The 56542-nt window shown below is 63.5% G+C and carries 51 protein-coding genes and 1 other RNA gene (2 of these 52 only partly in view); 39 read left to right on the top strand and 13 right to left on the bottom strand.

Annotation, left to right across the window (positions count from 1 at the left end; all coding sequences use genetic code 11):
* Positions 1–666: the 3' portion of a metalloregulator ArsR/SmtB family transcription factor gene (locus MIC97_RS05260; protein ID WP_239799146.1), read on the top strand. 348 nt of this gene lie to the left of the window's left edge; only the last 666 of its 1014 coding nucleotides appear in the window; the start codon falls outside the window, past its left edge; it ends in the stop codon at positions 664–666.
* A complete protein-coding gene (gene metF / locus MIC97_RS05255; RefSeq protein ID WP_183831165.1) occupies positions 666–1580 on the top strand; it encodes a methylenetetrahydrofolate reductase [NAD(P)H] in 915 nt (304 codons plus the stop codon). Before MIC97_RS05260 ends, metF begins: the two co-directional genes overlap by 1 nt.
* 585 nt (positions 1581–2165) lie before the next feature.
* On the opposite strand, the gene MIC97_RS05250 is transcribed toward metF, so the two are convergent.
* A complete protein-coding gene (locus tag MIC97_RS05250) occupies positions 2166–3341 on the bottom strand; it encodes a lytic murein transglycosylase (RefSeq protein WP_183831163.1) in 1176 nt (391 codons plus the stop codon).
* A 126-nt stretch (positions 3342–3467) separates the two neighbouring features.
* Positions 3468–4208 carry a glycoside hydrolase family 25 protein gene (locus tag MIC97_RS05245; protein ID WP_239801039.1) on the bottom strand — a complete coding sequence of 247 codons (741 nt, stop codon included), beginning with the start codon at positions 4206–4208 and terminating at the stop codon, positions 3468–3470.
* A 250-nt stretch (positions 4209–4458) separates the two neighbouring features.
* Between MIC97_RS05245 and MIC97_RS05240 the strand changes: the two genes are divergently transcribed.
* Positions 4459–5826: a serine hydrolase gene (locus MIC97_RS05240; RefSeq protein ID WP_239799145.1), complete on the top strand. Its 1368-nt coding sequence runs from the start codon at positions 4459–4461 to the stop codon at positions 5824–5826.
* Here MIC97_RS05240 and MIC97_RS05235 read toward each other — a convergent pair.
* Positions 5801–6436, bottom strand: coding sequence for a class I SAM-dependent methyltransferase (locus MIC97_RS05235; RefSeq protein ID WP_239801038.1), 636 nt, complete (start codon positions 6434–6436; stop codon positions 5801–5803). The genes MIC97_RS05240 and MIC97_RS05235 overlap by 26 nt on opposite strands.
* A 23-nt stretch (positions 6437–6459) precedes the next feature.
* Positions 6460–7707 (bottom strand): DUF3419 family protein, encoded by a 1248-nt coding sequence (locus MIC97_RS05230; RefSeq protein ID WP_239799144.1) that lies wholly within the window; start codon positions 7705–7707, stop codon positions 6460–6462.
* A gap of 198 nt (positions 7708–7905) precedes the next feature.
* On the opposite strand from MIC97_RS05230, the gene MIC97_RS05225 reads away from it, so the two are divergent.
* From MIC97_RS05225 to rnpB, 5 genes are all read left to right on the top strand, one after another.
* Positions 7906–8160, top strand: a complete 255-nt coding sequence (locus MIC97_RS05225; protein ID WP_183831155.1) for a hypothetical protein — start codon at positions 7906–7908, stop codon at positions 8158–8160.
* 129 nt (positions 8161–8289) lie between these two features.
* Entirely contained in the window at positions 8290–9009 is a 720-nt protein-coding gene (locus MIC97_RS05220; RefSeq protein WP_239799143.1) for a DnaJ family molecular chaperone, read from the top strand.
* On the top strand, positions 9006–9770 hold the full coding sequence (locus MIC97_RS05215) for an N-acetylmuramoyl-L-alanine amidase (protein WP_239799142.1): 765 nt from the start codon (positions 9006–9008) through the stop codon (positions 9768–9770). Before MIC97_RS05220 ends, MIC97_RS05215 begins: the two co-directional genes overlap by 4 nt.
* Before the next feature lie 182 nt (positions 9771–9952).
* Positions 9953–10567 carry a transglycosylase SLT domain-containing protein gene (locus tag MIC97_RS05210; protein WP_239799141.1) on the top strand — a complete coding sequence of 205 codons (615 nt, stop codon included), beginning with the start codon at positions 9953–9955 and terminating at the stop codon, positions 10565–10567.
* Positions 10568–10626: 59 nt separating this feature from the next.
* An RNA gene (rnpB, locus tag MIC97_RS05205) (RNase P RNA component class A) lies at positions 10627–11024 on the top strand.
* A 98-nt stretch (positions 11025–11122) separates the two neighbouring features.
* Here rnpB and MIC97_RS05200 read toward each other — a convergent pair.
* Positions 11123–11413 (bottom strand): hypothetical protein, encoded by a 291-nt coding sequence (locus MIC97_RS05200; protein ID WP_239799140.1) that lies wholly within the window; start codon positions 11411–11413, stop codon positions 11123–11125.
* A gap of 454 nt (positions 11414–11867) precedes the next feature.
* Between MIC97_RS05200 and mraZ the strand changes: the two genes are divergently transcribed.
* The 22 genes from mraZ (at position 11868) to MIC97_RS05090 (ending at position 38117) form a co-directional block, all read left to right on the top strand.
* Positions 11868–12335 carry a division/cell wall cluster transcriptional repressor MraZ gene (gene mraZ, locus MIC97_RS05195; RefSeq protein WP_239799139.1) on the top strand — a complete coding sequence of 156 codons (468 nt, stop codon included), beginning with the start codon at positions 11868–11870 and terminating at the stop codon, positions 12333–12335.
* On the top strand, positions 12332–13321 hold the full coding sequence (rsmH, locus tag MIC97_RS05190; protein ID WP_239799138.1) for a 16S rRNA (cytosine(1402)-N(4))-methyltransferase RsmH: 990 nt from the start codon (positions 12332–12334) through the stop codon (positions 13319–13321). The genes mraZ and rsmH overlap by 4 nt, the downstream gene beginning before the upstream one ends.
* Positions 13322–13325: 4 nt before the next feature.
* A complete protein-coding gene (locus tag MIC97_RS05185) occupies positions 13326–13688 on the top strand; it encodes a hypothetical protein (RefSeq protein ID WP_183831141.1) in 363 nt (120 codons plus the stop codon).
* Complete coding sequence (locus MIC97_RS05180) at positions 13685–15400, top strand: penicillin-binding protein 2 (protein WP_239799137.1); 1716 nt, start codon at positions 13685–13687, stop codon at positions 15398–15400. Before MIC97_RS05185 ends, MIC97_RS05180 begins: the two co-directional genes overlap by 4 nt.
* Positions 15401–15448: 48 nt before the next feature.
* Positions 15449–16903 (top strand): UDP-N-acetylmuramoyl-L-alanyl-D-glutamate--2,6-diaminopimelate ligase, encoded by a 1455-nt coding sequence (locus tag MIC97_RS05175; protein ID WP_239799136.1) that lies wholly within the window; start codon positions 15449–15451, stop codon positions 16901–16903.
* The gene (locus tag MIC97_RS05170) at positions 16900–18321 is read left to right on the top strand and encodes a UDP-N-acetylmuramoylalanyl-D-glutamyl-2,6-diaminopimelate--D-alanyl-D-alanine ligase (protein ID WP_239799135.1); all 1422 of its coding nucleotides are present in this window, start codon (positions 16900–16902) and stop codon (positions 18319–18321) included. Before MIC97_RS05175 ends, MIC97_RS05170 begins: the two co-directional genes overlap by 4 nt.
* Positions 18322–18355: 34 nt before the next feature.
* Positions 18356–19438 carry a phospho-N-acetylmuramoyl-pentapeptide-transferase gene (gene mraY / locus MIC97_RS05165; RefSeq protein WP_183831133.1) on the top strand — a complete coding sequence of 361 codons (1083 nt, stop codon included), beginning with the start codon at positions 18356–18358 and terminating at the stop codon, positions 19436–19438.
* Between the two features lie 7 nt (positions 19439–19445).
* Positions 19446–20846, top strand: coding sequence for a UDP-N-acetylmuramoyl-L-alanine--D-glutamate ligase (gene murD / locus MIC97_RS05160; RefSeq protein WP_239799134.1), 1401 nt, complete (start codon positions 19446–19448; stop codon positions 20844–20846).
* Positions 20846–21997: a putative lipid II flippase FtsW gene (gene ftsW / locus MIC97_RS05155; protein ID WP_183831129.1), complete on the top strand. Its 1152-nt coding sequence runs from the start codon at positions 20846–20848 to the stop codon at positions 21995–21997. Before murD ends, ftsW begins: the two co-directional genes overlap by 1 nt.
* Positions 21997–23124, top strand: coding sequence for an undecaprenyldiphospho-muramoylpentapeptide beta-N-acetylglucosaminyltransferase (gene murG / locus MIC97_RS05150; RefSeq protein ID WP_239799133.1), 1128 nt, complete (start codon positions 21997–21999; stop codon positions 23122–23124). The genes ftsW and murG overlap by 1 nt, the downstream gene beginning before the upstream one ends.
* Positions 23121–24527: a UDP-N-acetylmuramate--L-alanine ligase gene (murC, locus tag MIC97_RS05145; protein WP_239799132.1), complete on the top strand. Its 1407-nt coding sequence runs from the start codon at positions 23121–23123 to the stop codon at positions 24525–24527. Before murG ends, murC begins: the two co-directional genes overlap by 4 nt.
* On the top strand, positions 24524–25489 hold the full coding sequence (gene murB / locus MIC97_RS05140; RefSeq protein WP_239799131.1) for a UDP-N-acetylmuramate dehydrogenase: 966 nt from the start codon (positions 24524–24526) through the stop codon (positions 25487–25489). Before murC ends, murB begins: the two co-directional genes overlap by 4 nt.
* A gap of 218 nt (positions 25490–25707) precedes the next feature.
* Positions 25708–26634, top strand: coding sequence for a D-alanine--D-alanine ligase (locus MIC97_RS05135; RefSeq protein WP_239799130.1), 927 nt, complete (start codon positions 25708–25710; stop codon positions 26632–26634).
* An 11-nt stretch (positions 26635–26645) separates the two neighbouring features.
* On the top strand, positions 26646–27542 hold the full coding sequence (locus MIC97_RS05130; protein ID WP_239799129.1) for a cell division protein FtsQ/DivIB: 897 nt from the start codon (positions 26646–26648) through the stop codon (positions 27540–27542).
* Positions 27539–28846, top strand: coding sequence for a cell division protein FtsA (gene ftsA, locus MIC97_RS05125; protein ID WP_239799128.1), 1308 nt, complete (start codon positions 27539–27541; stop codon positions 28844–28846). The genes MIC97_RS05130 and ftsA overlap by 4 nt, the downstream gene beginning before the upstream one ends.
* Positions 28847–28916: 70 nt before the next feature.
* Entirely contained in the window at positions 28917–30638 is a 1722-nt protein-coding gene (gene ftsZ / locus MIC97_RS05120) for a cell division protein FtsZ (protein WP_239799127.1), read from the top strand.
* 299 nt (positions 30639–30937) lie between these two features.
* Complete coding sequence (lpxC, locus tag MIC97_RS05115; protein WP_239799126.1) at positions 30938–31876, top strand: UDP-3-O-acyl-N-acetylglucosamine deacetylase; 939 nt, start codon at positions 30938–30940, stop codon at positions 31874–31876.
* Between the two features lie 182 nt (positions 31877–32058).
* On the top strand, positions 32059–32937 hold the full coding sequence (locus MIC97_RS05110) for an outer membrane protein assembly factor BamD (RefSeq protein WP_239801037.1): 879 nt from the start codon (positions 32059–32061) through the stop codon (positions 32935–32937).
* An 8-nt stretch (positions 32938–32945) separates the two neighbouring features.
* Positions 32946–34625, top strand: a complete 1680-nt coding sequence (gene recN / locus MIC97_RS05105; RefSeq protein WP_239801036.1) for a DNA repair protein RecN — start codon at positions 32946–32948, stop codon at positions 34623–34625.
* Between the two features lie 194 nt (positions 34626–34819).
* Positions 34820–36967, top strand: coding sequence for an NAD-dependent DNA ligase LigA (gene ligA, locus MIC97_RS05100; RefSeq protein WP_239801035.1), 2148 nt, complete (start codon positions 34820–34822; stop codon positions 36965–36967).
* A gap of 104 nt (positions 36968–37071) precedes the next feature.
* Positions 37072–37824 (top strand): AzlC family ABC transporter permease, encoded by a 753-nt coding sequence (locus MIC97_RS05095; RefSeq protein ID WP_239799125.1) that lies wholly within the window; start codon positions 37072–37074, stop codon positions 37822–37824.
* A complete protein-coding gene (locus tag MIC97_RS05090) occupies positions 37821–38117 on the top strand; it encodes an AzlD family protein (protein ID WP_239799124.1) in 297 nt (98 codons plus the stop codon). The genes MIC97_RS05095 and MIC97_RS05090 overlap by 4 nt, the downstream gene beginning before the upstream one ends.
* Positions 38118–38223: 106 nt before the next feature.
* On the opposite strand, the gene MIC97_RS05085 is transcribed toward MIC97_RS05090, so the two are convergent.
* The 3 genes from MIC97_RS05085 to MIC97_RS05075 all read right to left on the bottom strand — a co-directional run bounded on the left by MIC97_RS05085 (position 38224) and on the right by MIC97_RS05075 (position 41615).
* On the bottom strand, positions 38224–40053 hold the full coding sequence (locus MIC97_RS05085; protein ID WP_239799123.1) for an aminopeptidase P family protein: 1830 nt from the start codon (positions 40051–40053) through the stop codon (positions 38224–38226).
* Positions 40054–40139: 86 nt separating this feature from the next.
* Positions 40140–41018, bottom strand: coding sequence for a 50S ribosomal protein L11 methyltransferase (locus tag MIC97_RS05080; RefSeq protein ID WP_239799122.1), 879 nt, complete (start codon positions 41016–41018; stop codon positions 40140–40142).
* A gap of 21 nt (positions 41019–41039) precedes the next feature.
* Positions 41040–41615, bottom strand: coding sequence for an SCO family protein (locus MIC97_RS05075; protein ID WP_239799121.1), 576 nt, complete (start codon positions 41613–41615; stop codon positions 41040–41042).
* Between the two features lie 201 nt (positions 41616–41816).
* On the opposite strand from MIC97_RS05075, the gene MIC97_RS05070 reads away from it, so the two are divergent.
* The 3 genes from MIC97_RS05070 to MIC97_RS05060 all read left to right on the top strand — a co-directional run bounded on the left by MIC97_RS05070 (position 41817) and on the right by MIC97_RS05060 (position 43574).
* Positions 41817–42308 (top strand): CreA family protein, encoded by a 492-nt coding sequence (locus MIC97_RS05070; RefSeq protein ID WP_239799120.1) that lies wholly within the window; start codon positions 41817–41819, stop codon positions 42306–42308.
* A gap of 55 nt (positions 42309–42363) precedes the next feature.
* The gene (locus MIC97_RS05065) at positions 42364–43005 is read left to right on the top strand and encodes a DapH/DapD/GlmU-related protein (RefSeq protein WP_239799119.1); all 642 of its coding nucleotides are present in this window, start codon (positions 42364–42366) and stop codon (positions 43003–43005) included.
* Between the two features lie 182 nt (positions 43006–43187).
* Positions 43188–43574 carry a hypothetical protein gene (locus tag MIC97_RS05060; protein ID WP_183831095.1) on the top strand — a complete coding sequence of 129 codons (387 nt, stop codon included), beginning with the start codon at positions 43188–43190 and terminating at the stop codon, positions 43572–43574.
* Positions 43575–43756: 182 nt separating this feature from the next.
* Here MIC97_RS05060 and MIC97_RS05055 read toward each other — a convergent pair whose 3' ends face one another.
* Positions 43757–44125 carry a hypothetical protein gene (locus MIC97_RS05055; RefSeq protein ID WP_239799118.1) on the bottom strand — a complete coding sequence of 123 codons (369 nt, stop codon included), beginning with the start codon at positions 44123–44125 and terminating at the stop codon, positions 43757–43759.
* Positions 44126–44250: 125 nt separating this feature from the next.
* Entirely contained in the window at positions 44251–45426 is a 1176-nt protein-coding gene (locus MIC97_RS05050; RefSeq protein ID WP_239799117.1) for a hypothetical protein, read from the bottom strand.
* A gap of 268 nt (positions 45427–45694) precedes the next feature.
* Here MIC97_RS05050 and MIC97_RS05045 point away from each other — a divergent pair, with 268 nt between their 5' ends.
* Both MIC97_RS05045 and MIC97_RS05040 read left to right on the top strand, forming a co-directional pair.
* Positions 45695–46093, top strand: a complete 399-nt coding sequence (locus tag MIC97_RS05045) for a low affinity iron permease family protein (RefSeq protein ID WP_239799116.1) — start codon at positions 45695–45697, stop codon at positions 46091–46093.
* Between the two features lie 48 nt (positions 46094–46141).
* Positions 46142–46429, top strand: a complete 288-nt coding sequence (locus MIC97_RS05040) for a hypothetical protein (RefSeq protein ID WP_239799115.1) — start codon at positions 46142–46144, stop codon at positions 46427–46429.
* Positions 46430–46565: 136 nt separating this feature from the next.
* Here MIC97_RS05040 and MIC97_RS05035 read toward each other — a convergent pair whose 3' ends face one another.
* A complete protein-coding gene (locus MIC97_RS05035; RefSeq protein WP_239799114.1) occupies positions 46566–49211 on the bottom strand; it encodes a UvrD-helicase domain-containing protein in 2646 nt (881 codons plus the stop codon).
* A 187-nt stretch (positions 49212–49398) separates the two neighbouring features.
* Here MIC97_RS05035 and MIC97_RS05030 point away from each other — a divergent pair, with 187 nt between their 5' ends.
* Both MIC97_RS05030 and MIC97_RS05025 read left to right on the top strand, forming a co-directional pair.
* Positions 49399–51717 carry a glucose/quinate/shikimate family membrane-bound PQQ-dependent dehydrogenase gene (locus tag MIC97_RS05030; protein WP_239799113.1) on the top strand — a complete coding sequence of 773 codons (2319 nt, stop codon included), beginning with the start codon at positions 49399–49401 and terminating at the stop codon, positions 51715–51717.
* Between the two features lie 173 nt (positions 51718–51890).
* Positions 51891–52139, top strand: a complete 249-nt coding sequence (locus MIC97_RS05025; RefSeq protein ID WP_183831595.1) for a hypothetical protein — start codon at positions 51891–51893, stop codon at positions 52137–52139.
* A gap of 60 nt (positions 52140–52199) precedes the next feature.
* On the opposite strand, the gene MIC97_RS05020 is transcribed toward MIC97_RS05025, so the two are convergent.
* On the bottom strand, positions 52200–52442 hold the full coding sequence (locus MIC97_RS05020; RefSeq protein WP_183831082.1) for a hypothetical protein: 243 nt from the start codon (positions 52440–52442) through the stop codon (positions 52200–52202).
* A 62-nt stretch (positions 52443–52504) separates the two neighbouring features.
* Positions 52505–53011, bottom strand: coding sequence for a thioesterase family protein (locus tag MIC97_RS05015; protein ID WP_239799112.1), 507 nt, complete (start codon positions 53009–53011; stop codon positions 52505–52507).
* Between the two features lie 115 nt (positions 53012–53126).
* Between MIC97_RS05015 and MIC97_RS05010 the strand changes: the two genes are divergently transcribed.
* Positions 53127–54536 (top strand): FAD-linked oxidase C-terminal domain-containing protein, encoded by a 1410-nt coding sequence (locus MIC97_RS05010; RefSeq protein ID WP_239799111.1) that lies wholly within the window; start codon positions 53127–53129, stop codon positions 54534–54536.
* Positions 54537–54727: 191 nt separating this feature from the next.
* Positions 54728–56542 carry the 5' end (the start) of an AsmA-like C-terminal region-containing protein gene (locus MIC97_RS05005; RefSeq protein WP_239799110.1) on the top strand. 2004 nt of this gene lie beyond the right edge of the window, so the window shows 1815 of its 3819 coding nt (coding positions 1–1815); its start codon is at positions 54728–54730; the stop codon falls past the right edge of the window.

Here is a 56542-nt window from a genome sequence, read left to right as displayed (position 1 = left end):
ACCGAATATTTTTCGCAAAATGCCGCGAGCTGGGACGAGATTCGCTCGCTGCATGTGCCCGACAAGGCGGTGGAGACGGCTATTCTGGAACTGGTCGGCAAGCGTCCATTCCAGTCCATGCTCGACCTTGGCACCGGCACCGGGCGTGTGCTGGAGATCCTGTCGCCGCTCTACCGGCGTGGCGTCGGCATCGACATGTCGCGCGAGATGCTGGCCGTTGCGCGCGCCAATCTTGAGCGCGCCGGCGTCACCAATGCGCAGGTGCGGCAGGGCGATATCTTCGCGCCGCCGGTGGAGCGTGATGCCTATGACCTCGTGACCATTCATCAGGTCCTGCACTATCTCGATGATCCGGCCCGCGCCATTTCCGAGGCCGCGCGGCTGCTGCGCCCGTCCGGGCGGCTGATCATCGTGGATTTCGCGCCGCATTCGCTGGAATTCCTGCGCGAAGAGCATGCACATCAGAGACTGGGCTTTTCCGACCGCCAGATCGGCGAGTGGTTTGCGGAGTCCGGGCTTGATCTGGAAAGCAGCCAGGAATTCGAGCCGCAGGGCAACAGCGGCGGCAGGCTGACCGTCAAGCTCTGGCTCGGTCGCGACCGTCGCCTGCTGATCGCGGATCCCATCCCAACCTCCCATGCAGTACGAATCGGGGAAGTCGCCTGATGAACCAGTATCGTTTTTCCCGGCGTGCCGATCTGGGAGACAGCATCCGTGTCTCGTTCGAGTTCTTCCCGCCCAAGACGGACGATATGGAGACGCGGCTCTGGGAAACCGTTACGCGCCTGCAGCCGCTGCATCCGCATTTCGTGTCGGTGACCTATGGCGCGGGTGGTTCGACGCGCGAGCGCACGGCGCGCACCGTTGCCCGCATCATCCGCGAGACCAGCCTTGCGCCTGCCGCCCATCTCACCTGCATCGATGCCTCGCGCGAGGAAGTCGACGCCGTGATCCGGCAGTTCGTTGAGCTTGGCGTCACGCGTTTCGTGGCCCTGCGCGGTGATCCCGCTGCGGGTGCCGGCACCGGCTACCGGCCGCATCCCGACGGCTATGCCAATGGCGCGGAGATGGTGGCGGCGCTTCGCCGTCAGGGCGATTTCGACATTTCGGTCTCGGCCTATCCCGAAAAGCATCCCGAAAGCCCGGACTTCGCCACGGATATCGATATGCTCAAGCGCAAGGTGGACAACGGCGCGACGCGCGCCATCACCCAGTTCTTCTTCGACAACGACGTGTATGAGCGCTATGTCGAGCGCGTGCGCCGTGCGGGCATCTATATCCCCATCGTTCCGGGCATATTGCCGGTTCACAACATCGGGCAGGTCGTGAATTTTTCGGCCCGCGCCGGCGCGCATGTTCCCCTGTGGCTTCGAGAGCGCTTTGCCGGGCTGGAGAACGATCCGCAGACGCATGCGCTGGTGGCCGCCGCCGTGGCGGCCGAGCAGGTGCACGATCTCGTCGAGCGTGGTGTCAGCGATTTTCATTTCTACACGATGAACCGTTCCGATCTCGCCTTCGCGGTGTGCCATATGATCGGCATTCGCCCGCGCAACGGAAACGGAGCGAGCGTGGCCGCCTGACGAGACGGCCACAGGCCAAACACCACAAACAAAAAAGGCCGGGCTCTGTGCCCGGCCTTTTTGTTTGATCTCTGCTTTCAGGTTGTGGGTTCTGTATTACTGGCCCCCGTGACCTTCAGGTCAGGGAAGGACGCCTATGATCAGAGCGCCGACGAACGCGAAAGCGGCGCAGATTATCAATGCGTTGATAGGCCTCGTAAGTCCCATAAATAGCCTCCTTCTGAAAAGCTATTCACGGAATCTAGAAGCATTTTGCCGGCAGACAAGCAAAAAATTTTCGCCATTGCGGCGGATTTGTGGAGAGGTTTCTGCCTAGTCGCTGAATTTGCAAGGTAAAACCGATTTAACATTTGTGCATAAATTATGACGGTGCAACCTGTGGCGAGGGGAAATCCCGGATGACGCCATGCAGGTTGTGCTGCCTGCGATGACGAAAACCGGCGCAGGGATTCGGTGCCTGCGCCCTCAATAGCTGCCTTCTGCGATGACGAAAACCGGCGCAGGGATTCGGTGCCTGCGCCCTCAATAGCTGCCTTGACGCATGTGGGCTTCGCGAAACCGGCCCTGCGCTTTTGCGAAAGGGCCTCAAAGCCGGGACAGAAGATCCATTGTCGGCCAGCCGTCGGCGGGGATGCCGAGGCGGATCTGCTCCTGCCTGACCGCCTCGCGCGTGTTGGTGCCGAGAATGCCGTCGACATTGCCGACATCGTAATTCAGGGCCTGAAGCTTGCGCTGCAGATCCTTCATCTGCTCCATGCTGAGCCCCTGTTCGGGCGAGCGCGGATCATAGGGCTGGGCACCGTCGAGGCGGGTGGCCAGCACCGCCGCCGTGAGGGCGTAGGTGAAGGACTGGTTCCACTTCAGGTAGACCTCGAAATTATCGTAGGTGAGGAAGGCCGGCCCTTTGCGGCCCATCGGCAGGGCAAGCCCGGCGGTCTGGCCATTGTCGGCCAGCGGGCTGCCGTCGCGGCGGGTGACGCCCCACTGGTTCCACTGGGCCACGGACAGCTTGTTGGTGCGACTGGTCTGCTCCCACGGCAGATCGTCGGGGATGCGGACTTCCTCGATCCAGGGCTGGCCCGGGATCCAGCCGCGCGACTGGATCTTCTTGGCGGTGGTCATGATGGCGTCAGGCGCGCTGTTGCGCAGGTCGACGATGCCGTCATTGTCGCCGTCGACGCCGTTGTTGAGGTAGTCGGCCGGCAGGATCTGGGTCTGGCCGATCTCTCCGGCCCACGCGCCCTTCACGTCGGCGGGCAGCACGCCGCGGTCGATGAGGGTGAGAAGCGGCACCAGATGCGGGCGGAAGAGCTGCGGGCGGCGGCAGTCATGCGCCAGTGTCACCAGCGCGTTGAGTGTGGGGAAATCACCCTGCACGGCACCGAAATCGGTTTCCAGCGCCCAGAAAGCGGTGATCACCGAGGCGGGCGCGCCATAGTCCTGCTCGGCCCGGTCGAAGACGGAGGCGTATTTGCGCATGTTGGTTGCGCCGTGCTTCAGCCGGTAATCGGAGATCATGCGGCCGGAGAACTCGATGAAGGTCTGCGAGAACACGCCCTGCGAGCGGTCGCGGGCCAGAACGCGGGTGTCGATGTCGGCGCCCTCAAGAGCGCGCAGGCCCGTTTCGCCAACGCCGGCGGCCCGGGCTTCCTCAGCCACGCCCTGCTTCCATGCATCGAAATCCGTGCCGCATTCCTGGGCAATGGCCGCACCGGACAAGGCCGTCATCAGTGTAGCAAAGGCAAGAACAGGCGTACGCATGGGTTTCCTTCCGGACTCGACGGGATTCTCAAAGGCATCCTTAAAGGGCGCTCTATGGCAACCGCTTATGTCGAAAAGCGGGCAGGAGCCATGGCCGGAACCATGAATGTCATTGGCTCAGGGCTGTCAACGGGTGTTCTGCTTCAGCCATTTTTGCCAGGCGGCCTGTGTCCCGTTGAACACGTTTATGTCGGCCTTGCCCCTGATGCCGGGCACGATGCCGGTGCCCGTATATTGCCAGAAGGTGAAGGGGTGCGGCCCGTAACGGTTCGACGGATGGCCGGCGACGGAGCGCAGCCAGTAGGGGTAGCCATGGAAGGTGGCGAGCCTGTTGTCGTCGAAGAAGTCGATCGAGGTGTAGATGATCGGCTTCTTGCCGTAGTGGTTCTCGATGGTCTTCAGGAAGATCGACATTTCCGTTCGCACCGTCTCAGGCGGCGGGCGCAGCTTGCAGGTCGGAGACTGCGGGTTCCATTCCATGTCGAGCACGGGCGGCATTGCCGACGGGTCCTTCGGCACGTTCTGGATGAACCAGCGCGCCTGCTCGATGGCCGGGCGGCAGAAATAGTAGAAGTGATAGGCCCCGCGCGGCACGCCGGCGGCCTTGGCACCGCGCCAGTGCTCGTGGAAATAGTCGTCCACGCGGTCGCCGCCTTCGGTGGCCTTGATGAAGGCGAAGGAAATGCCGGCGGCCTTCGCCTGCGCCCAGTCGACCGAGGTCTGGTATTTGGACACGTCGGTTCCGTGCACGGCATAATGCCATGGCGTGGTTCCCTGCCAGTCATGCGGATTGCTGTCGCCGAAACGCGGAGCTTTGCTGGAGACAGATGAGGGGGCGGTGGTGGACGGCACGCTCGTGGGGGCCATATCCTCCAGCGTGGTGGAGCAGGCGCCGAGCAGGGACAGTCCCAGAATGAATGCCAGTCGGCGCATTTGTAACCCCGAACCCGTTTGCGATGGCAAGTGCAGGCGCCGGGGCATCCCGCAGCGCTTCCCCGTCCTGACGAAATGAACTCTTCCTCAGGTCATCGCCCGGACATGGTTTATATTCGGTTGATGGGGTCGTACAGAACCGCAAATATGCGTGCATGTTCAGGGCGAATCGACGGGGAAGGCGATGTGGTTGTTCATCAGGCTTCTGAAAGCCGTGGCGGGGATAGCCGTGCTTGCCGTTGCCGGCCTGTTCGCATGGCTCTATTTCGCGCCGCCCGAACTGATCCGGGTGGGCTCAGGCTATGCCGCCAAGATCGTCTGCTCGAATGTGTTCATCGCCGGGCGCGATCCGGACGAGGTGCTGGAGGTGGACGTGCAGGCCCCCGGCCATCCGCTGCTGAAGCTGATGCGGGTGTCGGTCGATCGCGATGCAAAGACGGTGAAGGCCGGTCTGCTCGGCGTTCTGGGGCAAAGCACCGCCATCGCGCGCGACGGACTGGGCTGCGCCAGCGTGCCGGATGGCGATCTGGAGCAGGCGCGCGCCGTTCAATTGTCGCAGGAGCCGGTTGCGTCGTGGCCTGCGGGGGAGCGGGCAGGGGCGGTTTTGCCCGGAATCGCCGCCATTGTGGGCGACGACGATCTGGCGGGGCCGGGAATGCGCGCCATCGTCGTGGTGCAGGACGGGAAGATCGTCGCCGAGCGCTACGGCGCGGGTTTTTCAGAAAAGACGCCGCTGCTTGGCTGGTCGATGTCCAAGACGGTGAACGCCGCCATTATCGGCACTCTGATAAGGGAAGGGCGGATGCGCGTGGAGACCAGCCATCTGTTTCCCGGTTGGGACGGCGACGGGCGGGAGGACATCACGATCGCCGATCTGATGGCCATGTCGAGCGGGCTCGTCTTCAATGAGGATTATGGCGCCGTCGCCGACGTGACCCGCATGCTCTATCTGGAGCCGGACATGGCAGGCTTCGCCGCCACGAAGGAGCTGGGCGGGCCGGTGGGAGAGGTGTTCTCCTATTCGAGCGGCACATCGGTGATGTTGTCGCGGCTGTGGCAGCAGGCGCTGGACGATCCGCAGCAGGCGCTGCAATGGCCGCGCCGCGCCCTGTTCGGGCCGCTCGGCATGTCGAGCGCGGTGATCGAGGCGGATGCAAGGGGCACCTTCGTCGGCTCGTCCTACATCTATGCCACGGCACGCGACTGGGCGCGGTTCGGGCAGTTCCTGCTCGACGACGGTGTGTGGAGCGGCGAGAGGATCCTGCCCGCCGGCTTCGTGTCGTGGATGCGGGAACCCGCGCCCGCATCCAACGGCGTCTATGGCAGGGGGCAGCTGTGGCTGGAGGCACCGGGCGGCAATGGCTCGCGGATGGGGGTTCCCGCCGACACATTCTGGCTGAAGGGGCATGACGGGCAGACAATTGCCGTCATCCCGTCGCGCCGCATGGTGGTCGTGCGCATGGGGCTGACGCCGAGGGCAGCCGGGTATGGCTCCGAGCTGCTTGTGGCCGCCCTTGCGACCGCGCTTACGACGGCAGGTGACGTGCAGTGACCACCGCGCGCACGGCATAGCCGCGATAAAGGCTTTCAAAGCAGAGGCTTGCGCCCCGCTTCGCAGATTCCGATTCCAGAACTTCGCGCAGAGAATCACGCGGCGTGACGTGGAACCGGGCCAGCCAGTTGCGCAAGGCGGCCCGACACCAGCGGGGCAGGCGCTCCTGACGCCCGAAATCCACGATGTGCAGGGAACCGCCCGGCGCCAGCGCCGAGAGCGCGGCCGAGATGGCTTGCTGCCATCCGGGGATCATGGAGAGGGAATAGGAGAGGAAGATGCGGTCGAAACGGCCGGAGCCGACAAGGCTTTCGGGATCGAAGTCGGTGGCATCGCCAACGGCCAGCGTGACACGGCTTGCCAGCCCCTTCTGCGCAAGGGCTGTGCTGGCGGTCGACAGCATCTCGGCGGAGATGTCGAGGCCGAAGAAGCGCGCCTGCGGATAGCGTGTGGCCGCCACCGCAAGGTTGCGTCCCGTACCGCATCCAAGTTCCAGAATGGTGTCGCCGGGTGCCGCGTCCAGTCCCTCGATCAGCCGGTCGCGGCCGAGGAGGTAGTATTTGCGGGTCAGGTCATAGATGTGCCGCTGACGGCGGTAGATGCCGTCCATGAGCGCGGCATGGCTGCCGGTGCTCACTGCCCGTCCTTCACATAGAGGTGGAAGCCGCCATAGATGGCCGAACGGTCGGTCTTGCAGAAGGCGCGGGACGCTTCTTCTTCATAGGACCACTGGTCGAGCAGTTCCGTAGCTACGCGCCCGGGCAGGACGCTGGGTTCTGCGGCCGTGCGGAAGATCACACGCGCCCCCGGTGCCGCGGTGCGGGTGATCTGCGCCCACAGCGCGTTGAGCTGCGCGTCGGTCATCCAGTCCTGCGCGTCGAGCAGCACGAAGCGGTCGACTGAGCCATCCGGCTTTGCGCCCAGATAGTCGGTCATGTTGACATGGTTGATGCTGGCACGGTCGATGTTGCGTTTCACAACCTCGTGGCGGGCTGCCACCAGATAATCGGGCAGCGCACCTTCGCCAGCGGCGGGATAGCGGCGGGCGAAGGCCTGCCAGGCGAAGTAGTTGTCCTTCAGCGGAAAGTCGCAGGCGAGCTTTTCAAGCCGGGCGCGCAGCACCCCGGCCATCGAGCCGTCGCCGCAGGCGAGCAGGGCATCATACTGGGCCGGCGGAATGCCGAGCGCGAACAGGGAGGATTTGCGCGAGGTGATCCATTTCAGCAGCGGCCGGTCGAAGAGGGGAGCGAGCCGCCCCTCGAAGAAGCGGCGCTGCTCTTCAGGCGTTTTGGCCTGCATGATTTCGGCTGGATCGACACCCTGCCATCTGGCGATGCGATGGCCGGCCGACAGGAAGAAGCCGAGCAGGCCGGAATTGTAGAAATTGCCGTTGAACAGCTCGATGCGTCGCCTGCCGCGCCAGTTGCGCTTTTCCCAGTACTGGCGGCTGGCCGGATCGAGATGCGGGGCGATGAAGGCGTCATAGGCGTGGGCATTGTGATCATTGCCCGGCTCGCCGAAGAAGCGGAACAGGTCGCCATGGGAGGGAAGGTGGCGGACCGCGGCGAATTTCATGCGGTTCAGCGCGACATGGGCCGCATTGAGGTCCACCGCCTCGACGCTGGCCGGTGAGCGGGTGAGATAGGCCAGGATGTTGCAGCCGCCGGAGGCTATGGTGACGACCCGATGGCCTTCACCGAGCTGCATCGCCTCCATGTCCGTTTCGGGATCCTCCCAGATCTGGGGGTAGACCAGACCGGAAAACAACAGGGCGAACAGGCGCTCCGACAGGCCGTCGCGGGAGAGGGCACCATTTCGGCAAACGGCTTTGCCAACTTCCTTGCCGCGCCGGAAAACCAGTTCGCCTGAAACGTCGGTCATGAAAAGTTTCTCCCCTGTGGTTGTGGGCACAGCGGGTATCGCAGGGCAATGACAGGCGCGTGACGATGGATGAAGAGAGCACGGAGAAAGGGAGCGCTGTTACAGAACGAAACGCAACGTTATGAAACAGATAGCGCGTTTCGGCATTACATTCGCAACCGCCAGGGAAGGCGGGGGTGTTTGTAAGGAGACTGAAACATGAAGAAGCTCGTTCTTGCATCGATTTCCGCCGTGGCGCTTTTCGGCGTTGCCGCCTGCAGTGACAGCGGTTCCGATGCGACCACCACCCAGAGCACCACGCCGCCGGCCGCCGAGCAGCCTGTTGCGCCTGATGCGACCGCGCCTGCCGCTCCACCGCCCGCCACGGACGGTTCCACCACGCAGAGCATTACTCCGGCCCCGAGCGACAGCGGTTCGCAGGTTGATCCTGTGATGCCCGCGCCGGCCGAATAATTTTCCAACACCGTTCAGGTTGCAAAGGGTCGGCGTTGCCGGCCCTTTTTTGTCACACCTGATGGTCATGGGAGCATAACGGGAAACAGCATGCTTCCCTGCACGAGCGAAAGGCTCTAAACAGCCACCATGTCCATCTGGAACCGCATCGGCGATTTCATTCAGCGCCTTTCCTCCTCTACGGCTCACGGCGTGGCCGACATGGTGGAGGCCGTCCGTACCCTGTTCGCCGGCGATCCCGAGCTGCGGCGCAAGGTGGCGTTTTCCGTGGCCATGATTGCGCTCTCGGCCAAGATGGCCAAGGCGGACGGCGTGGTGACGCAGGACGAGGTGCGGGCCTTTCAGGCGATCTTCGAGGTGCCGCCGCAGGAAGCGCGCAATGTCGCGCGTCTCTATGATCTGGCCAAGCATGATACCGCTGGCTTCGAGGTCTATGCACGCCAGATGGCGGGGCTGTGCGGCAATGGCGGCCCCAACTGCATGATGCTGGAAGACATCCTCGACGGGTTGTTCCACATCGCGACCGCTGACGGGGTGCTGCACGAGCGCGAGGAAGGTTTTCTGCGTCGGGTTGCCGAGATTTTCAGCATCGCCGAGGATCATTACCAGACGATCCTGTCGCGCCATGTCGAACTGGGCACGGCCGATCCGTACATCGTGCTGGGCATCGAACGCGGCCAGCCGCTGGCCGAGGTGAAGCGGCACTACCGCAAGCTGGTGGCGGAGAATCATCCCGACAGGCTGATCGGCCGGGGGCTGCCGCAGGAGTTCATAGCCATCGCCACCACACGGCTGGCGGCGATCAATGCCGCCTATGAGTTGATCGAGCGGAGCCTGCAGGCGGCATGAGCGGTTTCGCCCCCGATCATGCCGGTGCCGAAATCAGGGTTTCGCCCAATTTCGGCCCGCGGCGGGAAGGGATGCGGGCTGACATGATCATCCTGCACTATACCGGCATGGAGAGCGGCCATGCGGCCGAGGTGCGGCTTTGCGATGCCGAGAGCGAGGTTTCATCGCATTATCTGGTGCATGAGGATGGGCGCATCGTGCAGATGGTGCGCGAAAGCGACCGCGCCTGGCACGCCGGCAAAAGCTCGTGGCGGGGCGTGAGCGACATCAATTCCACCTCCATCGGGATCGAGATCGTCAATCCGGGCCATGGGCTGGGCTATCCGCGTTTTCCGAAGCGGCAGATCGATGCCGTCATCGCCTTGTGCAGGGGCATCATGCAGCGCCACAAGGTGCGGCCGGAACGAGTGCTCGCCCATTCCGACATCGCGCCCGGCCGCAAGGTCGATCCGGGCGAGAAATTTCCGTGGAAGCGGCTGTTCGGGGAAGGCGTCGGCCATCTGGTGCCGCCTTCGCCGGTGCGCGCCAGCCCGGTGCTTGCCGAGGGCGATGCAGGACCGGATGTCGAGAAATTGCAATCCATGCTGGCGCTCTACGGCTATGGCGTGGAGATCACCGGGGTCTACGACGCGCAGACGCGCATCGTCGTGGAGGCCTTCCAGCGCCACTTCCGCCGCCGCATTGTCGACGGAATTGCCGATGGTTCCACTTTGAGGACGCTTGAGCGGCTGCTCGCTTCCGTCACGCAAGATATTGATTAGATTATAATAAATTGAACTTCGTAATATAGTGTAATTTTAATTGAACGACTTTGCCATTTTTGCTCCGGCATCGCCCTTCAGAGGAATGCCCAAGCTGATCGGTCCTCCCGGAAAATAACTCCCGGTCCCATCATATCCAGTGCGCGCGTTGTTCTTCGTGCGCCGATACTGAACAGGATAAAATGACAAAAATAACCGTTTTCACGGCGGCTGTTGCTGCCGCTATGCTCGCTATTGCTTCTGGTCCGGTAAAAGCCGACCGTTTCGATCCGCAACTGGGAGGACGCGGACTTCTCGTAAAGAAAGCAGAGAACAGCGAAACGGCCCGGAAGGCTGCTTCCACCAGGGCAAAACCTTCCACGGGAAAGAAGCGCTCCGCCCGCAAGGCAGGCAAGGCCGCGGTGGCCTCGGGAACCAGCTATTCCACGCTGATCAGCAAATATGCTGCCAGCTATGGCGTGCCGGTTTCGCTGGCGCATGCAGTCGTCAAGGTGGAAAGCAACTACCGTCCCAACGTGGTGGGCAGTTCCGGCGAGATCGGCCTGATGCAGATCAAGCCTGCAACCGCGCGCATGATGGGTTACAGCGGCTCGTCGAAGGGGCTTTTCAACCCGGAAACCAACATCAAATACGGGATGAAATATCTGGCCATGGCGCACACCCTCGGCGGCGGAACCACATGCGGCACGATCCTCAAATACAATGCCGGCCATGCGGCCAAGCGCATGAATCCCGTTTCTTCGGCCTATTGCAGCAAGGTGAAGGTGCACATGGCTTCGCTGGTGCCGTCGAGTTAACGGGGAAGAGGCTGCTTTTCTGTTGCGTTTTGGCGGCGGAACACCTTTATACGCAACTGCCAGCCGGCCGGGCGGCCGCACCAGCAGGAGCCGAAAGGCTGCGGGTGAGGAAAGTCCGGGCTCCATGGAAACACGGTGCCGGCTAACAGCCGGCGGGGGCGACCCCAGGGAAAGTGCCACAGAAAGCAAACCGCCGCGCCTCGTGCGCGGTAAGGGTGAAAGGGTGGGGTAAGAGCCCACCGCGCGACCGGCAACGGAAGCGGCACGGTAAACCCCACCGGGAGCAAAACCGAATAGGGGCGGTGCGGGGGAAACCCCGGGGGCTGTTTCCGGCCCACCGTCCGGGTAGGTTGCGTGAGGCGTCTGGCAACAGGCGTCCAAGATGAATGGCCGCCACGTTTCCGTGCCGCAAGGCGCGGAGGCCATACAAAACCCGGCTTACAGGCCGGCTGGCATTTTTCTCCGGTTTCTGTCGCCTGTGGCCCGCCCGGGAGGCGAGCGACCATCCCATGCCGCCTGAAAGGAAGACCCCGCCGGAGCGGGGTTTTGCTGGGTTCAGTTTGCCTTGTGAATGGCCTGAACAGACTTCTTCGCGCCTTTGACGGGGCCGGAGCCGCCGGCGCCGGAACTGTCGATGATGGCGCTGCCGCGCTTGGCGCAGATGTTGGCCGCATCCGCATGGCTGATCTGCTGGGTGCCGTTGCCACGGGTCCATCTGTCGCCATTCTCGCAGGTCACGCTGTATCTGCCGTCCTTGTAGTGGATCGTATAGGCGTAGGCGCCGGAGACAGAGGCGGTCAGGACGCCGGCAGCGACGGTCAGTCTGGCAAGGGTTGCGATGGTCATGGTGTGCTCCTCCTGTTGATGACGATGACACCTTGCCGGCAGGGCCATGAACCCGCTCTGAATGGCGGATTCAGCCGGTTTTCATGTCGCGGGACAGCGGTGCCGGAGGCGGCGCAGGCGGGATGCTGAGCGCCGCCCGGGTAAGGTTTCGTTAGGCTTAATGGATCATAAAGAACGGTACCGCAAAACTCGCCGCCGGGACGGAGGTGGAGAGGTGATCGTGCAATGTGTTCCCGTTGACGCCCATAGAACCCCATGTTATCCCATTTGCAGATTCAAGCCTTTGTTTCGTTTCAGGGTTATGCGTTTGCCAGACGGGCGGCCGCGTCGGCTGCTCGCGCGATGGTGTGCGCCTGTAAGGTCAAAGGCAGGGGTCTGAACGAGGGACCGCGCCGCGGCGGCGCGGATGCGACGATGGAAAGGGGTGCGGCGGCGCAAGCGGCTGCAGCACATCATGGACCGTTTTCTGTCAAGCTCAGTGAACCGGATCGACGCCAAAGGGCGGGTGTCGGTGCCTGCGCCCTTTCGCGCGGTGGTTCTGAAGCGCGGCTACTCCGAACTCTATGCGCTGAGGGGGCTCGATGCGCCGGCCATGGATGTTGGCGGGCTCGACCTGCTCGACCGCTACGAACAGCGCATTGCGCAGGAAGACCCTTTCCAGCAGACGGCGGACGACATGTCCTTCTTCTGCCATGGCGACGGCACGTTCCTGAAGCTGGACCAGGACGGGCGAATCATGATGACGGACTTCATCCGCGCGCATACGGGCATCTCTCAGGAGGTGGCCTTCGTCGGTCGCGGGCAGTTCTTCCAGATCTGGGAGCCGGGCCGGCTGGCGGAGCATGGCGCGAAGGTGCGCGAGCGGCTTCTGAAACTGCGGCAGGCGGCTGCCAACCCATCCACGCCGGGGCAGACGCCATGACGGCCGGTTCCGACACCGCAGCGCCCCATATTCCCGTTCTGCTCGATGAAGTCATCGAAGCACTGGCGCCGGTGCCCGGCGACGTGATCGTCGATGGCACGTTCGGGGCCGGCGGCTACACGCGCGCCATTCTCGGCACCGGCGCATCGGTCGTCGCCATCGATCGCGATCCCGACGCCATCGCGGCGGGAAGGGCGCTGGAAGCAGAGCATGAGGGGCGCCTGCGTCTCGTTCATGCGCCGTTTTCGCTGCTGGACGAACATGTCGAACAGGTCGACGGCGTCGTGCTGGATATCGGCGTTTCCTCCATGCAGCTCGATCAGGCCGAGCGTGGCTTCTCGTTCCGCGCCGACGGGCCGCTCGACATGCGCATGGCGCAGGCGGGCCTGAGCGCTGCCGACGTCGTCAATACCTACAAGACTTCCGATCTGACCCGCATCTTCGGGCTGCTGGGCGAAGAACGCCATGCCGGACGCATCGCCCGCATGATCGAGGCGTGGCGGGAGAAGCGGCCCTTCACCCGCACGCTGGAACTGGCCGACGCCATCGAGACGCTGGTCGGTCGCTCGCCCAAGGACAAGATCCATCCTGCCACGCGCGTGTTTCAGGCGCTGCGCATCTACGTCAATGACGAACTGGGCGAGTTGTCGCGCGCGCTGGTCGCGGCTGAGCGGGCGCTGAAGCCCGGCGGACGGCTTGTCGTCGTGACCTTCCATTCGCTTGAGGATCGCATCGTCAAGCGCTTCCTTGCCGATCGCGACGAGACGACGGCCGGATCGCGCCATCTGCCGCAGGTCGTGCAGCGGGCCGCCACGTTCCGCCGCGCCGGCAACGGCATTGCGCCCGGCGAGGCCGAGGTGGAACGCAATCCGCGCGCGCGCTCGGCACGGCTTCGGGCTGCAATACGCACCGACGCACCGCCGCGCGGCAACGATCTTTCGGTTTTCGGGCTTCCAAGACTTCCCGCCATTTCGGGAGAGAGGTGAGAGCATGTTCCGCACCAGCGACATCGTTCTGATAGGCGTCATGGTGGCCGCGGCGGCCATGACCTATTCGATCAAGCGCGACGCCGGCGAGCAGCTTGCGACGGTTCGCAAGCTTCAGACGCAGATCCGCACCGAGGAAGAAACCATCGATCTTCTGAAGGCCGACTGGAGCCTGCTCACCCAGCCCGCGCGGTTGCAGCGGCTGGTGGAGCGCTATCAGGAGCAGCTCGGCCTTGAACAGGTCAATCCCTACCAGTTCGCGCGCATCGACAGCCTGCCGCAGCGGCCCCTGTCCATTGAGGACATCACGGCTGCCGATGCGGCCGGACGGCTGATCGATCAGACCCAGACCGGAGCCGTCGAATGATCGGCAGGATCAACCCGTTCCGGCGCATCCGCCAATCCGGCGATGACAGTTCCATCGTCATGGACTCCGCCCGCAAGTCCACCGGCGGGCGCACGCGCAACCGCGTGATCATGACCATGGCGGTTTTCTTCGGCATCTATGCCACGATTGGCGGCCGTCTTGTCTATCTGGGCTTTCAGGATCCCGTGCCTTCGGGCGCGCCGGCAAGCCGGGTGACCGCATCGCGGCCCGACATCATCGACCGCAATGGCGAGGTGCTGGCGACCGACATCAAGACGTCTTCGCTGTTTGCCGAGCCGCGCCATATCGTCGACGCCGACGAGGCGATCGAGAAGCTGGCGACGGTGCTGCCGAACCTCGATTACGAGCAGACCTACAACAAGCTCAAGAGCGGTGCGGGCTTCGTGTGGCTGCAGCGCCAGCTTACCCCGCGCCAGCAATCGGAGATCATGCAGCTCGGCATTCCCGGCATCGGTTTCCGCACGGAAACGCGGCGTTTCTATCCGGCCGGCGCGACCACGGCCTACATCGTCGGCCTCACCAATATCGACAATCAGGGCATATCCGGCCTTGAAAAGTACATCGACGGGCAGGGGCTTGCCGATCTCCAGCAGAGCGGTCTGGCGTTGCCCAAGGATCTGGCTCCGGTGCGCCTGTCGGTCGATCTGCGCGTGCAGCATATCGTTCATGACGAAATCAGCTCGGCCATGGAGCGCTTCAGGGCGATCGCCGCCGGCGCCGTCGTGCTCAACGCCAAGACCGGCGAGGTCGTCGCCATGGCTTCGGTGCCGGATTTCGATCCCAACAATCCGGTCAACGCCCAGGACAAGGATCGCCTGAATCGCATGTCGGCGGGCCTCTATGAGATGGGCTCGACGGTGAAGAGCTTCACCACCGCCATGGCGCTGGATTCGGGCAAGGCCAACCTGAACTCGACCTTCGACGCCACCCGCCCCATCACCATTGGGCGCCAGACCATCCGCGACTTTCATGGCAAGGGCCGGGTGCTGACGCTGCCGGAGGTGTTCATCTACTCCTCCAACATCGGCTCGGCGCGCGAGGCCGATATCGTCGGCATCGAGGGCCATCGCGAATTCCTGCACAGGCTCGGCATTCTGGAACGGATGAAGACCGAGCTGCCGGAAGTGGCGCGGCCAGTGGAGCCGAAAGTGTGGAAGAAGGTTCATTCCATCACCGCATCCTTCGGTCACGGTTTCACCACCACGCCGTTGCAGACGGCGGTGGGAGCCGCCGCGCTGATGAATGGCGGCCATCTCATGAACCCGACATTCCTTGCGCGCACCGCCGAAGAAGCGATGGCGGGCGCCACGCGCGTGGTCAGCGAAAAGACCAGCGCCGACATGCGCTATCTCTACAACCTCAACGCCACCGCGCCGGGCGGCTCGGGACGGCGCGCCACGGTTCCCGGCTACCGCGTCGGTGGCAAGACCGGCACCGCCGAAAAGGTGGTGAACGGGCGCTATGTCAGCGGCAAGCGCTTCAACGCCTTCCTCGCCGCATTCCCGATGGACGATCCGCAATACATCGTTCTGTCGGTCATCGACGAGCCGCAGGCATTGCCGGGGCAGGGCGCGACCGCGGGCTTCAATGCGGCACCGATCGTTTCCAACATTATTCGCCGTTCGGCGGCCCTGCTTGGCGTCGAGCCGGAATTTGGCCAAGAAAAGGCGGCAACGCTGGCATCCTATTGAGTGATTCTGCTGCAATCCCGCGCAGTCTGAAGAGGTGAGCGTAGATATATGAGACCCGATGATCTGACCGGCATAGTGCCTCTCCACGAGGCGTTTCCCTCCGATACGGAGATTGCCGGCCTGTCGTCGGACTCGCGTGCCATCCGGCCCGGCATGCTGTTTTTCGCGCTCGCGGGCGCGAAGGCCGATGGCGCGAATTTCGCTGCTGACGCCGCCAGCCGCGGTGCGATCGCGGTGGTGGCTGCGAAGGGGCGTACGAACGGCGCGCTGTCCGTGCCGGTGATCGAGGTCGATGATCCGCGCCGCGCGCTGGCGCTGGCTGCCGCGAAATTTTACGGCGCGCAACCGCAGACCATGGTTGCCGTGACCGGCACCAGCGGCAAGACCTCCGTTGCCGCCTTCACCCGTCAGATCTGGGAGCATGCCGGCTTTGCCGCGGCCTCCATCGGCACCACCGGAGTGGTGGCGCCCGGCCGCAACGAATATGGCTCGCTGACCACGCCGGATCCGGTCGCGCTGCACAAGCTGCTGGCCGAGCTGGCCGGCGAAGGCGTCAGCCATGCCGCGATGGAGGCTTCCAGCCACGGGCTCGACCAGCACCGGCTGGACGGCGTGCGCCTTGCCGCTGCCGCCTTCACCAATCTCGGCCGCGACCATATGGATTATCACCCCACGGTCGAGGACTATCACGCAGCCAAGCTGCGCCTGTTCCGCGGCCTGCTGCCGCAAGGCGCTCCGGCCGTCATCTTCGCCGACGATCCGTGGTCGCAGGCGACCATCGACGCGGCAAGGGCGGCCGGCAATCATGTGCTGACCGTTGGCCGCAAGGGCGATTTCCTCAAGCTCAACCGTGTCGAGCATGAGCGTGCGAAGCAACGCGCCGAGATCGTCCATGACGGCGACATTTATGAGATCGACCTGCCGCTGGCCGGCGATTTCCAGATCGCCAATGCGCTGGTTTCCGCCGGCCTCGCCATTTCCACCGGCACATCGGGTCCGGCGGCGATGGCCGCGCTGGAGAAGCTGAAAGGTGCGCCGGGCCGCCTCGATCTGGTGGGTGCGACCACCGCCGGCGCGCCGGTCTATGTCGATTATGCCCACAAGCCGGATGCGCTGGAGAACGTTCTGGCCTCGGTGCGTCCCTTCACCACCGGGCGGGTGATCGTTGTGTTCGGCTGCGGCGGCGACCGCGACCGCGGCAAGCGCCCGATCATGGGCGAGATCGCCACGCGGCTGGCCGATGTGACGATCGTTACCGACGACAATCCGCGCACCGAAGTGCCGGCCGATATCCGCGCCGCCATCATGGCGGCGGCGCCGGGGGCCATCGAGATCGGTGACCGCCGCAAGGCGATCCACGAGGCGGTGGCCATGCTGCGGGCGGGCGATACGCTGATAGTGGCCGGCAAGGGCCATGAGGAAGGGCAGACCGTTGGAGCCGAGACGCTGCCGTTTTCAGACCATGACGAGGTGCGCATGGCGCTGAAGGAGGTTGCGCAATGAGCTATCTCTGGACCGCTGAAGCGCTGATCGATGCCATGGGCGGACGCCCGCTCGGCAACATGCCGGCGGGCATTCACGGCATATCCATCGATACCCGTACGCTCCAGGCTGGCGACGCCTTCTTCGCCATTAGGGGCGAGACGATGGATGGGCATGATTTCGCCACGGCTGCAATCAAGGCGGGCGCTGCCGTTCTGATCGTCGCCGAAGGCAAGCTGCCCGCGCTCGGCCGCCTGACCGCGCCGATGATCGTCGTTCCCGACGTACTGGCGGCGCTGGAAAAGCTGGCGATGGCCGCCCGCGCGCGTTCGCGCGGCAAGGTGATCGCGGTTACCGGCTCTGTCGGCAAGACGACCACCAAGGAGGCGCTGCGCTATGTGCTGGGCTCGGTCGGCTCCGTGCATGCGTCTGACAAGTCGTTCAACAACCACTGGGGCGTGCCGTTGACGCTGGCCCGCCTGCCGGAAGACACCGAATATGCCGTTTTCGAAATCGGCATGAACCATCCGGGTGAAATCCGCCCGCTGGTGAAGATGGTGCGCCCGCATGTGGCGCTGATCACGCTGGTGGCTGCTGCCCATCTCGGCTTCTTCCGCGACCTCGACGAGATCGCGGAAGCCAAGGCCGAGATTTTCGAAGGCATCGAGCCGGGTGGAGCGGCACTTCTCAATCGCGACGACCCGCGCGCCAACATGCTGGGCAAGCTGGCGCGTGAGGCCGGCGTCGAGCATGTACTGGGCTTCGGCGAGCATCAGCGCTCGACCTATCGGCTGATCAACTGCGTTCTCAATGCCGACCATTCCACCATGACCGCCCGCATCGGGCGTCGCGAGGTGGTGGCGCGTATCGGCGCGCCCGGCCGCCACATGGTGCAGAACGCGCTGGCGGTTCTTGGGGCTGCCGACCTTGTGGGCGCCGACATCGACCGCGTGGCGCTGGCGCTTGGCACCCTGCCTGCACCGGAAGGCCGCGGCCAGCGCCATGTGCTTGCCCATGGCGGCGGCTCCTTTACGCTGATCGACGAGAGCTACAACGCCAATCCGGCTTCCATGAAGGCGGCGCTCGATCTGCTCGACGCCACGCCGCTGGAGGGCGACGGCCGCCGCATCGCGGTGCTCGGCGACATGCTGGAACTGGGCGCGCATTCCGAGAAGCTGCACGCGGACCTGTCCGAACTGATCGTCGGCACCGGCATCAGCCATGTGCTGCTCGGCGGGCCGCACATGAAGGCGCTGGCTGAGGTGCTGCCGAGCGACGTCGCCGTCGTCCATCGCGACGAGGCCGACGATCTCGGGCGGCTGCTCATCGACACGGTGCAGCCGGATGACGTGATCATGGTGAAGTCGTCGAAGGGGATCGGCTTCTCAAGGATCGTTGCGGCGCTGCTGAACAGGTTTCCGGCTCACGCCGGCCATTGATGAACGGGCCTGAGGGCCTTTGGGGACGATACGTATGCTGACGCTGCTCGTGGAATTCGCGGACCGGATCACGGTCTTCAACGTTTTCCGTTACATCACTTTCCGTACCGGCGGCGCGCTGATCACCTCGGCCCTGATCGTCTTCATCTTCGGTCCGGCCATCATCGATTCTCTTCGTCTGCGGCAGGGCAAGGGTCAGCCGATCCGTGCCGACGGGCCGCAGACCCATTTCAAGAAGGCAGGCACGCCCACCATGGGCGGCCTGATGATCCTGACTGGCATCGTCGTCTCCTCGCTTCTGTGGGCCAACCTCTCCAGCGTCTATGTGTGGGTGGTGCTGCTGGTGACGCTGGGTTTCGGCGCCATCGGCTTCTATGACGACTATCTGAAGGTGACGAAGCAGTCGCATCTCGGCTTTTCCGGCAAGGCGCGCCTGACCTTCGAATTCCTGATCGCCGGCATCGCCGCCTGGGTGATCATGCATTACGGGCAGGAGCCGTTCTCCTCCTCGCTGACCTTCCCCTTCGCCAAGGAATTCATCATCAATCTCGGCTGGTTCTTCATTCCCTTCGCCGCCTTCGTGGTGGTGGGGGCAGGCAATGCCGTCAACATCACCGACGGACTCGACGGCCTCGCCATCGTGCCGATCATGATCGCGGCCGCGTCCTTCGGCGTCATCGCCTATCTGTCGGGCAACGCCATCTTCGCCGATTATCTGCAGATCCACTTCGTGCCCGGCACGGGCGAACTGGCCGTGATTCTGGGTGCGGTGATCGGGGCAGGGCTCGGTTTCCTGTGGTTCAACGCGCCGCCGGCGGCCATCTTCATGGGCGACACCGGCTCGCTCGCCATGGGTGGCCTGATCGGCACCATCGCGGTCGCCACCAAGCACGAGATCGTGCTGGCCATCATCGGCGGCCTGTTCGTGGTCGAGATCCTGTCGGTCATCATTCAGGTCGGCTATTTCAAGATGACCGGCAAGCGCGTCTTCCTGATGGCGCCGATCCATCACCATTTCGAAAAGCTTGGCTGGACCGAGAGCCAGGTGGTGATCCGCTTCTGGATCATCGCCGTCATCCTCGCCCTGATCGGGCTCTCAACCCTCAAGCTGCGGTAGGCGCCAGATGATTGCGGCCAGTTCCTTCGCAGGCAGGCAGGTAGCGCTCTTCGGGCTTGGCGGCTCCGGACTGGCGACGGCGCATGCGTTGGTCGCCGGCGAGGCCGAGGTGCTGGCGTGGGACGACAACCCACAAAGCGTGGAGAAAGCACAGGCGGAAGGCATCGTCACCGTCGATCTGCGCGGCATCGACTGGTCGCGCCTTGCCGCTTTCGTGCTGTCGCCGGGCGTGCCGCTGACCCATCCCAAGCCGCACTGGAGCGTGGAGCTGGCGCGTGCGGCCGGCGTCGAGGTCATCGGCGACATCGAGCTGTTCGTGCGCGAGCGCAACGCCCATGCGCCCGATGCTCCGTTCATCGCCATCACCGGCACCAACGGCAAGTCGACGACGACGGCGCTGATTTCGCATATCCTGAAATCGGCCGGACGCGACACGCAGATGGGCGGTAATATCGGCCGCGCGGTGATGACGCTCGACCCGCCGCTGCCTTCGCGGCACTACGTGGTGGAGTGTTCCTCCTACCAGATCGATCTTGCGCCCTCGCTCAATCCGAGCGCTGGCATATTGCTCAATCTGACGCCCGATCATCTCGACCGCCACGGAACCATGCAGCACTATGCCGAAATCAAGGAACGGCTGGTGGCGGGCAGCGACACGGCCATCATCGGTGTCGATGACAGTTTCTGCGTGCAGATCGCGGAGCGGCTGGAGCGGGCCGGCGCGAAGGTGGTGCGCATCTCCAAGCGCCTGCCGCTGAGCGACGGCTATTTCGCTGAAGGAAGCGACCTGATCGAAGCGGTGGACGGCCGCCGCACCCGCATTGCCTCGCTGGATGGCATCGGCTCGCTCCGCGGCCAGCACAATGCCCAGAACGCGCTTGCAGCCCTTGCCGCCTGTCTCAGCGCCGGCCTGACGGCTGAGGAAATACAGGACGGTTTCAGGAGCTTTCCGGGATTGGCTCACCGCATGGAGCAGGTGGGCCGCAGGGGACATGTGCTGTTCGTCAACGATTCCAAGGCGACCAATGCGGAAGCGGCGGCCCCGGCGCTGTCGAGCTTCGAGCACATCTACTGGATCGCCGGCGGCCTGCCCAAAGAAGGCGGCATCGGCTCGTTGAGGGGCCTGTTCCCGCGCATCGCCAAAGCCTATCTGATCGGCGAGGCGGCGCCCGCTTTTTCCGCGACGCTGGGCGAAGCGGTTCCTTATGAGATTTCCGGCACCCTTGCGGCGGCGGTGGAACATGCAGCGGCCGATGCCGCAGCCAGCGGGGCGGGCGAGGCCGTGGTGCTTCTGTCGCCCGCCTGCGCCAGCTTCGATCAGTTCAGGAATTTCGAATTGCGCGGCGAAGCCTTCAGGCAAGCCGTGTATGCGATTGATGGCATCGAGCCCATCGGAGGGACACGATAATGCAGAGCCGTCTCGATACCAGCCCGATTTCCAACTGGTGGTGGACCATCGACCGCTGGTTCCTTGCCGCGTTCCTGTCGCTGCTTGGCCTTGGCATCGTTCTGTCCTTTGCCGCCAGCCCGGCGGTGGCGGAGCGCATCGGCCTCGATTCGTTTCATTTCGCCACCCGCCAGATCATCTTCAGCATTCCCGCACTTGGGGTGATGCTTGCCGTGTCGTTCCTGAATGCCCGCCAGATCAGGCGTCTGGCGCTCGGTATATTGTGTCTGATGCTGGTGATGATGGTGGCGGTGCTTTACATCGGCGTCGAGGTGAAGGGCGCAAGGCGCTGGCTCTCCTTCGCCGGCATGTCGATCCAGCCGTCTGAATTTCTCAAGCCCGCCTTCGTGGTCATCTGCGCGTGGCTGTTCGCCGAGCACAAGCGCCAGCCGGAAATCCCCGGCAATCTGTTCGCCATGATCCTGCTCGGCCTCGTTCTGGCGCTGCTTCTGGCGCAGCCCGACATGGGGCAGACGCTGCTGGTGGTCGGGACATGGGGCGTGATGTTCTTCATGGCCGGCCTGTCGTGGGTGTGGATCATCGCGCTTGGCGGTCTTGGCATTGCAGGCCTGTTCGCGGCCTATGAAATCTTCCCGCACGTCGCCGGCCGTATCGATCGCTTCCTGACCGGCGAGGGTGACACATTTCAGGTCGACATGGGCCATGAAGCGCTTGTCAATGGCGGCTGGCTGGGGTTGGGGCCGGGCGAGGGCACCATCAAGCGCCTCATTCCCGACAGCCATGCCGACTTCGTGTTCGCCGTCGCCGGCGAGGAGTTCGGCCTGATCACCTGCATGGTGATCGCCGCGATCTTCGCCTTCATCGTGCTGCGCGGCCTTTCGGTGTCGCTGAAGGAGCATGATGACTTCACCCGCTACGCAATCGGCGGGCTGGTGACAGTGTTCGGCCTGCAGTCGGTCATCAATATGTGCGTGAACCTGCAGCTGATGCCGGCCAAGGGCATGACGCTGCCCTTCATCTCCTATGGCGGCTCCTCGCAGATCGCCATCGCCGTTTCCATGGGCATGGTGCTGGCGCTGACCCGGCGCAAGCCGCAGAAGCGCAAGCCGCTCGCCTATGGCTTCTCCAGCTCGATCCTGCCGGCGGAATAATGTCAAAGGGCACCATTCTTCTGGCTGCCGGGGGCACCGGCGGCCATCTGTTTCCGGCCGAGGCGCTGGCGCATGAGCTGAAGGCGCGTGGCTGGCAGGTGCATCTGGCGACCGACGACCGCGCCCAGCGTTTTGCCGGGCAGTTTCCGGCCGATGCCATTCACCCGATTCCCTCCGCCACCATCGGTTCCAAAAATCCGCTGGCGCTGGCGAAGACGTTTTTCAAGCTGTGGCGCGGCGTGCGCGTCGCTTCCGGGGTGATCGCGCAGGTGAAGCCGGCGGCGGTCGTCGGCTTCGGCGGCTATCCGACCCTGCCGCCGCTCTATGCAGCGACGCGGCGCGGGCGGCCGACGCTGATCCATGAGCAGAACGCGGTGATGGGCCGCGCCAACCGGGCGCTGGCGGCGCGGGTGACGGCGATTGCCGGGGGCTTCCTGCCGGAGGACGCCAGTGCTGCCGGGCGTAAGACGATCACCACCGGAAATCCGGTGCGGCCAGCCGTCATCGAGGCGGCGAAGGTGCCTTATAGCGTGCCGGGCGAGAATGAGCCGTTCCATCTGCTGGTGTTCGGCGGAAGCCAGGGCGCGCAGTTCTTTTCCGATGCCATTCCGGCGGCTGTCGCGCTGCTGCCCGAGCCTCTGCGCACACGCCTCGTCGTGACCCAGCAGGCGCGCCAGGACGATGCGGAGCGGGTGGCGCAGGCTTATGCCGAACTCGGCGTGCCGGCCGACATCGCGCCCTTCTTCACCGATATGGCCGAGCGCATGGCGCGCGCGCATCTCGTCATTTCGCGTTCCGGCGCTTCCACTGTCTCGGAAGTCGCGGTGATCGGCAGGCCGGCTTTGCTGGTTCCTTATCCCTATGCACTCGATCACGATCAGGCAGCCAATGCAGCGGCCCTTGCAGGTGCTGGCGGCGCGGAGGTGCATCCGCAATCGTCGCTCGATGCCGGGCGTCTGGCCGGGCTGATCGGCGGGCTGATGAGCGAGCCGGAACGGCTGAAGGCAATGGCTGCGGCCGCGCGTTCGGCCGGCCGTCCGAATGCCGCAACCTTGCTCGCCGATCTGACAGAGGCTATTGCGTCGGGCAAATCACCCGACGCGTTCAGGAAGGAAATTCAAGCATGAAGATGCCGCAGACGATTGGCCTCGTGCATTTCATCGGCATAGGCGGCATCGGCATGAGCGGCATAGCCGAAGTGCTGCACAATCTCGGCTATCACGTGCAGGGCTCCGACCAGAACGACAGCGCCAATGTCCAGCGCCTGCGCGAGAAGGGCATTGAGTGCTTTGTCGGACACCGCGCCGAAAACCTTGGGGAGGCCGAAGTGGTCGTGGTTTCGACCGCCATCCGCAACACCAATCCCGAGATCGTGGCGGCGCGCGAGAAGCTGCTGCCGGTGGTGCGCCGGGCCGAGATGCTGGCCGAGCTGATGCGCTTCCGCAATGCGATCGCCATCGGCGGCACACATGGCAAGACGACGACCACCTCCATGGTGGCGACGCTGCTGGAAGCCGGCGGGCTCGATCCGACCGTCATCAATGGCGGCATCATCAACGCCTATGGCACCAATGCGCGCATGGGCGACGGCGAATGGATGGTGGTGGAGGCCGACGAGAGCGACGGCACCTTCCTCAAGCTGCCGGCCGACATCGCCGTCATCACCAATATCGATCCCGAGCATCTCGACCATTATGGCAGCTTCGACAAGGTGCGCGATGCCTTCCGCCAGTTCGTCGAGAACGTGCCGTTCTACGGCTTCGGCGTGATGTGCATCGATCACCCGGAAGTGCAGGCCTTGGTCAGCCGCATCGGCGACCGTCGTGTCATCACCTATGGCGAGAACGCGCAGGCCGATGTGCGCTTCACCAATCATCGCATGGACGGCGCGGTGTCGGTGTTCGACGTCGCCATCCGCAACCGCAAGAGCGGCGAGCAGCTTGTGATCAGCGACCTTCGCCTGCCGATGCCCGGCCGTCACAATGTTTCAAACGCCACGGCGGCGATTGCCGTTGCCCATGAGCTTGGCCTGACTGCTGAAGCGATCCGTAAGGGCCTGTCGTCGTTTGGTGGGGTGAAGCGGCGCTTTACCCATACGGGTTCGTGGAACGGAGTCGAGATTTTCGACGATTACGGCCACCATCCGGTTGAGATCAAGGCGGTGCTGAAGGCGGCGCGCGACGCCACGCAAGGGCGCGTCATCGCCATTGCCCAGCCGCACCGCTTCACGCGCCTGCGCGATCTGTTCGACGATTTCGCCGTCTGCTTCAACGATGCCGACACGGTCATGGTGGCGCCCGTCTATGCGGCGGGCGAGGATGCGATCGACGGCGTTTCCAGCGAGGCGCTGGTGTCGAAGATGCGCGCCGGCGGCCATCGCGATGCCCGCCATATCGCCGATGCGGCAGCCGTGGCGCCGCTGGTGCGCGAGCTGGCGAAGCCGGGCGATTTCGTCGTGTTCCTTGGCGCCGGCAACATCACGCAATGGGCCTATGCCCTGCCGCGCGAACTGAACGGGGACGCAAAATGAGCAGGGGCCAGGCACTTCTCGACAGTCTGGGCGACCGGCTTTCGGGCCTGCGTGGCCGCATGACCCCTGATGCCGGCATGGACAAGGTCACATGGTTCCGCGCCGGTGGACCGGCCGACGCTATGTTCCAGCCGGCCGACGAGGAAGACCTTGCTGCTTTCCTGAAGGCGGTGCCGGAAGAGGTTCCGGTGATGGTGGTTGGCGTCGGCTCAAACCTGCTGGTGCGCGATGGCGGGCTTGCGGGCTTCGTGGTGCGCCTTTCGGCCAAGGGTTTTGGCGACGTCGAGACGATGTCGCCGACACGCCTGCGCATCGGCACGGCACTGCCCGACAAGCGGGCAGCGGCAGCGGCACTGGAAGCCGGCATCGGCGGTTTCCATTTCTACCACGGCATTCCCGGCGCCATCGGCGGGGCGCTGCGCATGAACGCCGGCGCCAATGGCGTCGAAACGCGCGAGCGCGTGGTGGAGGTAAGGGCGCTCGACCGCAAGGGCGAGGTTCATGTGCTTTCAAACGCCGATATGGGCTATGCCTACCGGCATTGCTCGGCCCCGAAAGACCTGATCTTCACCTCCGTCGTCATGGAAGGCTATGCCGAGGACAAGGATGTGATCCGCGCGGCGATGGACGAGGTGCAGCATCATCGCGAGACGGTGCAGCCGATCCGCGAAAAGACCGGCGGTTCCACCTTCAAGAATCCCGAAGGCACTTCGGCCTGGAAGGAAATCGACAAGGCGGGATGCAGGGGCCTGATGATCGGCGGGGCGCAGATGTCGCCCATGCACTGCAACTTCATGATCAACACCGGTACAGCCACCGGTTACGATCTCGAAACGCTCGGCGAGACGGTGCGCGCGCGCGTTCTGGAAAATTCCGGCATACGCCTGCACTGGGAAATCCGCCGTCTGGGCGCATTCCGTCCCGGGCAGGAAGTTCAGGAGTTCCTCGGACAGTTGCTCTGAGGACTCACAAGGGTAAATTTTCATTCAAATTTGATGAAATTGAATCTCTTGGAATCCTAAGGGCTTGTCACGGAATCAACTCTCTGATTCTTTGGCCTTAAGCGTTTCCTGATTTGAGTCGTTCGGCGCGTAGGTCGCGATCCCCGGTGGGTCGCGGTGCGGGCTCGGATTCTGAGTCGGGAAACATAGATGGAAGCCCGCCGAGGGGATGACGGGATATGACCAAAAAGCACGTTGCTGTTCTGATGGGGGGATTCTCGTCCGAGAGGCCGGTTTCCATTTCGTCGGGCAACGCGTGTGCCGATGCGCTTGAGGCGGAAGGCTGCAGGGTCACGCGTGTCGATGTGGGTCGCGATGTCGGTGCGGTGCTGGCTGAGCTGAAGCCGGACGTCGCCTTCAATGCGCTGCACGGCCCTTATGGCGAGGATGGCCTCATTCAGGGTGTGCTTGAATATCTGGAGATCCCTTACACTCACTCCGGCGTGCTGGCTTCCGCTCTGGCGATGAACAAGGAGCAGGCCAAGAGGGTTGCCCGTGCCGCCGGTATTCCAGTCGCGGAATCAAGGGTCGTCAATCGCTTTGATATTCGTGGCGAGCATCCGATGGTGCCGCCCTATGTGGTGAAGCCGGTGGCTGAGGGTTCCAGCTTCGGTGTGGTGATTGTCAGGGAGGATCAGTCGCATCCGCCGCAGATCGTCTCGTCGCCCGAATGGAATTACGGCGAGGCTGTCATGGTCGAGCGCTATGTGCATGGCCGGGAGCTGACCTGCGCGGTGATGGGCGATGTGGCGCTTGGGGTGTGTGAAATCATTCCAACCGGCCACGCCTTCTACGATTATGATTCCAAATATGTGCCCGGCGGCTCAAAACACGAAACTCCGGCAAAAATTTCACCGAATATTTACCAAAAAATACAGACACTGGCGCTTAAGGCTCATCAAGCAATCGGCTGCCGGGGCGTGTCCCGGTCTGACTTCCGTTACGACGATCGCCATTCCGAAAATGGAGAGATCGTCTGGCTGGAGGTTAACACTCAGCCGGGCATGACGCCGACGTCTCTGGTGCCTGAGATCGCCGCGCACGCAGGGCATTCATTTGGCGATCTGTTGAGTTGGATGGTGGAGGACGCTTCGTGTCTTCGTTGAGGTCGGGACGGATGGTTGAGGGAAGGCTGGCGGGCCTGTCGCCGCTCGCTCGTCCCGTGTTGCCGCGCTGGCTGCGCCGTCCTCTGCGCGTGTTTTCGAGGCTGGGTGAGGGTGCCTATACTGCGCCGCGCTTTGCCGCGACGATCCTTTCCGTTGCGCTGCTGTCGTCCAGCGCGACTTATGGCGCCTATATCGGTGGCCAGCTTGATGATTTCGTGCAGGGTGTGACCGCCCGCACCGGTTTTGCCGTCGATCAGATCAGGGTTGTGGGCAATCAGCATACGTCGGAAATCGATATTCTCGACCGGCTCGACCTCAACGGCTGGACTGCGCTGGTGGGTCTCGATGTGATCGATGCGCGCGAGCGCATCTCCGCTCTGCCATGGGTTCAGCATGCGACTGTTCGCAAGGTCTATCCGAACACGCTGGAAGTGCGGATCGATGAGCGTGAGCCATTCGCGATCTGGCAGCAGGGCCAGTCGCTGAGCGTCATCGAAAAATCGGGACGGGTGATTGCGCCGTTCACCGGCGGACGTCTGGCGGCGCTGCCGCTGATCGTCGGCATGGGCGCGCCTGAGAACGCTCCGTCGCTGGTTGCGCGGATCGCGCAGGTTCCCGAGCTGGCTGGCCGGGTGAAGGGCTATGTGCGCATCGGCGAGCGCCGCTGGGATCTCTATCTCGACAATGGTGTGAAGGTTAAGCTTCCCGAGCTTGATGTCGACACTGCGCTTGAACGGCTCGCCCGGATGGATCGCGAGCAGGGTCTGCTCGGGCGCGATATCGTGGCGGTCGATCTGCGCATCTCCGACAGGGTTGCTCTCGAACTTTCTGCGGATGCTTCCAGCGCGCGTCTGGCGGCGCTGAAAGGCGCCAAGGGCGGTGCGCGCAAGGCGGGGAGCAGCATATGAACTGGCTGCGTAAAAATGGCGATGCTTCGTCGCGGCGTTCGGGCATCCTGACCGTTCTCGATGTCGGCTCCAGCAAGGTCTGCTGCGTGGTCGCGAAACTGAAGCCGTGCGAGGATGGCAATCTGCTGCGTGGGCGCACCCATCGCATTCAGGTCATCGGCATCGGCCATCAGAAGTCGCAGGGCATGAAGTCCGGCGTGGTCATCGATCTGGAACGTGCCGAGCATGCCATCCGGCTCGCCGTAGATTCGGCCGAGCGCATGGCGGGGCTGACGGTCGACTCGCTGATCGTGAACATGACGGCGGGCCGCCTGAAGAGCGATATTTTCTCCGCCACCGTCAATCTCGGTGGCCATGAGGTGGACGAAAGCGACATCAAGCGCGTGCTTGCCGCTGGCGCGCGGCAGGCGCTGAGATCCGAGCGCGAAGTGGTTCATTCGCTGCCCGTCGGCTTCTCGCTGGACGCGGAACGCGGCGTGCGCGATCCGCGCGGCATGGTCGGCGACACGCTGGGCGTGGACATGCATGTGCTGACCGGCGATGCAGCGCCCCTGCGCAACATCGAGCTGGCTATCAACCGTTCGCATCTTTCGGTCGAGCGCATGGTGGCGACGCCTTATGCAAGCGGCCTTGCCGCACTGGTGGACGACGAGCTGGAAATGGGCGCGGCATGCATCGACATGGGCGGCGGCACCACCACCATCTCGATCTTCTCGGAAGGCAATTTCGTGCATGGCGACGCCATTCCGGTTGGCGGCAACCATGTGACGCTGGATCTGGCCAAGGGCCTTTCCACCACTATCGAGGCGGCGGAGCGGCTCAAGGTCATGCACGGTTCGGCGCTGCCCGGCAGCGCCGACGACCGCGATCTGGTCACCATTCATCCGATCGGCGACGACCATGGCGCGCCCATGCAGATTCCGCGCTCGGTGATGACGCGCATCATCCGCGCGCGGGTCGAGGAAACGCTCGAAATGCTGCGCGACCGCATCAGCAAATCAGGCTATGGCAGCGCCATCGGCAAGCGAATCGTTTTGACGGGTGGAGCCAGCCAGCTGGCGGGCCTCCCGGAAGCGGCGCGCCGCATTCTTGGACGGAATGTGCGCGCCGGGCGCCCTCTGGGCGTTGCGGGGCTGCCGGAGGCAGCCAAGGGGCCGGCATTCTCCACCGTGGTTGGACTTCTGATCTATCCGCAGGTGGCGAATTTCGAAAGCCGCCCGTCGAAGGGGATTGCCGGTTTCAAGATGACCGGCACCGACGGGCGCCTGTATCGCGTAAGTCAGTGGTTGAAAGACAGTTTCTAGAGTTTGACGGGGACAGCCCCATACACGGCCGCTACGGCGAAGCGGCGGGAAAGGCAAAAGGACGAGGACAATGGCAATCAATCTTCAAAAGCCGGACATCACCGAGCTGAAGCCCCGCATCACCGTGTTTGGTGTCGGCGGCGGCGGCGGCAATGCTGTCAACAACATGATCACCTCAGGCCTGCGCGGCGTCGAGTTCGTCGTGGCGAACACCGATGCTCAGGCGCTGACCATGTCGAAGGCCGAGCGTCTCATTCAGCTTGGCGCGCATGTCACCGAAGGTCTGGGCGCGGGCTCGCAGCCCGAGGTCGGTCGCGCTGCCGCTGAAGAGTGCATCGACGAGATCAACGACCATCTGTCCCACACGCATATGTGCTTCGTCACCGCCGGCATGGGCGGCGGCACCGGCACGGGTGCGGCCCCGGTCGTCGCCCGCGCTGCCCGCGAAAAGGGCATCCTGACGGTCGGCGTCGTCACCAAGCCGTTCCACTTCGAGGGTCAGCGCCGCATGAAGACGGCAGACCTCGGCATCGAGGAGCTGCAGAAGTCCGTCGACACGCTGATCGTCATTCCGAACCAGAACCTGTTCCGTCTGGCCAATGACAAGACCACCTTCGCCGACGCTTTCGCCATGGCCGACCAGGTGCTCTACTCGGGCGTTGCCTGCATCACCGATCTGATGGTCAAGGAAGGCCTGATCAACCTCGACTTCGCCGACGTTCGCTCGGTGATGCGCGAGATGGGCAAGGCCATGATGGGCACCGGCGAGGCTTCCGGCGAGGGCCGCGCGATGGCTGCTGCCGAGGCGGCAATTGCCAACCCGCTGCTCGACGAGACCTCCATGCGCGGCGCCAAGGGCCTGCTGATCTCGATCACCGGCGGCAGGGATCTGACCCTGTTCGAGGTGGACGAGGCCGCGACCCGCATCCGCGAGGAAGTCGATCAGGACGCCAACATCATTCTGGGCGCCACTTTCGACGAAGAGCTGGAAGGAGTCATCCGCGTGTCGGTCGTTGCCACCGGCATCGACAAGTCGGCCGAGGACATTGCCGCGGCGCCGATCGCCATTCGTCCGGCGCAGCCGCCGAAGCCGGTCATTCGCCCCGCGGCCGAGGCCCGTCCTGTCCAGCCCGCGCCGCAGCCTGCCCCCGTTCAGGAACCGCGTGCTGCCGATCCGGTTGCCGAGGCATTCCAGATGGCCGAGCAGAACGCCGCCGCCCTGTCTCACAATGCCGGGTCCCACAATGCGGGTCAGAGTGCGGATGGCTTTCGCCCCCAAAGCCAGCTCTTCCAGCAGCCACAGCCCCATCAGCCTGTTCAGCCATTCCAGCAGCCGGTCGTGAACCAGCAGGCAGCCCTGCAGATGCAGCCTGCGCCGCAGCCGGCACCGCAGCCGGCACCGCAGCCGCGCGAGATGCACCATCAGCCCGCTCCGCAGCGCATGCCGCGGGTTGAGGATTTCCCGCCGGTCGTGCGTGCGGAAGTGGAAGCGAAGAAGAACCCGGTCGACCATGAAGAGCGTGGGCCGATGGGTCTCCTGAAGCGCCTGACCAATGGTCTGACGCGCCGCGAGGAGGAGCCTGCTGCCCGTCTGCAGCCGGCACAGCCGCGCGAGCCGAAGCTGCGTCAGGCGGCTCCGGAAGTGCGCCGGGCGCCGAGCCATGATTCGCAGCTCTACGCGCCGCGCCGTGGCCAGCTCGATGATCAGGGTCGCCTTGTCGCCCAGCCGCGTGCTGCGCATGATGACGACCAGCTGGAGATTCCGGCCTTCCTGCGCCGTCAGGCCAACTGACCGCCGCAACATCGCGATGATTTCAAAGGGGCAGCCGGGAAACGGGCTGCCCCTTTCTGCTGTTTTCTTTCCTGTTGATGTCCCGCAAAAACAGGCATTTATCGCGCATCTGCGGATGACGCTGGCTGTTACATGGGGTAAAAAAGCGTGATTTGGATGAAGTGGGGCGCGTCACTATCTTCGCCGGCAGCATAGTTTGCGCGGCCTGCAGGTTGGGGGAATTGCCTTCTTGCCGTATCTGAAACGCCGTTGACCGGTAGTTGGAAGCCAACGGAACGAGCGGGCATACGGGGATCGTTTTGAACGATTATCAGACCACCATAAAATCGCGCGTGACCCTTGCAGGCACAGGCGTTCACAGCGGCAAGCCGGTTTCGGTGACGTTCGCTCCTTCCGATCCCGATACGGGCATTATCTTCCATTTTGTCGACGGACGCGAACCCGGCAAGGAGCTGCGCGCTCTGGTCTCGGAAGTCGGCGCGACCGACCTCTCCACCATGATCGGCAGCCCCGACGGCGCGCATGTCGCGACCGTCGAACACCTGATGGCGGCTGTTCTCGGCGTGGGCCTCGACAACCTCGTCATCGAGGTGGAAGGCAATGAAGTTCCCATTCTCGACGGCAGTGCCGCGGTGTTCGTGGAAGCCATCGACCGGATCGGAAGCGAGACCCAGGCCGTGAAGCGCCGCTTCATCCGCGTGCTCAGGGAGGTCCGTATCGAAAACGGAGCGTCATGGGCGGAATTCCGCCCTCACACGGGGACGCGCTTCGAGGTCGAGATCGATTTCGAGAGCCCGGCCATCGGCCGCCAGCAGTTCGCGATCGATCTGAACGGCGAATCGTTTCGCAACGAAGTGGCGCGGGCGCGCACTTTCGGTTTCCTCAAGGATGTCGAGCGACTGTGGGCGGCCGGCTATGCGCTTGGCTCGTCGCTGGAGAATTCCGTGGTCATCGGCCACGACAACCGCGTCATCAATATGGGCGGCCTGCGCTATCCCGACGAGTTCGTGCGCCACAAGACGCTGGACGCCATGGGCGATCTGGCGCTGGCCGGCGCGCGCTTCATCGGCTGCTTCCGCTCCTATCGCGGAGGGCACAGGCTGAACGCGGCCGCTCTGCGGCGGCTGCTTTCGGACCGCAGCGCCTATGAGATCGTCGAAACCACGCGGTATGAACGCGGCCGTATCGCGGAGATCAGCGCCGTCAGCGGCCCGGTTTTCGCGCCCTGGATGATCTGAGCGCTTGAGCGGTTCCGATACCAGATCTTTTCACGAAGGTATTTTTCCCGCATATGCCGGGAAGAGCGACGCTTGCCACAAAAATGTGCGATTGGCGGCGGATAGCGTTGCCGCGCGTGGCTGTTATGGTCTATGGCTGCACGCTGACCGAGGAAACGGTGCCGAAAGGGCGAATCCCAATCATGATGTTCACACGGGCTGATCGATCGATTGCACCAGCGAAGGGTCCCCTGGGGTGGGTTGTCCTGGCTTTGTCGGTTGCCGTCGCGCCGATGGTTCTTGCCGGCTGCTCGGCCTCGGGCAAGGATCTCGACCTTTCGACCTATGTGGAGCAGACCGAACCTGCGGACGTGCTCTACAATCAGGGCCTCGCCAACCTCAATGCCGGACGCCTCGGCGAAGCCGCCAAGAAATTCGCCGCCGTCGACCGCCAGCATCCCTATTCGGAATATGCCCGCAAGGCGATGGTGATGGGCGCCTTCACCAATTACCGGCAGGGCAATTATGATGACGCCATCCAGATGTCGCAGAGATACCTCAATCTCTACCCGACGTCGGAGGACGCCGATTATGCCGTCTACATCGCCGGCCTGAGCTATTTCCGCCAGATCCGCGACGTGACGCAGGATCAGAAGGAAGCGCGCCAGACCGTGCAGACCATGCAGGAACTGGTCAATCGCTGGCCCGATTCGCAATATGCGGAAGATGCCCGCACCAAGATCCGCTTCGCCAACGACCAGCTCGCCGGCAAGGAGATGCAGGTCGGCCGCTATTATCTGGAGCGGCGCGAATATCTGGCATCGATCAAGCGCTTCCGCACCGTGGTCGAGCAGTATTCCAATACCCGTCACATCGAAGAGGCGCTGGCGCGTCTGGTCGAGGCCTATTATGCGATGGGCCTGACCGACGAGGCGCAGACCGCAGCCGCTGTTCTCGGCCAGAACTATCCGAGCAGCCAGTGGTACAAGGATTCCTACAAGCTGCTGCAGAGCGGCGGGCTGACACCGCGTGAGAATGCCGGCTCGTGGATATCCAAGGCCGGGAAGCTGATTACCGGCTGAAGGCTGCCATGCTCTCCAGACTGTCGATCCGCGATATCGTTCTGATCGAGAAGCTGGACATAGACTTTGCTTCGGGTCTCTCCGTGCTGACGGGCGAGACCGGTGCCGGCAAGTCGATCCTGCTCGATTCGCTTTCTCTTGCGCTCGGCGCGCGCGGCGATGCTTCGCTTGTGCGCCATGGTGCTGCGCAGGGTCAGGTGACGGCGGTGTTCGACGTTCCGCGCAACCACCCCGCGCGCGACATTCTTTCCGAAAATGCCATAGACGATGATGGCGACATCATCCTGCGCCGTATCCAGACGGCGGACGGGCGCACGCGCGTCTTCGTCAACGACCAGCCGGCCAGCGTGGCGCTGATGCGCACCATCGGCCATGCGCTGGTGGAAATCCACGGCCAGCACGACGAGCGCGCGCTGGTCGACGCCAGCGCCCATCGTGAAGTGCTCGACGCCTTTGGCTGCCATGCCAGCGCCGTGCGCGAGACGGCGGAAGCCTGGCGCGTGTGGCGCGGTGCCGAGCAGGAGCTTTCGCGGCACAAGGCGCGCGTGGAGGCGGCTGCCCGCGAGGCGGATTATCTGAGGGCCGCCGTCGCCGAACTCGTGCAGCTTGATCCGCAGCCCGGCGAGGAAAGTGAGCTGGCAGCCCTGCGCACGGATATGATGCGCGCGGAAAAGATCGCTTCCGAGATCAGTGATGCTCAGGACGTTTTGTCCGGTCCGTCCTCGCCCCTGCCGCAACTGGCAAGCCTGCTGCGCCGCCTGCAACGCAAGGCGGCGGAGGTTCCGGGTCTGCTCGACGATGTGGTGACGTCGCTGGATGAGGCGATGCTTTCGCTCGATGCCGCGCAATCCGGGGTCGAGGCGGCCCTGCGCGCCACGGAATACGATCCGCAGCTGCTGGAGCAGGCCGAGGAGCGGCTGTTCGCGCTCAGGGCAGCGGGGCGCAAGCACAATGTGCAGGTCGATGATCTGGCACGGCTGCGTGACACAATGTCTGCCGATCTGGCGGACCTTGATGCCGGCGAAGAGCGGCTGGGGGTTCTGGTACAGCAGGCAAAGCAGGCGCGCGACCTTTATGATCAGAGCGCTGCTCATCTCTCAGATCTGCGTCAGGCCGCCGCCAGGGGGCTGCGCGATGCGGTGATGGCCGAACTGCCCGAGCTTAAGCTGGAACGGGCCGAATTCATCGTGGAAATGTCGAGCGAGCCTGACAATCGCATGGAAGAGGGCATCGACCAGATCGAGTTCTGGGTGCGCACCAATCCCGGCACGCGCCCCGGCCCGATGATGAAGGTGGCTTCCGGCGGCGAGCTGTCGCGCTTCCTGCTGGCGCTCAAGGTGGCGCTGGCAGATCGTGGTTCCGCGCCGACGCTGGTGTTCGACGAAATCGACACGGGCGTGGGCGGCGCGGTGGCCGATGCCATCGGCCAGCGTCTTGCCCGGCTGGCGAAGGGCGGCGTGCAGGTGCTTTCCGTCACCCATGCCCCGCAGGTCGCGGCGCGCGCCTCCACCCATTTCCTGATCTCCAAGTCGGGTGGCGCGGACCGTGTCGCCACCGGCATCGTCGCCATGGACATCGATGCCCGGCAGGAGGAGATCGCCCGCATGCTGGCCGGTGCGACCATCACCGACGAGGCGCGGGCGGCGGCGGAACGGCTTCTGCGCGAGAACACGGCGGCAGCAATCTGAATTATTGAACCAACAACGGAGCAACCAAAACCGGAGTCCACTTTCCGGCCGGATGCTCCGGGACGAACCTGTCTGTCCACAACTGACAAGATGATTCAGGAGAGAGGCGCATGCGCCTGTTTCCGTTCGGCTTTGCGCGCGCTACATACTTCATCTTCGCGCAGGCCAACCTGCCGCCCATGAGAGATTTCGCCATGTCCGAGAAACCCGTCGATCTGCTTACCGAGAGCGAGGCCGCTGCCGAGCTGGAACGGCTGGCGAAGGAGATCGCAGGGCACGACAGGCGCTATTACGCGGAAGACGCGCCGACGGTTTCCGATGCCGACTATGATGCGCTGCGCATCCGCAATGCCAGCATAGAGGCACACTTTCCCGAACTGGTGCGTGAGGATTCGCCCTCGCTGAAGGTCGGCACCGCGCCTTCTGGCGTGTTCGGCAAGGTTGTTCACGCCGTGCAGATGCTGTCGCTCGACAATGTGTTTTCGGATGAGGACGTGCGCGATTTCGTGACCAGCGTACGGCGCTTCCTGGCCCTTCCGGCGGATCGTGAACTGGTGTTCACCGCCGAGCCGAAGATCGATGGGCTTTCGATGTCGCTGCGCTATGAGAACCGGCGGCTGGTGACGGCGGCGACGCGTGGCGACGGCACCACCGGCGAGAATGTGACGGCCAATATCCGCACCATCGCCGAGATTCCCGAAACGCTGCCGGCGGATGCGCCTGAGGTGGTGGAGGTGCGCGGCGAAGTCTACATGCGCCGTGACGATTTCTTCGCGCTCAACCAGCGCATGGCCGAAACCGGCCGCGTCTTCGCCAATCCGCGCAATTCCGCCGCCGGCAGCCTGCGCCAGCTCGACCCGGAGGTGACGCGCCAGCGCCCGTTGCGCTTCTTCGCCTATGCATGGGGGGATGCCTCGGCGCCGCTTGGCGAGACGCAATATGAAGTCGTGAAGCGCTTCGGTGCGTGGGGCTTTCAGGTCAACAGCCTGATGACGCGCTGCGACACCGTCGAGGCGATGCTGGAGCATTACCACCGTATCGAGGCGGAACGCGCCGAAATTCCCTATGACATCGACGGTGTCGTCTACAAGGTCGACCGGCTCGACCTTCAGGAGCGGCTGGGTTTCCGTTCGCGCAGCCCGCGCTGGGCGACAGCGCACAAGTTTGCCGCCGAGAAAGCGATGACGGTGCTGAACGGCATCGACATTCAGGTCGGCCGCACGGGCGCGATGACGCCGGTGGCGCGGCTGGAGCCGGTGACGGTGGGCGGCGTGGTCGTCACCAATGCCACCATGCACAACGAGGATTACATCAGGGGCATCGGCAACAGCGGCCAGCCGATCCGCGAGGGCCGCGACATTCGCATCGGCGATACGGTGATCATCCAGCGGGCCGGCGACGTCATTCCGCAGATCGTCGACGTGGTGCTGGAGAAGCGTCCAGCCGATGCGGTTCCTTACGAATTCCCGCACACATGCCCCGCCTGCGGCAGTCATGCCGTGCGCGAGGAAGGGGAGGTGGTACGCCGTTGCACCGGCGGCCTGATCTGCCCTGCGCAGGCAGTGGAGCGCCTGCGCCATTTCGTGTCGCGCAACGCCTTCGACATCGAGGGGCTGGGCGAAAAGCAGATCGAGTTCTTCTTCCAATCGGATGATCCGGCCCTTCAGGTGCGTTCGCCCGCCGATATTTTCACGCTGAAGGAGCGCCAGCGCGAATCGCTGACCAAGCTGGAGAATGTCGACGGGTTCGGCGCCGTTTCGGTGAAGAAGCTGTTTGCGGCCATAGATGAGCGCCGGCGGGTGGAGTTTTCCCGCTTCCTGTTCGCGCTGGGCATCCGCCATGTGGGCGAGACCAATGCGAAGCGCTTCGCCCGCCATTTCCTGTCGTTCGAGGCGTTCCGCAAGCTGGCCGAGGAGGCTGTGATGCCCGAGGGCAAGGGCGATCCGGGCAATGCCGCCTGGCAGGAGCTGAACAACATCAACGGCATCGGCTCCATCGTTGCCGGTGCTGTGGTGGAGTTCTTCAAAGAGGACCACAACCGGCAGGCGCTTGATGCTCTGCTGAAAGAGGTGACGCCGGTGGACGAGGAGCCGGTCGGCACGACGGATTCGCCGGTTGCCGGCAAGACGGTTGTGTTTACAGGGGCGCTGGAGAAGATGTCGCGGGACGAGGCCAAGGCGATGGCCGAAAAGCTTGGCGCCAAGGTTGCGGGTTCCGTGTCGAAGAAAACTGATCTGGTGGTGGCGGGGCCGGGAGCCGGCTCCAAGCTCAAGCTGGCAACGGAACTCGGCATCGAGGTCATCGACGAGGATGCGTGGTTCGCACGCGTGGGCAGAGAGTAGGATCTCTGCCCTTCATCCGCTTTTTCTGAACGGCTGGCTCAAGCGAATTCATGTGACAGCGTCCGGCCGGCTGAATAGATAGAACCCTTTTCCGGGAGTGGTCCATGGCAGGACAGGCAGCGGGCGAGCGCTCGATCCTCAGCGAATATTGGCATGGCGTACGCTTCGGGCTTCCGGTCTGCATCGCGGTGTCGCCATTCGGCCTGCTGTTCGGCACCCTGGCCGTGGAAAACGGCCTGTCGGTTTTCGAGGCCTTCTTCATGAGCGTTGCCGTGTTCGGCGGGGCCAGCCAGATGGTCGGCATCGAGCTGTTCGGCCAGAAAGTTGCGCCGTGGCTGATCGCCTTTTCGATTTTCGCGGTGAATTTTCGTCATGTTCTCTATTCGGCTGCCTTCGGCCGCCATATGGCCGGCTGGCCGCGCATGCAGCAGGCGATCGCCTTTTTCCTGCTGACCGATGCGCAATATGCGCTGGCTGAAAGCCAGATGCAGAGCGGGCGCAAGCTCACTTTCGCGCGCTATATGGGGGCGGGTTTCACCGGCTATCTGGTGTGGGTCGGCACGACCGTGCTTGGCGCCATCTTCGGAAAGCTCATTCCCGACACCAGCGCCATCGGCGCGGATTTCCTGCTGCCGATCTACTTTCTGGGACTGATGATGGATTTCCGCAAGCGGCCGCTCTGGCTGCCGGTGGTGGCCGTCAGCGCGGTGGCTTCGATCATAGCGTTTCGTTTCGTCGGTTCGCCATGGCACGTGTTGCTGGGCGCAATTGCGGGTGTCGCCCTTGCCGTCATCCTGCCACCGTCACGCAGCGGCATTGACGTAACGCCGTCACAGCCGGTGGAGAATCAGGCATGAGCAGCACTTTCTGGGTTATTCTGGCCGGCGGTATCGCCACCTATCTGACGCGCATTGGCGGGCATCTGGTGATTTCGCGGCTGGAGCGTATTCCGCCGCGCGTCGAGGCGGGCCTCAACGCCGTTCCGGCGGCGGTGCTGACCACGCTGGTGGCGCCTGCCGTGCTGACCGCTGGCCCGGCCGAATGGCTGGCGCTGATCATCGCGGGGCTGGTGGCCTTGCGCGGCGGACTGCTCAGCATGTTCATAGCGGGCGCGGCCGTGCTGCTGCTTGCCCGCCATTTCATGGCCTGAGGTTTAGAGCATTTCTGCTTCTCTCCGAACCGCAGAAATGATCTATCTCTTTGTTTTCGCCGCATTTATGCGACGCCAGATGTTTCCATCTGGCTGCAAAAATGCTCTAGCCGAGCGGCGCGCAGGCCTGTTCCAGCCACGCCAGCGCTTCACCATCGACCATCGGGCCGATCTCGGACAGCACGCGGGCATGATAGGCGTCGAGCCAGTTGCGTTCTTCGGTTGAAAGCAAATCGGAAACGATCATGCGCCGGTCGAAGGGGGCGAGCGTCAGCGTCTCGAAGCTGTGCATGGCGACGTCGCCGCCTTCGATCTCAGCGGCCTTTTCGACCACAATCAGGTTTTCAAGGCGGATGCCGTAGGCGCCTTCCTTGTAGTAGCCGGGCTCGTTGGAAAGGATCATGCCTTCGCGCAGCTTCTCCATGCCGGTCTTGGCGATGCGTTGCGGTCCCTCATGCACGGCGAGATAGGCGCCGACGCCATGGCCGGTGCCGTGGGCGTAGTCGAGGCCATGCGTCCACAGCGCCATGCGGGCGATGGCATCGATGTCAGCGCCACGTGTACCCGCCGGAAAGCGCAGGACGGAAATGCCGATCATGCCCTTCAGCACCAGCGTGTAGCGCTGGCGCATTTCTTCGGTGGGGGTTCCGATGGGAACGGTGCGGGTGATGTCGGTGGTGCCGTCCTGATATTGCGCGCCGGAATCGAGCAGGAACAGCTCGCCGTCACCGAGCTTGCGGTTGGTGGCGTGCGAGACGCGATAGTGAATGACGGCGCCGTTCGGACCTGAGCCGGAGATGGTCTCGAAGGACACGTCGCGCAGCGGCATCTGCGTTTCCTCGCCCGCCTGCCGGCGGAAATTTTCCAGCGCCTTGACGGCCCTGATCTCGTCAGTCACGCCCGGCTTCTGGCTATCCAGCCAGCACAGCATGCGTGCCATTGCCGCACCGTCGCGGCGGTGGGCGGCGCGGCTGCCCTCCAGCTCGGCGCTGTTCTTGGTGGCGCGCGGAATGCGAGCCGGGTCGGCTGCCGCGATCACCGTGCCGCCATTGGCTTCGATGAGCATGCGCAGCTTCTCGGCTGCCAGCACCGGATCAAGCGCGATGCGCGCGCCCTTGCCGGCGAGTGCCGCGATTGCCGGCTCGAAGTCCCCGGGCTGGTGCGGTTCGGCAAGCTGGGTGAGATAGGCCTCGACCTCCCGCGAGAACTTCGCCCTGTCCATGAACAACTGGTGCGAACCGTCTGCCGCCAGAATGGCGAAGCCGAGCGCCAGCGGCGTGTGCGGCACGTCATTGCCGCGAATGTTGAATGCCCAGGCGATGGAGGAGGGGTCGGTGAGAACGGCATGCGTTGCGCCGTCGGCCTCGATGGCCGCCGCCAGCCGCACCAGCTTGTCCTTCGCCAGTTCGCCAGCGAAGGCGAGGGGCTGGATTTTCACCGGGGTAACGGGCGCTGCCGGCTGGTCCTCCCAGACGGCATCGACCGGGTTCGTTTCCAGCGGCACCAGCTCGACGCCGGCCTTCTTTGCCGCCGCCTTCAGCGTGTCGATCTCGCCGGTGGTGTGCAGCCACGGGTCGAAGCCGAGACGGGTGCCGGATTTTAGGTTCGGGCCTATCCATTTCGCCGGCGGATTGTCGACGAGGCTGTCATAGCTGAAAATGGCCGGATCGGTTTCCTTGCGCACCTGCAGGGTGTAGCGGCCATCTACGAAGATGACGGCGCTGTCGGCCAGCACCAATGCCACGCCGGCAGAGCCGGAAAAGCCGGTCAGCCATTTCAGCCGGGCAGCGCGCGCCGGCACATATTCGCCCTGATGCTCGTCCGCGCGGGGCACCAGAAAGCCGTCGATGCCGTTTTCGGCCAGCCATGCGCGAAGGGCGGCAACACGCGGCGAGGCAAGCGAGGGATCGCTGGACGAATCGAACGACTGGAACATGTCAGGAATTCCCGGAAATGAAACTTGCCGGAACCTAGCCCTCCCGCGCCATGCTGACAATGCGCCAGCGGGCAGGGCAGACCTGATCAGGCCACAGGCTTGAGATGGATGGTGACCCAGCCTTCGCGGTGCAGCGTGGTGACGTGGGTAAAGCCCGCAGCCACATAGGCTTCCACCACGGCGTCATGCTGGCGGTCGAGAATGCCGGACAGGACCAGCGAGCCGGCGGAGCGCACATGCGCAGCCATCTGCGGGGCGATTTCGATCAGCGGTCCGGCCAGAATGTTGGCGACGATCAGTGCGAAGGGGCCGCGCTCGGCGAATACCGGATGGTCGAAACCCGTCGCGGTCACGGCATCGACATGATCGGCAACACCGTTGAGCTTCACGTTCTCTGCCGCGACTTCCATTGCGACCGGATCGATGTCGGTGGCCAGAACCGGGATGGCGGACAGCTTTGCCAGCGCAATAGCCAGAACCGCGCTTCCGGTTCCAAGATCGAGCGCGTTGGCAGGTTGTTCGGAAGCCACCACCTGTTCCAGCATTTCGAGGCAGCCGGCGGTGGTGCCGTGGTGGCCGGTGCCGAAAGCGAGGCCGGCCTCGATCTCGATGGCGATGTCGCCTTCCTGGCGCTGGTCCCGGTCATGCGCGCCATGAACGAAAAAGCGGCCGGCACGCACCGGCTGCAGCCCTTCGAGCGAACGGGTGACCCAGTCGATGTCGGGCAGTTCCTCACGCCCGATTTCGGGATCGGCGGAGAGGGATGACAACACAGCGCGCAGGCGGGTCTCGGCCTCGTCGATGTCGCCATCGGCATAGAGTGAAACCTCGTGGATATCGCGATCCTCATCGACTTCCAGAATGGCAATCGGCCAGCCATCGTCTTCGAAGGCGGTTTCGAGACTGGCAAAAATGCGCTCGGCCTCGTCCTTCGAGGTGGTGAAGTGGAGGCGCGTCTGGGTCATGAGGTCGGAAACCTGTTGGTGTCAGCTGCCGGCGGCCAGGCGCTTCAGCTTGGCCTTGGCCGTATCGGGGCTCTCGCCATAAGCGATGGTGCCGAAAAAGTCACCTTGCGAATTGAGCAGCAGGATCGATGCGGTGTGGTCGAGCGTGTAATCGCCGTCCTCGGTAGGCACCTTCTTCCAGTAGATGCCGAAGGACTTGGCCATATCAAAGACCTTGGCGGGCTCGCCGGTGATGCCGATGATCCGGTCGGAGAAGTTGCCGATATAGGTGTTCAGGATCTGGGGCGTGTCGCGCTCGGGATCGACCGACACGAAATAGGCGCGGATGTCCTTGCCCTCGTCGCCCAGCGCGTTCAGCCAGCCGGCGAGCTCGAACAGCGTCGTCGGGCAGACTTCCGGGCAATGGGTGAAACCAAAGAACAGGGCCGTGGGCTGGCCGCGGAACGCCGCCTCGGTGATCGGCTCGCCCTTCTGGTCGGTAAGCGCGAAAGGCGCGCCGAAGGGTTCTCCGCCATGGCGCTGGTTGTACCAGCTGAAGGTTATGAAACCAATGCCGGCGGCGATGAGGATGAGAAGGCCGACGAGAATCTTGCGCATGGGAGGATAGTCCGCTTTCAGGCGGCACGGGCCGCATCGGTGAACAGATGAACCAGTTCTTGTAGCCGGTTCTAATGGTTGGGCGCACACTGTCAAAGTGGGCCCATTGCCGCAAGGTCGAAGCGCTCACATCGTCGTGCTTGCAAAGCCCGTTGCAGCACCCCAAGTTGCAGGAAATTCCTGCCGCAGACGGAGACAGAAGTGCGCAAGACCATAGCCTGCCTGACAACCGCCGCCGCCATCGCCGCAAGTGCCGGTTCCGCTCATGCCGAGCAGGTCGGCAAGATCGGCGTCGACTGGTTCGGCAACGACATCAAGATCGAAGCCGTGACCGATCCGAAGGTGGAGGGCGTGACCTGCCATCTGGCCTATTTCGACCGTGGCGTCATCGACCGCCTCCAGAAAGGCAACTGGTTCGAGGATCCGTCGAACGCAGCGCTTTCCTGCCAGCAGACCGGACCGATAAAGATCGGCGACATCGATCTCGGCAAGGGCGGCGAAGAGGTGTTTCGCCAGTCGATCAGCCTGATCTGGAAGAAGCAGGTGGTGAAGCGCATCTACGACAAGGCCAATGACACGCTGATTTATCTGGCCCATTCGCAGCAGGTTCAGGACGGCTCGGCCAAGATGGCGATCACCACTATTCCCCTCTATGGCCAGCAGGTGGAGTGGGCGAAGGGCAAGCCGCAATAAGGGGCTGGGCGCGCGAAGGCTTGCCGAAGGGCAGGGGGCGTCGTACAGCCGCCTGATGGACGATCCGCAAAACCCCGAGCCGCGCGAGCCGCAGCCGCGCATCCATCCGACGGCCGAACTGAAGGGCTGCCGGCTGGAGCCCTATGTGGCCATCGGCGAGCGGGTGGTGCTGCGCGAGGTGATGGTGGGCGCCTTCACCTATTTCGAGCGCCATTCCGAAGCGATCTATGCGACGCTCGGCAAGTTCTGCTCGGTTGCCGCCAACACCCGCATCAATGCGCTGGAACATCCGATCGAGCGGATCACCCAGCACAAGGTCAGCTACCGGCCGAACGAATATTTCCGCTATCTCGGCGTCGACGCTGCTTTTCGCGAGCGCCGGCAGGCAAGGCACGTCACGATCGGCCATGATGTGTGGATAGGGCACGGTGCGGTGATCCTGCCCGGCGTGAACGTGGGCAATGGCGCGGTGATTGGCGCCAACGCCGTGGTGACGCGCGATGTGGAGCCCTATGCGATCATGGCCGGATCGCCGGCGCGGCGGCTGCGTTATCGTTTCGCTCCGGAGATTGCCGCGCGCATCGAACGGCTGGCCTGGTGGGACTGGCCGGCCGGGAAGATCGGCCGTGCGGTTCCCGACATGCAGGCGATGCCGATCGAAGACTTTCTCAGGCGCTGGGAAGATCCGCAGAGCTGACATGGCATCTGCGCCGGTAACCATATCCCTTAACGTAAAACATTAGCGTTAAGATTCGGTTTATAGGTTGTTTGCAGGAATAATGGCAATCTATGGTTGTGTTTCTTTTCGAAATTCATATCCTGACATCGGAGGTATTCATCTGAGGCGCAAGTACAAACGGAACAACAGAGGAGAGTGTCATGAACAAGTTCACCGTTATTCTTGCAACCGCAGTCGTTTCTTTCACCGCAGTCAGTGCTCATGCCGGCGGATGGGGTTCCAAAGGCAACAACAACAATTCCAGTGGCGGTCTGATCAATGTGGCGCCGGCCGTGGCCCTCGGCGACATCAAGCTGCTGAACGGCCTTTCCATTCTCAACAAGTCGCCGATCCTGTCCGGCAACAACACGGTGCTCGGCAATGGCATCCTGAGCGGCATCGGGCTCGGCATTCTGGGGGTTGGCGCAGGCTCGGCCAACTCGCCCGTCGGCATCGCCGGCGGTGGCAACAGCTACACCGACAACAGCGGCAACAACTACAACAGCGGAAACGGCAACTCGTCCTATTCCGTGAAGAAGCGCCGCTGACCCAACAAGTCGGATTCCGGATCCGGCGGCGGGCAGGAGGGTTCGCGTCCTTCCTGCCCGCATTCCGTTGTGTGTTTTCGCGCAATCATGCGCAGGCAGCATCCCGCGGGTGGGATGCTGCTCAATCCGGAGCGGCCGATCGCCGGGATCGCCGCCCAAAGATTGCTGCTGTCCTCAGGTGATCAGCAGTTCACGCCGCACGGCACCCACCAGCAGATGCCCCGGTCGTTGCAATACTGGGTTTCGCAGCGCCGCGTGCCATGGGCGATGACACAGAAGCAGTTTCCCGGACAGGACTTCGGGGTTGCCCTGGCGGTGGAGATATCCGCCCCGATCGTCATCATCGAAACGCGCCCGCCGTTCGCCCGGTTGACCTCGTCCAGAATGGCGAGGGAACCAGCCTCGTCATGGGCGATCTCGCCGTCCCAGAAATGATAGACATTGTCTCCCTCGACGTTTCCGGCGGCAGCCTTGCTTTGCGGCAAAGTTGCGCCGGTTCCCAGTTCCTCCCACCCGCTGTAGTCTGACTTGAGCTGCACTGTACGCCACATGTCATCCTCCCCTGTGTTATGATGGCGTCACAGGATGATACCAATTCAGGGTTGAATCAAATACAATTTTTACGAGCATTTTCAGGGCGGGGATGCGAGCGTGCGAGCGGACGGTTCCACCTGAGTTATATTTGCGCCCGCAGACCCAGGAAGACGTCGGTTGTTCGCTCGCGGATGTCGAGGATGGTCTTGAAGGTTCTCGTAACGTCCACCCGGAAAACGGCGCTGAGGGGCTTGCTGAACGCATAGCTGGCCTCGGCATAGAAGCCGCTGCCGCGTTCCTCGTTTTCCATCAAAAGGTTCTGCTTCACCTCGCGATAGACGCCGGCCGACAGGGCAAGCCGTTCCGTGGCTTTCCAGCCGAGTTCCGCTTCCGCCCGATGAAGCCATGAGGCGAGCGGGTCGTCGCTGTCTCCGGTTTCGTAGCGTCCGAACCAGCTTCCGCGCAGTTCGAAATCGCGGGGCAGGGGCATTGCGGCCTTCACCTGCCATGCAGGTCTGATCCCGGAATAGATGCCGTGCGCGCCGCGCAGGGATTCCGCGCCCAATGCCAGTCCAACCGTCATTCCCGCTTCAGTGCGCATTTCGAGCTGACCCTGTGCGCCGTAGAGCGCGTAAGACAGGGCCACGGGCGGCGAACCGAGCTTCTCGACCGAGGCAAACAGCGCTGAAAGCGATCCGCCGACGGCAACGGGGCCAATCGTGCGCATGACGCGCGCGGCAAGCCTGACCTTGTTGACATCGGGATCGAGCTGCGCCGGCCCGATGATGCCTTCCTCGAAATGCGTGCGGCCCGTCGTCTCGAAAACGTTCGAGGCGTCGATGACCAGCGCAGTGGCTTCATCCAGCGCGATGCCGGCCTGCGCCTGTGCCGCCGCAACCTGCTTCAGTGCCCTTGTACCGATGGCAACGGGGCCGATCTCCAGATGGTCGCCCTTGCTGACTGCCGAATAAGTCAGCGTGCCGCGCAGTTCCAGCACTGGCGAGATGCGGCGGAAGGCATGCGCCGACACGGCGATGCTGCGATCGTCCTCGATCAAGATGCGGTCATGGCGGGTAAGCTGGAATTCGGCCGCGATGCCGGCATTGGCTTCATCATCGCCCACATCCTGACGCAGGGATCCTCGCAACAGCGTGTACCAGTCGGCAATCGCGAATTCGCTGTCCAGCGCATTGCTGGTCCAGTGGCGTTCGAGCGATGCGGAAATTTTCGGGCCTGTCTGATCCGCCAGTGCGGGGCAGGAGAGGCCAAGGGCGGGAAGAGCAAGAGCCAGCGCGGGAAAGGAAACCGTATGGGTCAATTGCCGCCTCCGCTTCGGCCTCTTCGCCATCCCGCTTCTCCCGGTTCCGGGACCCCTTCCGCCGTGCGGGGGTGGCGAGGCGGAAGGGGCCGGAGGTTCCGCTGAAGCGGAAGGAGCAGGCATCATTGCCTGCATGGAAACTGTGGCTCAATTACTATAAGGTGTAATTACTTATTTTTACACCTTATAGTTGTGTAAAGTTGTGCATAGCCGCGAGTGGGGAACCGTTCGTCGCCATGGCGGTTGTTCCGTCAAGCGAGGACCCGACATGCTGGAAAAACCCTTCACCAAGGCAGCCAATGCCGTGGCCTATGTCACTGGCATGCCTATGACTTTCATTCTCTGTGTGGCCGTTGTCATCATCTGGGCTGTGAGTGGCCCGTTGTTCGGCTTTTCGGACACATGGCAGCTCATCATCAACACGGGCACGACGATCATCACCTTTCTCATGGTGTTCCTGATCCAGAACACCCAAAACAGGGATGGTGCGGCCATGCAGGCGAAGCTGGATGAGCTTATCCGCATCAGCAAGGCCAACAACCGTTTCATCGGCATCGAGCATCTGACCGAAACCGAGGTCGAGAAGATCCGCAGGGCGTGTGAGCGGGCCGTGAATCGTCCCGGTGGGCGGAGGCGGAATAAGGGGGAGCAGCGGGCCGGTGATTGACCTTTTCGTTCAAGCAGTCATGCTTGCCGGCTACAACAAGGGAACACCGTGGCAGACTGGATTGAAATCCTGCGCAAACAGACCGACACCGGCGAAAGGATGGCCCGTGAAGTGCCGGGAATTCTTGGCAACCCGCATGTCACCGAAGCGCAGGTGAGAGCGCTGTTCGACGAACTCGACAAGCAGGCGGAATTCGTCGAGGGCCTGCGCGAGACATTGGAAAAGTTCGGCCACGACTTCTCCGTGATCGAGGCGGCGGAAAAACTGGAAGAACGCTTCGATGACCTCGCCGCATCCGCCGCTGAAAAGCTCAAGGCGATGCGCAGCCGGACATAGATCGCCGTGCGTCCATTCGGACGCACGAAGGGCGATCTAAGTTATTGATAGAGCATCGGAATAACCGAAAACCGGGTTCCGCTTTTCCGTCCGATTCTCTAGGGTCCAAAACCGGCCGTTGCCGATGCGCCGCGCGTCAGGCCGCGGTGACGAAGCTGTCCAGAACCTTTTTCTGGCCGGCGCGGTCGAAATCGATGGTCAGCTTGTTGCCTTCGACAGCCGAGACGTTGCCGTTCCCGAATTTCATATGGAAGACGCGGTCGCCGACGCTGAAAGCGGATGGGGTGTCTGCGACCGACTTCGCCACCAGCTCGCCTTCGATGGTGCGGCCTTTGACCGAACCACGCCCCGCGCCATAGCCGGAATCGGCCTCGCCATAGCCGATGCGCTCGACCGCATGGCCCGAACGCGTGCCCCAGTTGCGGCTCGTCGCTTCCGTGCGGTTCTGGCGGGCGCGCTGCCAGCCGGGCGTCGCATAGGTGTTTGAGAAAGCGCCGCCGCTGCCGCCCTGATCGCCGCGCTTGGCATATCCGCCAGTGGGCGAACCGATATTGTCGAAGCGCGAGGCCCCATAGGGATTGCCGTAGCCGCCGAAGCCTGACCCGCTTTCACTCACCTCGACATGGGCCTCCGGCAGCTCGTCGAGGAAGCGGGAGGGGATTGTGGATTGCCACAGCCCGTGGATGCGCCGGTTGGAGACGAACCAGATGTGCAGGTTGCGCTTGGCGCGCGTCAGCCCGACATAGGCGAGCCTGCGCTCTTCTTCCAGACCGGAACGCCCACCTTCATCGAGCGCGCGCTGATGCGGGAACAGGCCTTCTTCCCAGCCGGGCAGGAACACGGTCTCGAACTCAAGCCCCTTGGCCGAATGGAGCGTCATCAGCGAAACCGCGTCGAGGTCCTCGTTCTTGTCGGCATCCATGACCAGCGCGACATGTTCGAGGAAGGCACGCAGGGATTCGTAATCCTCCATGGAGCGGATCAGCTCCTTGAGGTTGTCGAGCCGCGTCGGCGCATCGGCCGAACGGTCGTTCTTCCACATGTCGGTATAGCCGCTTTCCTCAAGGATGGTTTCGGCCAGTTCCGTATGCGGGGTGGTTTCCAGCAGATCCTGCCAGCGCGCAAAATTGGCGGCAACCTCGCGCAGTGCTGCTCGTGGCTTCGGCTTCAGCTCGTCGCTTTCGGCAAGCGTGGCGGCCGCCTGCAGCATCGGCACCCCAAGCGCGCGGGCCGTGTCATGCACCTGACGGATGGCGGCTTCGCCAAGGCCGCGCTTCGGCACGTTGACGATGCGCTCGAAGGCGAGGTCGTCGCCCGGATTGGCCACGACACGCATATAGGCCATGGCGTCGCGGATTTCCTGCCGCTCATAGAAGCGCGGGCCGCCGATGACGCGGTAGTTCAGGCCGATCTCGATGAAGCGATCCTCGAAGGAGCGCATCTGGAAGGAGGCGCGCACCAGAATGGCAATGTCATTGAGCGCATGGCTGTTGCGCTGGAGCGCTTCGATCTCCTCGCCGATGGCGCGGGCTTCCTCGTCGGAATCCCATGCGGCATGGACATTGACCTTGGGGTCATCGGGATCGGGGCTGTCCGTGAACAGGGTCTTGCCGAGCCGGCCTTCATTGTGGGTGATGAGATGGGCGGCAGCGCCAAGGATATGGGCGGTGGAGCGGTAGTTGCGCTCAAGCCGGATCACTGTCGCGCCCGGAAAATCCTTCTCGAAGCGCAGGATGTTGTCCACTTCCGCGCCGCGCCAGCCATAGATCGACTGGTCGTCATCGCCGACGCAGCAGATGTTGACTTTGTTTTCGCTCACGGGCCGCATCGCCGCCTGCGGCGGCTGGCCCTCCGCGGGGGCGGGCGAAACGTCGCCCGGCGCGCCGTCGCGCGCTCGGCCTCCGGCCGGTTGGGCAGAACTGGCGCGAGGACGCTGGGCCAGAAGACGCAGCCACATATACTGGGCGGTGTTGGTGTCCTGATACTCGTCCACCAGAATGTAGCGGAAGCGCTTGTGGTATTCCGCCAGAATGTCGTGATGGGCGCGGAAGATGCGGATCGGGTGCAGGAGCAGGTCGCCGAAATCGCAGGCGTTCAGCGTCGTCAGCCGCTCCTGATAGGCGCGGTAGAGCTCGCGGCCGCGCCCGTTGCCGAACGAACGCGCATCCCCTTCGGGAATTTCCTCTGGGCCGAGGCCCTTGTTTTTCCAGCCATCGATCATCTGGGCGAAGGTGCGCGGCGCCCAGCGCTTGTCGTCCAGACCTTCGGCCTGAATGAGCTGCTTGATGAGACGGATGACGTCGTCGGTGTCGAGAATGCTGAAATCGGAGCGCAGCCCGGCCAGTTCCGCATGGCGGCGCAATATCTTTACACCGATGGAGTGGAAGGTGCCGAGCCAAGGCATGCCTTCGACCGCTTCGCCGACCAGCAGCCCGATGCGCTGCTTCATCTCGCGTGCGGCCTTGTTGGTGAAGGTCACGGCAAGGATCTGCGAGGGGAAGGCGCGACCGGTGGCAAGGATATGGGCGATGCGGGTGGTGAGCACCCGCGTCTTGCCGGTGCCGGCGCCGGCCAGAACCAGCACGGGCCCTTCGGTGGTTTCCACCGCCTGCCGCTGTTCAGGGTTGAGCCCCTTGAGATAGTCGGGCGGGCCGTTCTGCGCCTGTCGCGCGGCCATGGCACGCGCGGCTATGCCGGACGGCGCACCGGCGCTGCCGGAGGCAGCCGGAGGTCGCGCGCCCGGTTCATCGAAGAAGGGCATATCGTCGGAAAAGCCGGACATTGTTCCCGAATGTAGTGATTCGGTCCCGAAAGACCAGAAGTGTCGCCGTTTTGTTCTGTTTTCTGAGCATGGCTTAGCCCTGTCGGCGCGCGCCTGCAAGGAAAGCCTGTTGATGCAGGGAACATTGCGGCGCCTGCGCCATTATCCCTGATTACGCATTCCGGCACTCGAAGTTGGGGGATCAGCTTTGGCCATCATCATCACTTCACTGTTGTTCGCCTTGTTCGGCGCCTGGCTTGGCGTAGGGGGCGTATGGCTGATCACGCTTGGCGGCAGCTGGTATTATGCCGTTGCCGGCGCCGTTTTCCTGATTGCGGCATGGTTGGTTTACCGGCGCAGCATGGCCGCGCTCTGGCTTTATGCCGCCTTCCTGCTGGCGACCCTCGTGTGGGCCATATGGGAGACAGGCTTTGACTGGTGGTCGCTCGGCGCGCGCGGCGGCCTGCTCGTGCTGCTGGCCATCTGGCTGCTGATGCCGGTCATATGGCGCAGGCTTTCCGGCACGGACGGCCGTGCGCCGCTGATCCTCGTGGTTCTGGCGTCGCTCGGCGTCGCCGGATATTCCATGACCACCGATCCCTACGACATTGCCGCTACCCTGCCGACGGACAAGGTGACGCCGGAGGGCGCCCTTGGCGCAAACTTCCCGGCGGGTGAATGGCACTTCTACGGGCGCAGCCCCTATGGTCAGCGCTATTCGCCGCTGGACCAGATTACGGTCGAAAATGTCGACAAGCTCGAACTGGCCTGGACCTACCAGACCGGCGATGTGCGCCTGCCCAGCGACGTCACCGAAACCACCTATCAGGTGACGCCGCTCAAGATCGGCGACAATCTCTACATCTGCACGCCGCACAACCTCGCCATTGCCGTTGATGCGGCGACGGGCAGGGAAAAGTGGCGCTTCGATCCTAAGATCGGCCCGGAGAACCAGCGCCAGCACCAGACCTGCCGCGGCGTTTCCTATTACAAGGATGCGTCGATCGCTGCCGGCGAAGCCTGTGCGGAACGCGTCTACCTGCCGACTTCCGACGCGCGCCTCATCGCCCTCGATGCGGCCACCGGCCAGATCTGTCCGTCATTCGGCAATGCCGGTACGGTGAACCTGATGGAGCACATGCCGCATCCGAAGGCGGGTTACTATTATTCGACTTCGGCGCCGCTGATCGCGCGCGACAAGATCATCGTCGGCGGCGCGGTCAACGACAATTACTCCACGGAAGAGCCGTCCGGCGTGATCCGCGCCTTCGACGCGCGCTCGGGCGCTGTCGTGTGGGCGTGGGATCCGGGCAATCCCGATCGCACCGAGCCGCTCGGCGCCGGCGAGACCTATACGGCGAACTCGCCCAACATGTGGTCGACCGCCAGCGCCGACGAGGAGCTTGGGCTGGTCTATGTGCCGCTCGGCAACCAGACTCCGGACCAGCTCGGCATGGGCCGCAGCGAGCATGTGGAAAAATATTCGTCCTCGATCACCGCACTCGATCTCGACACCGGCAGGGTGCGCTGGGTGCGCCAGACGGTGCATCATGACCTGTGGGACATGGACGTGCCGGCGCAGCCATCGCTCATTGATCTCACCACCGATGCGGGGACGGTCAAGGCGCTGGTCGGCCCGACCAAGCAGGGCGACATCTATGTGCTGAACCGGGAAACCGGCGAACCGGTCATTCCGATCAATGAGGTGCCGGCTCCGGGCGGGGCGATCGAAGGCGATTTCACCGCGCCGACGCAGCCTGTGTCGGACCTGACATTCATGCCGAAGCCGCTGACGGGCGCCGACATGTGGGGCGTCAGCCCGTTCGACCAGCTTGCCTGCCGCATCGAGTTCGCAAGGCTACGCTACGAGGGGCGTTATACGCCGCCTTCGGTTCAGGGAACGCTTGTCTATCCCGGCAATTTCGGCACCTTCAACTGGGGCGGCGTGGCGGTCGATCCGGTCAGGCAGGTGATGTTCGGCATGCCGACCTATCTGGCCTTCAAGTCGCAACTCGTGCCGCGCGATCAGGTGCCACCCGCCGATGCCGAAGCTCGTGGCAGCGAGCAGGGTCTCAACCGCAACGAAGGTGCGCCCTATGCCGTGATCATGGGGCCGTTCCTGTCGCCGCTCGGCATTCCCTGCCAGTCGCCGCCATGGGGCTATGTGGCGGGTGCGGACCTGCGCACCGGCAAGATCGCCTACAAGCACCGCAACGGCACGGTCTACGACATGATCCCGCTGCCGCTTCCCCTCAAGGTGGGCGTTCCGGGCATCGGCGGGCCGATCATCACCGCGGGTGGCGTGGCCTTCCTCGGTGCGGCCGTCGACGATTATCTGCGCGCCTACGACCTTACCAGCGGCAGGCAGCTGTGGAAGGCGCGCCTTCCGGCGGGTGGGCAATCCACCCCGATGACCTACACGACGGAAGACGGGCGCCAGTTCGTTCTGATCGTGGCCGGCGGCCACGGCTCGATCGGAACCAAGGCAGGCGATTACGTCATGGCATGGACATTGCCGAAGCAGTAGGCCGGCAACAGCAGGGGAGACGGCGAACCGTCTCCCTAAATCCACAGTTGCCGATTTCTCACAAGGGCAGGGGTCAGTTTACCCTTGCCCCTTCCGCGCGCTCGGTTAAGTCTGTAGCCAATGGCTGTTCCGGAATCGTCCCGGATGTGGCGAGTGATTGCAGGGAATGAATGATGGACGATAATTTCGACAAGGCCGGCATTGCGGTCATCATCGTTTTCGGAGCGCTGCTTCTTGGCGGGCTGATGGCGGCAAATCTGGTTGTCGGCGACCGGAATGGCTTTCTGCTGGCGCTGGGTGCTGCATTTTCGGCCTACATCGCCGGCTATGCTATCCTGTTCGATCTTCCGCGCGTCTATGCCTTCCTGATCGTGGTTGCCGCCGTCATGGGCGTGGCCTCAACCATCGCCTACGCTTTCTGATATTCTGAATCGGAAATCAAACGTAAGATTTTGATTTTTTAGGAGTGCCGGCCGGAAAATTCAGGCGTATCCGCGCCGTGAGCGGGCTTGCTTGAGAATGGCGCGCCAGCGCACCATATCGAAGGGGATAGGCTGGCCCTTCGCTGAAATCTCGAAAATCCGGTTGTCGACATTTCGCAGAGATCGCCAGAAGTCATAGTCCGACACGCGCGGGTCGGCGGCCAGCCTTTCGGCTTCCATTTTCACGCTGCGTGCTGTGCCAGCCTTTTCGACAGAAGGCGGCAGGTTGTTCTGCGTAGCCATACAGCCTGATTGGCTGCTGGCGCGATTCGTTGCAACGGAGCAGGCAGCCTATCCACCCTTATTCATTTCTTAAGGTTAATATCGGCGCTGCCGCGCCTGCGGATGCCTATGGTGCGGCCTGCACGCTCCGGCCGGGGGAGATGCCGGTGGGCGTCCTGAAATGCCGCCACTTTTGCCGCCACGTCTTCGGGAAAGGGTGCAACGCGTGGACCTTCCATGTTGACGTGCAGCGACATGCTTTCCGAAGTCGCCGCCAGCCAGCCGTCGACATGGCGGATTTCCTGATAGGCGTGCAGGCGCTTTTCGTCGGAGTCCAGCAACTGGAAGCTCACCTTCACCTGACTGCCCAGATGCAGCTCGCGCACGTAGCAGACATGGATTTCCGAGGTGTAGATCGTGTGCCTGCGTTCAGCGGCATAGGCGGAACCGATGCCGAGCAGGTCGAGCACTTCTTCCGCTCCGCGATCGAACAGCACGTTGTAGTAGGCCATGTTCAGATGGCCGTTATAGTCGATCCAGTTTTTCTCGATCTCCATGGTGCCGGAGACGAAGGGGGAAGAAAGGGGCATGAAAGGTCCTTGCGCTGCTGGACAAATCGGCGTGAAAAGCAGATCACCAATCCTATTTGCGGGCCACGCTAAAGAGCAAGCCGGTGGCCTTGCCTGTCCTGATTAAGGAGAAACCATGGCTCTCGGCGATATGATTGTGGTGGAACGCAACGAACAAGGCATCGCGGCGATGCTGGAAATTCTGCGCAATGCGTTCGGCGACCGCTTCCAGACCGGCAACTCCATTCGCGAGCAGCATGGCCATACCACCACCTATCTGCCGAATCAGATGCCGGATGGCGTCGTCTTCCCTGAAAATACCGAAGAGGTGCAGACCATCGTGCGCGCCTGCGCAGCCCACCGCGTGCCCCTGATCCCGTTCGGAACCGGAACGTCGCTGGAAGGGCATGTCAACGCGCCGGGTGGCGGTATTTCGCTGGATACCTCGCGCATGAACCGCATTCTGGCCGTCCACGCCGAGGATCTCGATTGCGTGGTGGAGCCCGGCGTGACGCGCGAGGACCTCAACCGCCACCTGCGCGATACGGGCCTGTTCTTCCCCATCGATCCGGGCGCCAACGCCTCGCTCGGCGGCATGGCCTCGACGCGCGCCTCCGGCACCAACGCGGTGCGCTATGGCACCATGCGCGAGGCGGTGCTCTCGCTCAAGGCGGTGATGGCCGATGGCGAGGTGGTGCGCACGGCTGGCCGCGCGCGCAAGAGCTCGGCCGGATACGATCTCACCCGGCTGCTCGTCGGCGCGGAAGGCACGCTCGGCGTCATCACCGAGCTGACGCTTCGCCTGCACGGCATTCCGCAGGCGATTTCGGGCGGCGTGTGCCCGTTCCCGACCCTGGAGGCAGCGTGTCAGGCGGTGATCGCCACTATCCAGATGGGCATTCCCGTGGCGCGGATCGAGCTGGTCAATGCGCTCCAGATGAAGGCCATCAACGCCTATTCCAAGCTCGATTATCCCGAAAGCCCCTGCCTGTTCCTCGAATTCCACGGCAGCGATGCTGGCGTGGCGGAGCAGGCCGAGCTGTTCGCCATGATCGCGGAAGAACAGCAGGGCGGCCCCTTCATGTGGACCACGGTGGCCGAAGAGCGCAACAAGCTGTGGAAGGCCCGTCACGATTCCTACTGGGCTTCGTTCGTGCTGCGGCCCGGCGCGAAGGGGCTTTCCACCGATGTGTGCGTGCCGATTTCAAGGCTCGCCGAATGCGTTGCCGAAACCGAGGCCGACATTGAGGCCAACGGCCTTGTCGCGCCCATCGTCGGCCACGCCGGAGACGGCAATTTCCACACGCTGGTTCTGATGGATCCCGAAGATCGCGACGAGGTGGCGAAGGTCGAGGCTTTCGTCGCCCGCCTGAACGAGCGCGCCATCGCCATGGAGGGAACCTGCACCGGCGAGCACGGCATCGGGCAGGGGAAGTCCGGCTTCATGCGCCGCGAGCATGGCCATGGCGTCGATGTCATGCGCACCATCAAGAAGGCGCTCGACCCGGACAATATCTTCAATCCCGGCAAGATGATCGCGGGTTAGAGCAATTCCAGCAAAAGTGCGCAGCGGTTTTGCGTCCGGAATTGCGTAAAAACAAAGAGATGGAGCATTGCGGGCGATTCTTTTTTCATCGGAATGCTCCACGACGCCGGAAGCGCAGGTGCGGCATTGCCTCTTTATCGTCATCGATATCGGGATAGGATCGGTCCACCCTCTGGATTTGCAGTGAGGACATGCTCGCACGACTGTTCGTGATCATCGGCGGATTGGTGGTTCTGGTGCTGCTTGCAGCGCTGGCGGTGCCGCCTTTCATCGACTGGACCGGCTATCGCGCCGCGTTCGAGCGGGAGGCCAGCATCATTCTCGGCCGCAAGGTGACGGTGCGCGGCGATGCACGGGCAAGGCTGTTGCCGTTTCCGTCGGTGACGTTCACCGATGTCGTCGTGTCAGGCGGTGCGGATGGCCAGCAGGCGATGGCCGTCGACACCTTCTCCATGGATGCCGAACTGGCGCCGTTCCTGCGCGGCGAGGTGCTGATCTTCGACATGCGTCTGGAGCGGCCGAGAGCTGTGATCGCGGTTGCCGACGACGGGACGATTGACTGGGCCGTGCGGCCATCGTCGCCATTCGATGCGGGCCAGATCGCGATCGAGAAGCTGACCGTCACCGACGGTGTGGTGGAACTGCGGCATGGTCCGGGTGGGCGAGTCCACACCCTTTCCGGAATCGATGCCACGGTATCGGCAAAATCTCTGCTTGGCCCATGGCGCGTGGATGGCAATCTCGTTTTCGATGGATTGCCGACGGAAGTTTCCGCGGCCACCGGGCGCGCCGGTGATGACGGCCAGATGCGGCTGCGGCTGAGGGCCCGGCCGCAGGATTATGCCGCGACGATGGAAAGCGACGGCAACGCGCACATCGGCAATGGCGCTCTCACCTATGCCGGCCAGTTCCGGCTGACCGAGGATGCAGCCCAGCCGGCGCAACTGAGGGGAGGCGATGGCGAGATGGTTTCGCTCACCCCGGCAAAGGCCGTGCCCGGTTATCGCGCCAGCGGCACGTTCCAGCTCAACCATGCCCGGCTTTCAATCGACGAATTCCGTTTCGAGACGGGGCCGGTGGAAAGTCCTTATTCGGCCGATGGAACCGCCTCGCTCGATTTCGGCAAAGAACCGCGGTTTCGCATCGAGGCGTCGGGCGCACAGGTTCAGTTCGACGAGGCGGTGTCCGGCGAAACCGGAACTGCGTCGAACGCGCAGGCGCGCCTTGCCGGGCTGGAAGAGGCGCTGCGCCGCCTGCCTCGTCCGACGATCCCCGGCTCCGTCGAAGTGCAGCTGCCGGCCGTGGTGGCGGGTGATACGACCATTCGCGATGTCCGTGTCTCCGCCGAGCCTGCCGACGGGGGCTGGACCATCCATTCACTGGCCGCGACCTTGCCCGGCCGCACCACATTCGAGTCCAGCGGCCTGCTAACCACCGGCGATGCCGTTGGCTTCCGGGGCAGGATGCTGCTCGCCGTCGCCCAGCCGTCAGGCTTCGCGGCGTGGCTCGCCAGCGATGTGGACGATGCGGTTCGTCGTCTTCCCGCGGCAGGCTTCAGCGCCAATGTCGACCTGACCCGTTCGCGGCAGAGATTCAGCGATCTCGAACTGGTGCTGGGTGGAGCAAAATTCGCTGGCACGATCGAGGCGGCGCAGCCGGGCGATGCGCGCTCCTCGATGGCCCTCGCGCTTCAGGGCGGCGCGCTGGACCTGGAGAGCCTTTCCGCCTTTGCCTCGATTTTCGTCAGCACCGGGGGCGACAATCGCTTTGCCGGGCAGGATCTGGACCTCGACCTGAAAGCGGGGCCGGTGGAAGCGTGGGGCCTCTCGGCGCAAAAGGCCGAGACGGCGCTTCGCCTGCGCGGCGACGTTCTGGAGGTGGACCGGCTGGCGCTGGACGATCTTGCCGGGGCATCCCTCAGCGCGACCGGCCGGCTTTCCGGTTTCCCTGAGAAACCGGCAGGGAAAGTCGATGTTTCGGTGGTGGCGGTCGACCTTGCGCCGCTG

The sequence above is a fragment of the Aquamicrobium sp. NLF2-7 genome (assembly GCF_022359935.1).
Classification (GTDB): Bacteria; Pseudomonadota; Alphaproteobacteria; order Rhizobiales; family Rhizobiaceae; genus Mesorhizobium; species Mesorhizobium lusatiense.
The sequence above is the reverse complement of the archived record's forward strand: the minus strand, read 5'-3'. Positions and strand labels throughout refer to the sequence as shown.

Coding starts and splice junctions, on each gene's coding strand:
- ftsW (WP_183831129.1), top strand. CDS start 20,846: ATGCAGAGCCGTCTCGATACCAGCCCGATTTCCAACTGGTGGTGGACC.
- ligA (WP_239801035.1), top strand. CDS start 34,820: ATGTCCGAGAAACCCGTCGATCTGCTTACCGAGAGCGAGGCCGCTGCC.
- MIC97_RS05220 (WP_239799143.1), top strand. CDS start 8,290: ATGTCCATCTGGAACCGCATCGGCGATTTCATTCAGCGCCTTTCCTCC.
- MIC97_RS05035 (WP_239799114.1), bottom strand. CDS start 49,211: ATGTCCGGCTTTTCCGACGATATGCCCTTCTTCGATGAACCGGGCGCG.
- MIC97_RS05225 (WP_183831155.1), top strand. CDS start 7,906: ATGAAGAAGCTCGTTCTTGCATCGATTTCCGCCGTGGCGCTTTTCGGC.
- MIC97_RS05180 (WP_239799137.1), top strand. CDS start 13,685: ATGATCGGCAGGATCAACCCGTTCCGGCGCATCCGCCAATCCGGCGAT.
- MIC97_RS05075 (WP_239799121.1), bottom strand. CDS start 41,615: ATGCGCAAGATTCTCGTCGGCCTTCTCATCCTCATCGCCGCCGGCATT.
- MIC97_RS05185 (WP_183831141.1), top strand. CDS start 13,326: ATGTTCCGCACCAGCGACATCGTTCTGATAGGCGTCATGGTGGCCGCG.
- MIC97_RS05010 (WP_239799111.1), top strand. CDS start 53,127: ATGGCTCTCGGCGATATGATTGTGGTGGAACGCAACGAACAAGGCATC.
- murG (WP_239799133.1), top strand. CDS start 21,997: ATGTCAAAGGGCACCATTCTTCTGGCTGCCGGGGGCACCGGCGGCCAT.
- MIC97_RS05045 (WP_239799116.1), top strand. CDS start 45,695: ATGCTGGAAAAACCCTTCACCAAGGCAGCCAATGCCGTGGCCTATGTC.
- MIC97_RS05060 (WP_183831095.1), top strand. CDS start 43,188: ATGAACAAGTTCACCGTTATTCTTGCAACCGCAGTCGTTTCTTTCACC.
- MIC97_RS05065 (WP_239799119.1), top strand. CDS start 42,364: ATGGACGATCCGCAAAACCCCGAGCCGCGCGAGCCGCAGCCGCGCATC.
- MIC97_RS05095 (WP_239799125.1), top strand. CDS start 37,072: ATGGCAGGACAGGCAGCGGGCGAGCGCTCGATCCTCAGCGAATATTGG.
- murD (WP_239799134.1), top strand. CDS start 19,446: ATGATTGCGGCCAGTTCCTTCGCAGGCAGGCAGGTAGCGCTCTTCGGG.
- mraY (WP_183831133.1), top strand. CDS start 18,356: ATGCTGACGCTGCTCGTGGAATTCGCGGACCGGATCACGGTCTTCAAC.
- MIC97_RS05245 (WP_239801039.1), bottom strand. CDS start 4,208: ATGGCCCCCACGAGCGTGCCGTCCACCACCGCCCCCTCATCTGTCTCC.
- MIC97_RS05230 (WP_239799144.1), bottom strand. CDS start 7,707: ATGACCGACGTTTCAGGCGAACTGGTTTTCCGGCGCGGCAAGGAAGTT.
- murC (WP_239799132.1), top strand. CDS start 23,121: ATGAAGATGCCGCAGACGATTGGCCTCGTGCATTTCATCGGCATAGGC.
- recN (WP_239801036.1), top strand. CDS start 32,946: ATGCTCTCCAGACTGTCGATCCGCGATATCGTTCTGATCGAGAAGCTG.
- MIC97_RS05215 (WP_239799142.1), top strand. CDS start 9,006: ATGAGCGGTTTCGCCCCCGATCATGCCGGTGCCGAAATCAGGGTTTCG.
- MIC97_RS05135 (WP_239799130.1), top strand. CDS start 25,708: ATGACCAAAAAGCACGTTGCTGTTCTGATGGGGGGATTCTCGTCCGAG.
- metF (WP_183831165.1), top strand. CDS start 666: ATGAACCAGTATCGTTTTTCCCGGCGTGCCGATCTGGGAGACAGCATC.
- MIC97_RS05080 (WP_239799122.1), bottom strand. CDS start 41,018: ATGACCCAGACGCGCCTCCACTTCACCACCTCGAAGGACGAGGCCGAG.
- MIC97_RS05130 (WP_239799129.1), top strand. CDS start 26,646: ATGGTTGAGGGAAGGCTGGCGGGCCTGTCGCCGCTCGCTCGTCCCGTG.
- MIC97_RS05200 (WP_239799140.1), bottom strand. CDS start 11,413: ATGACCATCGCAACCCTTGCCAGACTGACCGTCGCTGCCGGCGTCCTG.
- ftsA (WP_239799128.1), top strand. CDS start 27,539: ATGAACTGGCTGCGTAAAAATGGCGATGCTTCGTCGCGGCGTTCGGGC.
- MIC97_RS05025 (WP_183831595.1), top strand. CDS start 51,891: ATGGACGATAATTTCGACAAGGCCGGCATTGCGGTCATCATCGTTTTC.
- rsmH (WP_239799138.1), top strand. CDS start 12,332: ATGACGGCCGGTTCCGACACCGCAGCGCCCCATATTCCCGTTCTGCTC.
- MIC97_RS05240 (WP_239799145.1), top strand. CDS start 4,459: ATGTGGTTGTTCATCAGGCTTCTGAAAGCCGTGGCGGGGATAGCCGTG.
- MIC97_RS05020 (WP_183831082.1), bottom strand. CDS start 52,442: ATGGCTACGCAGAACAACCTGCCGCCTTCTGTCGAAAAGGCTGGCACA.
- ftsZ (WP_239799127.1), top strand. CDS start 28,917: ATGGCAATCAATCTTCAAAAGCCGGACATCACCGAGCTGAAGCCCCGC.
- MIC97_RS05015 (WP_239799112.1), bottom strand. CDS start 53,011: ATGCCCCTTTCTTCCCCCTTCGTCTCCGGCACCATGGAGATCGAGAAA.
- mraZ (WP_239799139.1), top strand. CDS start 11,868: ATGGACCGTTTTCTGTCAAGCTCAGTGAACCGGATCGACGCCAAAGGG.
- MIC97_RS05250 (WP_183831163.1), bottom strand. CDS start 3,341: ATGCGTACGCCTGTTCTTGCCTTTGCTACACTGATGACGGCCTTGTCC.
- MIC97_RS05210 (WP_239799141.1), top strand. CDS start 9,953: ATGACAAAAATAACCGTTTTCACGGCGGCTGTTGCTGCCGCTATGCTC.
- murB (WP_239799131.1), top strand. CDS start 24,524: ATGAGCAGGGGCCAGGCACTTCTCGACAGTCTGGGCGACCGGCTTTCG.
- MIC97_RS05085 (WP_239799123.1), bottom strand. CDS start 40,053: ATGTTCCAGTCGTTCGATTCGTCCAGCGATCCCTCGCTTGCCTCGCCG.
- MIC97_RS05055 (WP_239799118.1), bottom strand. CDS start 44,125: ATGTGGCGTACAGTGCAGCTCAAGTCAGACTACAGCGGGTGGGAGGAA.
- MIC97_RS05235 (WP_239801038.1), bottom strand. CDS start 6,436: ATGGACGGCATCTACCGCCGTCAGCGGCACATCTATGACCTGACCCGC.
- MIC97_RS05175 (WP_239799136.1), top strand. CDS start 15,449: ATGAGACCCGATGATCTGACCGGCATAGTGCCTCTCCACGAGGCGTTT.
- MIC97_RS05170 (WP_239799135.1), top strand. CDS start 16,900: ATGAGCTATCTCTGGACCGCTGAAGCGCTGATCGATGCCATGGGCGGA.
- MIC97_RS05090 (WP_239799124.1), top strand. CDS start 37,821: ATGAGCAGCACTTTCTGGGTTATTCTGGCCGGCGGTATCGCCACCTAT.
- MIC97_RS05110 (WP_239801037.1), top strand. CDS start 32,059: ATGATGTTCACACGGGCTGATCGATCGATTGCACCAGCGAAGGGTCCC.